General features: G+C 42.3%; 51 protein-coding genes, 1 tRNA gene and 1 pseudogene (1 of these 53 running past the window's edge). 44 read left to right on the top strand and 9 right to left on the bottom strand.

The features are described 5' to 3' along the window. Window positions 1-31: the 3' end of a hypothetical protein gene (locus DXB15_RS16970; protein ID WP_158582258.1), read on the top strand. The gene continues 143 nt to the left of window position 1, outside the view; the window shows 31 of its 174 coding nt (coding positions 144-174); its start codon lies off the left edge, out of view; its stop codon occupies window positions 29-31. 206 nt (window positions 32-237) lie between these two features. Here the strand turns inward: DXB15_RS16970 and DXB15_RS11545 are convergent, their stop codons facing one another. After that, window positions 238-1,779 (bottom strand): phosphomannomutase/phosphoglucomutase, encoded by a 1,542-nt coding sequence (locus tag DXB15_RS11545; RefSeq protein WP_243115644.1) that lies wholly within the window; start codon window positions 1,777-1,779, stop codon window positions 238-240. Window positions 1,780-2,058: 279 nt separating this feature from the next. On the opposite strand from DXB15_RS11545, the gene DXB15_RS11540 reads away from it, so the two are divergent. Both DXB15_RS11540 and DXB15_RS11535 read left to right on the top strand, forming a co-directional pair. Continuing rightward, window positions 2,059-3,441, top strand: coding sequence for a short-chain fatty acid transporter (locus tag DXB15_RS11540; RefSeq protein WP_109216019.1), 1,383 nt, complete (start codon window positions 2,059-2,061; stop codon window positions 3,439-3,441). A 105-nt stretch (window positions 3,442-3,546) separates the two neighbouring features. After that, entirely contained in the window at window positions 3,547-4,032 is a 486-nt protein-coding gene (locus DXB15_RS11535; protein WP_146190219.1) for a hypothetical protein, read from the top strand. Between the two features lie 167 nt (window positions 4,033-4,199). Here the strand turns inward: DXB15_RS11535 and DXB15_RS11530 are convergent, their stop codons facing one another. Genes DXB15_RS11530 through DXB15_RS11520 form a run of 3 tightly spaced genes read right to left on the bottom strand, consistent with a single transcriptional unit; the run spans window position 4,200 to window position 8,718 of the window. Further along, window positions 4,200-5,594 carry a HAMP domain-containing sensor histidine kinase gene (locus DXB15_RS11530; RefSeq protein WP_330427515.1) on the bottom strand — a complete coding sequence of 465 codons (1,395 nt, stop codon included), beginning with the start codon at window positions 5,592-5,594 and terminating at the stop codon, window positions 4,200-4,202. 39 nt (window positions 5,595-5,633) lie between these two features. Next, window positions 5,634-6,332, bottom strand: coding sequence for a response regulator transcription factor (locus tag DXB15_RS11525; RefSeq protein WP_109216022.1), 699 nt, complete (start codon window positions 6,330-6,332; stop codon window positions 5,634-5,636). Window positions 6,333-6,342: 10 nt separating this feature from the next. Beyond that, window positions 6,343-8,718: an endonuclease MutS2 gene (locus DXB15_RS11520; RefSeq protein ID WP_118703043.1), complete on the bottom strand. Its 2,376-nt coding sequence runs from the start codon at window positions 8,716-8,718 to the stop codon at window positions 6,343-6,345. Window positions 8,719-8,953: 235 nt separating this feature from the next. Between DXB15_RS11520 and DXB15_RS11515 the strand changes: the two genes are divergently transcribed. The 12 genes from DXB15_RS11515 to DXB15_RS11460 all read left to right on the top strand — a co-directional run bounded on the left by DXB15_RS11515 (window position 8,954) and on the right by DXB15_RS11460 (window position 21,577). After that, on the top strand, window positions 8,954-10,201 hold the full coding sequence (locus tag DXB15_RS11515) for a S1C family serine protease (RefSeq protein WP_109216024.1): 1,248 nt from the start codon (window positions 8,954-8,956) through the stop codon (window positions 10,199-10,201). A 136-nt stretch (window positions 10,202-10,337) separates the two neighbouring features. Then, window positions 10,338-11,282 (top strand): 3'-5' exoribonuclease YhaM family protein, encoded by a 945-nt coding sequence (locus tag DXB15_RS11510; protein ID WP_109216025.1) that lies wholly within the window; start codon window positions 10,338-10,340, stop codon window positions 11,280-11,282. 198 nt (window positions 11,283-11,480) lie between these two features. Beyond that, a complete protein-coding gene (gene rlmD / locus DXB15_RS11505) occupies window positions 11,481-12,857 on the top strand; it encodes a 23S rRNA (uracil(1939)-C(5))-methyltransferase RlmD (RefSeq protein ID WP_118703042.1) in 1,377 nt (458 codons plus the stop codon). A gap of 29 nt (window positions 12,858-12,886) precedes the next feature. Beyond that, complete coding sequence (locus DXB15_RS11500) at window positions 12,887-13,246, top strand: hypothetical protein (RefSeq protein WP_118703041.1); 360 nt, start codon at window positions 12,887-12,889, stop codon at window positions 13,244-13,246. Between the two features lie 33 nt (window positions 13,247-13,279). Further along, the gene (locus tag DXB15_RS17740) at window positions 13,280-13,375 is read left to right on the top strand and encodes a zinc-ribbon domain-containing protein (protein WP_118703040.1); all 96 of its coding nucleotides are present in this window, start codon (window positions 13,280-13,282) and stop codon (window positions 13,373-13,375) included. Window positions 13,376-13,390: 15 nt separating this feature from the next. Beyond that, complete coding sequence (locus tag DXB15_RS11490; protein ID WP_118703039.1) at window positions 13,391-14,245, top strand: C-type lectin domain-containing protein; 855 nt, start codon at window positions 13,391-13,393, stop codon at window positions 14,243-14,245. A gap of 13 nt (window positions 14,246-14,258) precedes the next feature. Further along, window positions 14,259-15,515: a glycoside hydrolase family 3 protein gene (locus DXB15_RS11485; protein ID WP_242979880.1), complete on the top strand. Its 1,257-nt coding sequence runs from the start codon at window positions 14,259-14,261 to the stop codon at window positions 15,513-15,515. Window positions 15,516-15,644: 129 nt separating this feature from the next. After that, window positions 15,645-16,571 (top strand): LysR family transcriptional regulator, encoded by a 927-nt coding sequence (locus tag DXB15_RS11480; protein ID WP_109216028.1) that lies wholly within the window; start codon window positions 15,645-15,647, stop codon window positions 16,569-16,571. 220 nt (window positions 16,572-16,791) lie between these two features. Beyond that, the gene (locus DXB15_RS11475) at window positions 16,792-17,001 is read left to right on the top strand and encodes an alpha/beta-type small acid-soluble spore protein (protein WP_109216029.1); all 210 of its coding nucleotides are present in this window, start codon (window positions 16,792-16,794) and stop codon (window positions 16,999-17,001) included. A 433-nt stretch (window positions 17,002-17,434) separates the two neighbouring features. Continuing rightward, window positions 17,435-18,703, top strand: a complete 1,269-nt coding sequence (locus DXB15_RS11470; protein WP_118703038.1) for a zinc-binding dehydrogenase — start codon at window positions 17,435-17,437, stop codon at window positions 18,701-18,703. A gap of 60 nt (window positions 18,704-18,763) precedes the next feature. After that, window positions 18,764-19,525: a DeoR/GlpR family DNA-binding transcription regulator gene (locus DXB15_RS11465; protein ID WP_118703037.1), complete on the top strand. Its 762-nt coding sequence runs from the start codon at window positions 18,764-18,766 to the stop codon at window positions 19,523-19,525. Between the two features lie 96 nt (window positions 19,526-19,621). Beyond that, window positions 19,622-21,577 (top strand): PTS mannitol transporter subunit IICBA, encoded by a 1,956-nt coding sequence (locus tag DXB15_RS11460; protein ID WP_118703036.1) that lies wholly within the window; start codon window positions 19,622-19,624, stop codon window positions 21,575-21,577. Window positions 21,578-21,850: 273 nt separating this feature from the next. Here DXB15_RS11460 and DXB15_RS11455 read toward each other — a convergent pair whose 3' ends face one another. Further along, complete coding sequence (locus tag DXB15_RS11455; RefSeq protein WP_109216033.1) at window positions 21,851-22,783, bottom strand: alpha/beta fold hydrolase; 933 nt, start codon at window positions 22,781-22,783, stop codon at window positions 21,851-21,853. Between the two features lie 283 nt (window positions 22,784-23,066). Between DXB15_RS11455 and DXB15_RS11450 the strand changes: the two genes are divergently transcribed. After that, entirely contained in the window at window positions 23,067-23,321 is a 255-nt protein-coding gene (locus DXB15_RS11450; protein WP_109216034.1) for a hypothetical protein, read from the top strand. Between the two features lie 102 nt (window positions 23,322-23,423). On the opposite strand, the gene DXB15_RS11445 is transcribed toward DXB15_RS11450, so the two are convergent. Further along, complete coding sequence (locus DXB15_RS11445) at window positions 23,424-23,864, bottom strand: FMN-binding protein (protein ID WP_109216035.1); 441 nt, start codon at window positions 23,862-23,864, stop codon at window positions 23,424-23,426. Window positions 23,865-24,225: 361 nt separating this feature from the next. On the opposite strand from DXB15_RS11445, the gene DXB15_RS11435 reads away from it, so the two are divergent. The 7 genes from DXB15_RS11435 (at window position 24,226) to DXB15_RS11405 (ending at window position 30,987) form a co-directional block, all read left to right on the top strand. Next, window positions 24,226-24,298: transfer RNA gene (locus DXB15_RS11435), tRNA-Gly, on the top strand. Between the two features lie 524 nt (window positions 24,299-24,822). Beyond that, the gene (gene thyA / locus DXB15_RS11430; RefSeq protein WP_109216037.1) at window positions 24,823-25,671 is read left to right on the top strand and encodes a thymidylate synthase; all 849 of its coding nucleotides are present in this window, start codon (window positions 24,823-24,825) and stop codon (window positions 25,669-25,671) included. Between the two features lie 197 nt (window positions 25,672-25,868). Beyond that, window positions 25,869-26,360 (top strand): dihydrofolate reductase, encoded by a 492-nt coding sequence (locus DXB15_RS11425; protein ID WP_118703034.1) that lies wholly within the window; start codon window positions 25,869-25,871, stop codon window positions 26,358-26,360. 3 nt (window positions 26,361-26,363) lie between these two features. Next, window positions 26,364-27,314, top strand: coding sequence for an AEC family transporter (locus DXB15_RS11420; protein ID WP_109216039.1), 951 nt, complete (start codon window positions 26,364-26,366; stop codon window positions 27,312-27,314). A gap of 109 nt (window positions 27,315-27,423) precedes the next feature. After that, the gene (gene ilvB, locus DXB15_RS11415) at window positions 27,424-29,157 is read left to right on the top strand and encodes a biosynthetic-type acetolactate synthase large subunit (protein ID WP_109216040.1); all 1,734 of its coding nucleotides are present in this window, start codon (window positions 27,424-27,426) and stop codon (window positions 29,155-29,157) included. Between the two features lie 15 nt (window positions 29,158-29,172). Then, window positions 29,173-29,670, top strand: coding sequence for an acetolactate synthase small subunit (ilvN, locus tag DXB15_RS11410; protein ID WP_109216041.1), 498 nt, complete (start codon window positions 29,173-29,175; stop codon window positions 29,668-29,670). 291 nt (window positions 29,671-29,961) lie between these two features. After that, the gene (locus tag DXB15_RS11405) at window positions 29,962-30,987 is read left to right on the top strand and encodes a branched-chain amino acid aminotransferase (protein ID WP_109216042.1); all 1,026 of its coding nucleotides are present in this window, start codon (window positions 29,962-29,964) and stop codon (window positions 30,985-30,987) included. A 167-nt stretch (window positions 30,988-31,154) separates the two neighbouring features. Here the strand turns inward: DXB15_RS11405 and DXB15_RS11400 are convergent, their stop codons facing one another. Further along, window positions 31,155-32,450 (bottom strand): HlyC/CorC family transporter, encoded by a 1,296-nt coding sequence (locus DXB15_RS11400; RefSeq protein WP_109216043.1) that lies wholly within the window; start codon window positions 32,448-32,450, stop codon window positions 31,155-31,157. Between the two features lie 251 nt (window positions 32,451-32,701). Between DXB15_RS11400 and DXB15_RS11395 the strand changes: the two genes are divergently transcribed. From DXB15_RS11395 to DXB15_RS11345, 11 genes are all read left to right on the top strand, one after another. After that, window positions 32,702-33,076, top strand: coding sequence for a TIGR04086 family membrane protein (locus DXB15_RS11395; protein ID WP_242979882.1), 375 nt, complete (start codon window positions 32,702-32,704; stop codon window positions 33,074-33,076). 153 nt (window positions 33,077-33,229) lie between these two features. After that, entirely contained in the window at window positions 33,230-33,370 is a 141-nt protein-coding gene (gene scfA / locus DXB15_RS11390) for a six-cysteine ranthipeptide SCIFF (protein ID WP_021737595.1), read from the top strand. Window positions 33,371-33,501: 131 nt separating this feature from the next. Beyond that, window positions 33,502-34,869, top strand: a complete 1,368-nt coding sequence (scfB, locus tag DXB15_RS11385) for a thioether cross-link-forming SCIFF peptide maturase (RefSeq protein ID WP_109216045.1) — start codon at window positions 33,502-33,504, stop codon at window positions 34,867-34,869. Next, window positions 34,866-37,025 (top strand): protein translocase subunit SecD, encoded by a 2,160-nt coding sequence (gene secD / locus DXB15_RS11380; RefSeq protein WP_118703033.1) that lies wholly within the window; start codon window positions 34,866-34,868, stop codon window positions 37,023-37,025. Before scfB ends, secD begins: the two co-directional genes overlap by 4 nt. A gap of 93 nt (window positions 37,026-37,118) precedes the next feature. Further along, entirely contained in the window at window positions 37,119-37,367 is a 249-nt protein-coding gene (locus tag DXB15_RS11375) for a DUF4190 domain-containing protein (RefSeq protein WP_109216047.1), read from the top strand. 472 nt (window positions 37,368-37,839) lie between these two features. After that, a complete protein-coding gene (locus DXB15_RS11370) occupies window positions 37,840-38,418 on the top strand; it encodes an ABC transporter permease (protein ID WP_109216075.1) in 579 nt (192 codons plus the stop codon). A 139-nt stretch (window positions 38,419-38,557) separates the two neighbouring features. Continuing rightward, window positions 38,558-39,496, top strand: a complete 939-nt coding sequence (locus tag DXB15_RS11365; RefSeq protein ID WP_118703032.1) for a glycine betaine ABC transporter substrate-binding protein — start codon at window positions 38,558-38,560, stop codon at window positions 39,494-39,496. Between the two features lie 98 nt (window positions 39,497-39,594). After that, complete coding sequence (locus DXB15_RS11360; protein WP_118703031.1) at window positions 39,595-40,353, top strand: ABC transporter ATP-binding protein; 759 nt, start codon at window positions 39,595-39,597, stop codon at window positions 40,351-40,353. Beyond that, window positions 40,350-41,006, top strand: a complete 657-nt coding sequence (locus DXB15_RS11355; protein WP_118703030.1) for an ABC transporter permease — start codon at window positions 40,350-40,352, stop codon at window positions 41,004-41,006. Before DXB15_RS11360 ends, DXB15_RS11355 begins: the two co-directional genes overlap by 4 nt. 463 nt (window positions 41,007-41,469) lie before the next feature. Continuing rightward, window positions 41,470-43,284: a bifunctional homocysteine S-methyltransferase/methylenetetrahydrofolate reductase gene (locus DXB15_RS11350; RefSeq protein ID WP_118703029.1), complete on the top strand. Its 1,815-nt coding sequence runs from the start codon at window positions 41,470-41,472 to the stop codon at window positions 43,282-43,284. A 170-nt stretch (window positions 43,285-43,454) separates the two neighbouring features. Then, complete coding sequence (locus tag DXB15_RS11345; RefSeq protein ID WP_118703028.1) at window positions 43,455-45,905, top strand: homocysteine S-methyltransferase family protein; 2,451 nt, start codon at window positions 43,455-43,457, stop codon at window positions 45,903-45,905. 127 nt (window positions 45,906-46,032) lie between these two features. On the opposite strand, the gene DXB15_RS11340 is transcribed toward DXB15_RS11345, so the two are convergent. Further along, window positions 46,033-46,398, bottom strand: a complete 366-nt coding sequence (locus tag DXB15_RS11340; protein WP_118703027.1) for a nuclear transport factor 2 family protein — start codon at window positions 46,396-46,398, stop codon at window positions 46,033-46,035. Between the two features lie 337 nt (window positions 46,399-46,735). Here DXB15_RS11340 and DXB15_RS11335 point away from each other — a divergent pair, with 337 nt between their 5' ends. Beyond that, window positions 46,736-47,299: a DUF6553 family protein gene (locus DXB15_RS11335; RefSeq protein ID WP_118703026.1), complete on the top strand. Its 564-nt coding sequence runs from the start codon at window positions 46,736-46,738 to the stop codon at window positions 47,297-47,299. Between the two features lie 116 nt (window positions 47,300-47,415). Next, the gene (locus tag DXB15_RS11330) at window positions 47,416-47,715 is read left to right on the top strand and encodes a YerC/YecD family TrpR-related protein (protein ID WP_118703025.1); all 300 of its coding nucleotides are present in this window, start codon (window positions 47,416-47,418) and stop codon (window positions 47,713-47,715) included. Window positions 47,716-47,760: 45 nt separating this feature from the next. Here DXB15_RS11330 and DXB15_RS11325 read toward each other — a convergent pair whose 3' ends face one another. Further along, window positions 47,761-48,387, bottom strand: a complete 627-nt coding sequence (locus tag DXB15_RS11325; protein ID WP_118703024.1) for a DUF1836 domain-containing protein — start codon at window positions 48,385-48,387, stop codon at window positions 47,761-47,763. A gap of 276 nt (window positions 48,388-48,663) precedes the next feature. Here DXB15_RS11325 and pcrA point away from each other — a divergent pair, with 276 nt between their 5' ends. From pcrA to DXB15_RS17735, 8 genes and pseudogenes are all read left to right on the top strand, one after another. Next, window positions 48,664-50,946, top strand: coding sequence for a DNA helicase PcrA (gene pcrA / locus DXB15_RS11320; protein WP_118703023.1), 2,283 nt, complete (start codon window positions 48,664-48,666; stop codon window positions 50,944-50,946). A gap of 121 nt (window positions 50,947-51,067) precedes the next feature. Continuing rightward, entirely contained in the window at window positions 51,068-51,319 is a 252-nt protein-coding gene (locus tag DXB15_RS16965; RefSeq protein WP_158582257.1) for a hypothetical protein, read from the top strand. A 245-nt stretch (window positions 51,320-51,564) separates the two neighbouring features. Continuing rightward, complete coding sequence (rlmD, locus tag DXB15_RS11315; RefSeq protein ID WP_118703022.1) at window positions 51,565-53,283, top strand: 23S rRNA (uracil(1939)-C(5))-methyltransferase RlmD; 1,719 nt, start codon at window positions 51,565-51,567, stop codon at window positions 53,281-53,283. A gap of 178 nt (window positions 53,284-53,461) precedes the next feature. Then, window positions 53,462-54,895, top strand: coding sequence for an adenylate/guanylate cyclase domain-containing protein (locus DXB15_RS11310; protein ID WP_117787096.1), 1,434 nt, complete (start codon window positions 53,462-53,464; stop codon window positions 54,893-54,895). 1 nt (window position 54,896) lies between these two features. Then, window positions 54,897-55,454, top strand: a complete 558-nt coding sequence (locus tag DXB15_RS11305; protein WP_118703021.1) for a Pycsar system effector family protein — start codon at window positions 54,897-54,899, stop codon at window positions 55,452-55,454. A gap of 66 nt (window positions 55,455-55,520) precedes the next feature. Next, complete coding sequence (locus DXB15_RS11300; protein WP_243115643.1) at window positions 55,521-56,204, top strand: adenylate/guanylate cyclase domain-containing protein; 684 nt, start codon at window positions 55,521-55,523, stop codon at window positions 56,202-56,204. A gap of 174 nt (window positions 56,205-56,378) precedes the next feature. Then, entirely contained in the window at window positions 56,379-57,410 is a 1,032-nt protein-coding gene (locus DXB15_RS11295; RefSeq protein ID WP_118703019.1) for a PDDEXK nuclease domain-containing protein, read from the top strand. Between the two features lie 134 nt (window positions 57,411-57,544). Then, window positions 57,545-57,671, top strand: a pseudogene (locus tag DXB15_RS17735) (RNA methyltransferase); the annotation flags it as partial.

Here is a 57,671-nt window from a genome sequence, read left to right as displayed (position 1 = left end):
CGTAACCTTTGATGCTACTTCATACCGATAAGAAGCAGCACAACAAATTAGTAATTTTCAAATACCAACATAAATACCAAACCTTCATGTTCGTGTAGAAGGGAAGCTACACGATTAAAACCTAACTCTTTATATACTTTGTCCGAAGTATGAAACAGAAAAAAGAAGCGGAACGAACCGCTTCTTTTTTTGTGCAATTTATATGCAATATTTTTGTACACTTATACTATTCCTTTATTACAGTGCGGACAGGTCAAGTTTGTCAAAATCTTCCACCAGACTCTGTGCAATCCCTGTGATGATCTCCAGATCACGTACTGTCTGTCCTTCCAGATTTAAAACCATAACCGGATCATGCAGAGAGGCTCTCAGAAGCATCCAGCCGGTACATACACCAGAGAAGCGGATTCTTACACCTTCATAGGCAGTTGGAAGCTCAAAGCCGGACTCAGAAGCTCTGGTCTTGAACTCTGCCAGTACACGGGAGCCATAGCTGTGGAAATCCTCTGTAAGAATCGGAAAACGTACTTCACGGTCGGCATATTCGGTGCTGAGACCGGAAATGAAATGATCAATAGTTTTTCCTTCACGTTTCGCTTTAGCGACGGCAATCACCAGTTTGACAGCCAGATAAGCGCCGTCATCCAGATAATAATTCTCTTTCAGGCAGCCGTGACCGGAAGTCTCCATAGCCAGTGGGCTTACAATGCCTTTGGCATTGAGTTCCTTACATTTGTTGATTACATTTTTGTAACCGCGCATATAAGGCAGATGCTTCAGACCAAGCTGATTTTCAAGAAAGTCAGTCAGACGGTCGGAAGTAACGGAATCCGTGATAATGGTGCTGCCCGGATAATCCGGCGCCAGAATAGCTGCAATCATGGCGATAATGGAATCACGGTTGATCGGTGTGCCATCGGACAATACAGCAGACATACGATCTACATCCGTATCAAAGATCAGACCAAGGTCAGCACCAGCAGCAACGGTTGCGTCACAGATGGCTTTCATAGCGTCTTTGTTTTCCGGGTTTGGAATATGATTTGGGAACATACCGTCCGGATCAAGGAAATTGCTTCCGATTGTGTCTGCACCCAGTTCATTTAATACTTCATTTACAAAGAATCCACCGGCACCGTTTCCGGCGTCTACAACAATCTTTAATCCTTTTAATGGTTCGTCATAATTTTCGGCATTTACGCCATCACAGATCTTCATACACAGATTTGCACTGTAAAGTGAGATCAGTTCAAACTCTGTCAGACGGTTGCAGTCTGTCGGCAATGGTCTGGTCAGTGTGTCTGATGATACCTGCTCTGCCAGTCCTGCGGCAATTTCAAGAATGGCAGTAATATCATCGTGCTCCAGTCCGCCGTCTTTGTCAAAAAATTTCAGTCCGTTTCTGTTAAACGGAAGATGGCTTGCTGTGATCATGCAGGCACCATCGTACCGGGTTTCCGGATATACGATGGACATGAACATGGCAGGTGTGGAAGCCATGCCACAGTCGGATACGTAGATGCCCTCGTCTAACATACCCATCATAGCCTGCTTTTTCAGCTCAGGACCGGTGATTCTGGAGTCTGTACCGATACCGATGATACATTCGTCCGGCTTGATATTTTTCTTTTTCAGAAGCCAGATGGAGAATGCACGACCGATCAGGTACGCTGCCTCGGAAGTCAGTGTGACATGCTCATTTTCGATGCCTTCACACGCGATGCCCCTTACATCGCTGCCGTTCTGCAACTTCAGTAATTCAGTTTTACTCATTGACATAAAATGATTTGCTCCTTTTTATTCTTTTTCAGATTGATTATAATTCAGTCGCGTATGGAATACAAGAGAGAATGAAAGAGAGAAAAATAGGAGTGGTTTATAAGCGAATTTGCCTACTATTTTTTACAAATATAAAAAAATTATAAAAAATGCTAAAAAAGTATAAAAACGATTCAATTTTTCTCAAATTTGATTTGTTATTAAGTAACTGCTTGGTAACTCAAAAAAAGAGGAGTATAATACAACATATAGTTCAAGGTAGAGAAAGGAGAGGGGACTATGTTTAAAAAATTTACAAATGGCTGTGTAAAACTCGTACAGCGATTCCTTCCTGACGCATTCGTTTTCTGTATTATCTTAACGATTGTCGTATTTATCGCAGCAATGCCGGTAGCAGGTATGAATCCGATCGAAGTTGCAAACGCCTGGGGATCAGGTGTATGGGGACTGTTAGCATTCTCCATGCAGATGGCACTGGTTCTTGTACTTGGTAGTGCATTGGCAAACGCACCGGCTATCAAGAGAATTATTGTAAAACTTGCTGGAGTACCGAAAAAACCAGCAGGAGCAGTTGCATTCGTTACAATTATTTCTGCAATCTGCTGCTTCATTAACTGGGGATTTGGTCTGATCATCGGCGCATTACTTGCAAAAGAAGTAGCAAAGAAGATCAAAGGTCTTGATTATCGTCTGATCATTGCAGCCGCTTATTCAGGATTCGTAATCTGGCATTCAGGAATTTCCGGATCTATTCCGCTTGGTATGACAGCTCTCGATGTTGACGGAACTGTTGCAAATACAGGTGGAGCAGTTACAGAGGTTGTTCCTACATCACAGACAATTTTCTCTGCATGGAACCTGATCATGGTTGTAGCAGTAGTAGTTGTTGTCGCTATCGTAAATGCAAAAATGCATCCGGATGCAAAAGATGTTGTTTCCATCGATCCGAAACTTCTGGAAGATGCACCGGAAGCAGTTGAGACAAAAGCGAAAAAAGATCGTACACCGGCTGAGAAACTTGAGAACAGTATGATTCTTTCTTATATCGTTGTTGTAATCGGAGCAGTTTATCTGATTTACTATTTCGTGAATGCAGGTTCTATTCTGAACGCATTATCACTGAATATCGTAAACTTGATTTTCTTAATCCTTGGTATTGCATTCCATAAGACACCGATCGGTTATGTAAAAGCCATCATGGAGTCTGCAGAGAGTGCTGGTGGTATTATCTTACAGTTCCCATTCTACGCTGGTATTCAGGGTATGATGGTTACCGCAGGTTCAAACGGCGTATCCCTTGCATCTGCAATCAGTAATGGATTTGTAAGTATTTCTACACCGCGTACATTCCCGGTACTGTGCTACTTAGCAGCAGGTATCGTAAACTTCTTCGTACCGTCAGGCGGCGGACAGTGGGCTGTTCAGGGACCTATCATGATGCCTGCAGGATTAAAACTTGGCGTTACACCAGCTGTTACAGCTATGGGTATTGCCTGGGGTGATGCATGGACAAACATGCTGCAGCCGTTCTGGGCACTTCCGGCACTTGGTATCGCAGGTCTGGGTGCAAGAGATATCATGGGTTACTGTGCAATCGTACTGATCGTATCCGGTATCGTTACAGCACTTGGATTCCTGTTCTTAGTACCATTACTGGCATAGGAAGAAATAATTTTTAGAAAGTTTGTTTTTTAACGTATGGAAAATGTAACAATTATCAGTCACCTGACCCCGCGTGAGTGGAAAATGTCGTGGGAAAATAAGGTTGTGGAAGATTCAAGAGAGAATATGCGTGCGTATCAGCAGCAGAATTGCTTTTGGGGACATTTTAAGAATGACAGGGACTTTACGATCTGCCATCACAAAGAGTTTGAAATTAAAGGTATGAGTCTTGGACTTTACTTTAATGGAACAATCGAAGATGATGAGCGTGGTTGTAAGATTGTTGGTAAATTCGGAAAGAAGAAAACAGCAAATCTGTTTCTTGGAATGGGAGCAGCGCTCTGTATCGCAGCAATATTTGGAGCAATCGCACGTCAGGATATGGAAGTATCCATTGTCGCGACTGTATTGCTTGCCATTTTACTGATTGTCTATTTTGCAAAGCCACAGAAGGGACAGAAACGGATTCTGGACCAGCTGGAGAAAATATCCTTTGATAATAACTATCATAGAAAGGTGAGTAAAAAAGCAAAAGCAGATGTGAAGAAAAAACGAACCATGCGGGAAAAAGCAATGGTGAATGTGGAGTAAAAAGGAAAACCCGAACAGATCAGAAATGAACTGTTCGGGTTCTTTCTTTGCTTGATTGGAAATTATGCTGAATTTCTTATTAAACGCTTGATTATCTATACAATCTGCCGGTCATAAGAAGTAAGTATAAATGTTCACAAATCTATTGCAAGGAGAATGAGAAGAAATTAATTTTCATTCTCTGCATAAGGGAGGGTGAAGATAAATTCGGTTCCTACCCCTTCGGTACTGATGACATTAATATTTTCATGGTGTGCATGAATGATCTCTTTTACAATGGCAAGACCAAGTCCGGTGCCTTTTTTATCTTTTCCACGGGATGCATCTGTCTTATAAAAACGTTCCCAGATACGTCCGATGCTGTCTTTGGGAATACCAATGCCGCGATCTTTGACGGATACAAATACCTTTCCGTTTCGCAGCGTAGTTTCAATCGTGATGGCGGAATCTGCATTGCTGAATTTAAAAGCATTGTCGATCAGATTGTGCATAACCTGATCAATTTTTGCGGAATCTGCTTTGACATACAGTTCGTCTCCGGTCAGGATCAGGTCAAAGGAAAGGCGCTTTTCTTTACAGCGTCCCTCAAACATCAGTATTGTTCGTTTGATGAGCTGATTCAGATCAAATACGGTCAGATTCAGGTACGTGCCTTTAGAACCATATTTATTCAATTCCAGAAGACTTTGCGTCAGCTTTTCCAGACGTTCTGCTTCAAAAATGATAACGTTTAAATATTTTTCCTGTAACTCCGGTGGAATCGTACCATCTGCCATCGCCTGTGCGTAACCTTTGATGGATGTCAGTGGAGAACGGAAGTCGTGAGACACATTGGAAACGAATTTGTGCTGATCGTTTTCAAGTGCATCCAATTCCACTGCCATGTAGGTTAAAGTATCTGCCAGTGTTCCAAGTTCATCCTGCCGATGCAACTCCAGTTTGGTTTCAAAATCGCCCTCTGCATAGGAGACAGCGGCTTTACAGATCGTATTCAGTGGGCGGTAAACGGTAAAGAAGAATACCACCAAAATGATCATGGCCAGCAGTGCCAGAAAAATCAGGGACAGATAATAACTGTTCAGTAAGCCATATTGCAGATCTGAAATGTGGCTCAGTGGCTGACAGATCAGGACATAACAGCTTACACTGTAATTATGAGTGACCGGCGTATAAACACTTAGCACATCGGAATCATAAAGGTTGTAAAAATGGTTGATATTATAATAATCGCTTCCAAAATCCAGAATGTCAAAATCCGGGATCATTTCGGAGTCAGTGGCTTCCCAGGATTCGGTAGAAGTCACAAGAATTTTCCCGTCGGTATCCACGACATAAATATCTGCATTCAGGTAGCTGCCTACTGCATAAAGCTGTTTTTGAAACTGTGTCAGCGTCATATCGGAACTGTAATAGTTGGTTCCAAAGGACGTGGCGATCAGGTTACTTTCCCGGCGTAGAGCAGAGGCAAAATGTTTTTCGAGATATTTCTGATTGTAACGGGCAGTAAAGGTGGATATCATAATAAATCCAAGCACTGCAAATACAAGATAAGAAAATATCATCCTGAAAAGTATTTTATGTTTCATATGAAATAAATGCGGTTAGCGGCGTTCGAATTTGTATCCGATGCCCCATACCGTTGAAATCCCCCAATGTTCGTGATCTTTGATTTTTTCCCGGAGACGTTTGACATGTACGTCAACGGTACGTGTGTCGCCCAGATATTCATAGCCCCAGATGTTGTCCAAAAGCTGTTCTCTGGTGAACACCTGATTTGGAGAGGAAGCAAGGAAATACAGAAGTTCCAGCTCCTTTGGCGGCATGTCGATGATCTGTCCGTAATACATGACAGAGTAGTTGGTCAGATTGATGACCAGATCCGGATATTCCACACATTTGATCTCTGGTTCTGCCTTTTCCGGTTTCATGACCTGATAGCGTCTCAGCACTGCTTTGACTCTCGCAACTAATTCCTTAGAATCGAATGGCTTGATGATATAGTCGTCAGCGCCAAGTTCCAGACCAAGTACTTTGTCAAATACTTCACCTTTGGCAGAAAGCATAATGATCGGTACGTTGGACTGTGTCCGGATCTCACGGCAGACCTGATATCCGTCGATGCCCGGGAGCATCAGATCCAGTAAAATGAGATTTGGCTGATAAGTTTTAAATTCGCGCAGAGCGGATTCTCCGTCTTCTACGATCTTCGTATCATAACATTCTTTCAGCAGATACAATGAGATCAGCTCAGCGATATTGGCATCGTCATCTACGATCAGAATTTTCTGTTTGACTGCCATAATTTTCCTCCTATTCGAATTCGGCGATCGTTACACCGGCATCACCTTCGCCAAATTCGCCAAGATGATAAGATTTTACATATTTTTGTTTCTTTAAATGGTTCTGAACCGCTTTGCGCAGCGCACCGGTACCTTTTCCGTGAACAATACGCACGGTTTTTAAATGTGCCAGATAAGCGTCATCCAGATATTTATCCAGTTCCATTAGAGCTTCATCTACGGTTTTACCGATCAGGTTGATTTCTGGAGAAACGGATAATGATTTTGCCATTTTCAGCTTGCCGGCGCCGGTTTTTGTGTTTTGTACAACCGGAGTGGCATCTTCGTTTAACAGAACAAGATCGCGGATATTGGTCTGATAACGCAGGATACCAGCTTGCACGAACAGATTTCCTTTGGCATCCGGAAGGGTGTGAACGGTTCCCTTCAGGTTCATGCTGAGAATCTTGACGGAATCCCCCAGACGCAGCTTCTTCGGAACGTTGTGGTTGACGGCAGCTTTCTTTTTCATGGAAGATTTGGACTGAGCTTTGTCCAGTTTCTTGCGGACTTTTTCACGGTCTTTTTCCATGGCAGCAGCATCCACATGAGTTTTGCCATATTTATGGAAGTTGCGGATGGTTTCGTCTGCCAGATCTTTTGCTTCTTTTAAAATAGCGGCGGCCTGTTGGTTTGCTTCCTGTAAAATACGGTCGCGGCTGCGGTTTAATTTATCCTGTTTTTCTTCTAATTGTTTCTTTAAAGAGGCAGCTTCCTGTTTGTAACGGTTGATCTCTGCCTGTTCTTTTTCAATGGTGAGACGGCTCTGTTCCAGATCAGCGATCACGTCCTCAAAACTTTCATTTTCTTTGGTAATGCGTGTTTTGGCATCTTCGATCAGATCAGAAGGAAGTCCGATCTTGCTGGAAATGGCAAAGGCATTACTTTTGCCCGGAATACCGATCAGCAGACGGTAGGTAGGGCTTAAGGTCTGTACGCTGAATTCGCAGCAGGCATTTTCTACACCTTCTGTGGAGAGTGCGTAAAGCTTGATCTCACTGTAGTGCGTGGTTGCCATGGTGCGAATCTTATCCTGACGAAGACGGTCGAGGATGGAAATCGCAAGGGCGGCACCTTCATCCGGATCTGTACCGGCACACAACTCATCAAAAAGAACGAGGGAGTGCGGGGTAGCATGTTTCAGGATGGAAACGATGTTTGTCATATGAGAAGAAAAAGTACTCAGACTCTGCTCAATACTCTGTTCATCTCCGATATCTGCGTATACATCGTCAAAAATAGCAAGTTCGGAACGATCTTTTGCCGGAATGTGCAATCCTGCCTGTCCCATCAGGGTAAACAGACCGACCGTTTTTAAAGAAACGGTTTTACCACCAGTATTCGGTCCGGTAACGATCAGCAGGTGAAACTCATCGCCCAGATGAACATCGATGGGAACGACTTTTTTCGGGTTCAGCAGCGGATGGCGTCCCTGACGGATCCGGATACGTCCTTCCGTGTTGAAGATCGGAGCCATACCGTTTTGGATTTTTGCCAGATTTGCCTTTGCAAAAATAAAATCAAGATCCGTCAGGATATGATAATTATCCATCAGGAAATCTGAGTACTGGGCAGTCAGATTACTGAGTTCTGCCAACACTGCTTCGATGGCTTCCTGCTCTTTTAAAAATGCTTCTTTTAAATCGTTATTTAATTTTACAACGGACATCGGTTCGATAAACAGGGTGGAACCGGTAGCGGACTGATCGTGGATCATGCCTGGAACCTGTCCTTTGTATTCTGCCTTGACCGGCAGACAGTAACGACCGTTTCGCATGGTGACAACCGTATCCTGTAAATAAGAACGGGTGGTGGAACTGTTCAACAAACTGTTCATGGCACCATGGATCTTGTCATTGATATTGCGGATGGTCCGCCGCACACTGTGCAGAGCCGGGCTTGCATCATCACTGATCTCATCCTCTGCTAAAATACAGCGGCGGATTTCTTCTAAAAGCGGTGTCAGCGGCTCAAGTCTTGCAAACATATCATCCAGCGAATCCTTTGGCAGATCGTCACGGTTTTCTCTGGAATAAGATTTTGCGCGTTTCGTAATCTCTAACAGGTTACAGACAGACAGAAGTTCGGCAGCGTTTAATGTACCGCCGATTTCCAGTCGTTTCATCTGAAATCCCGGATCTTTTAAGCCACCGAAAGTCAGATTGCCTTTGCGGTAGATGCGGGAAAGTGCATCCGATGTCTGTGTCTGTGCCTGTATGATATCCTGTTTGTCTGTCATAGGCTTCAGTTCGAGACAGCGTTTTTTGCCGGCATCGGAAGTCGCCTGATCTGCAAGCAGGTGAATGATTTTGTCATATTCTAAAACTTTTAATGCTTTTTGATTCATATGTCCTCCATAACATAAACAACATAAACGAAATTAAGTCGCTATTATTTATATTTTAACGCATAATCAGGAAAGTGAAAAGAGAAGATTGCATTAATTTTGCTATGGTATTGGCACTGTGGAAGAAATAGTTGCATAAGAATTACAGAAAACGTATAATAGTTCCATAAGACTTATATGCTGAGGGCGTTCCGGAATGTGTGGACGCTGAAATGATTCAGAAAGGTGTTTGACCATGGATAAGAAAAAGCAGGAAGAATATCATTTTGTAAAAGAGCATATCAAGAAAATTCCGCCGGATCGAAAGAAACGGAGAATGAGTCTGGGATGGACGATTCTTCTGGCAGCTGTGTTCGGTGTGGTTGCTGCACTGGTGTTTTGTGCTGTAAAACCGGCAATCGAGCGGCTGTTTCAGTCCGAAAATGAGCAGGTAGTATTGTCCAGTGATGAGACAAAAGAAGCGGATACTGCTGATGAACCGGTATATATTACAGAAACGCAGCAGATGGATCTGAATGATTATCAGATTTTGCAAAATAAACTGTATGCGGTGGGACGGGAAGCGAACAAATCCGTGGTGTCCGTCAAAGGCATCGGACAGACGACGGATTGGTTTGACACGGAGCATGTGATGGAAAATCAGGGTTCCGGCATTATTCTTGCCGATACGAACGGTCGTTATCTGATCGCTACGGAGCGAAAGTTGATTGCAGAAGCAAACCAGATTGAGGTCAGCTTTTATGATGACAGTACTGCGGAAGCAGAACTGATCGCGTACGATGGAACGACCGGAATTGCTGTTTTAAGTGTACAGAAAAGTCAGGTGTCAGAGGATACGCAAAACCGGGTGGCAGCAGCGACTCTGGGAAGTTCTTCGGCACTGACACAGGGAACCATTGTGATCGCAATCGGAAGTCCGCTTGGAGAGCCTTTTTCAGTTCTGACGGGAAACGTGACTTCCAGCAGTCATGAAGTGACAGCTACGGATGCAAATTATAAAGTGATTTCCACAGATATTAATGCCGGTTCAGGCGGAAGTGGTGCGCTGATCAACTTAAACGGTGAGGTCGTGGGACTGATCTTGCAGAGTTTTGGTACGGAGGCAGCACAAAGTACCGTTACAGCGATTGGTATTACAGAGATCCGTTCTATGCTGGAAAAAATGTCAAATGGGGATACTCCGGCGTATCTTGGTCTGGAAGTGAGTACAGTGTCAAGTACTATCGCCAAAGAGAACAAGATCCCGAAAGGGGTATATGTGAAAAATGTCGCACAGGATTCGCCGGCGATGCAGGCGGGACTTCAAAATGGCGATGTGATCACACAGATTGGCAATACAGAACTGACTTCCGCGGAACAGTATCGCACCTGTTTGTTACAGGAAAAAGAGGGGCAGCAGGAGAAAGTCACACTTCAGCGTATGGGCGCGGATAAGAAGTATCAGGAAATGACGGTGGAAGTAACGTTTGATGCGGCAAAATAGCTGAAGTGGCAAGAACATAAGAATATAAGGGCAAAAACAAGACCAGTCAGAACATGACAGTAAAAATAATACCGTAAGAAAAAGACAGTATGAATTAGTATGAAATAGAAAGGACCCGACAGGGGATGAGTGAATTATGAAATATATTGAAGAACTGCGTGAGGGAGAACGAATCGGAGAGGTATATCTGTGTAAACATAAACAGACTGCGACAACAAAAGCAGGAAAACCATATGATTCTCTGATTCTTCAGGATAAAACGGGCACCCTGGATGCAAAAATCTGGGATGTTGGTTCCAGCGGAATTGAGGAGTTTGACAAACTGGATTATATCTATGTGGTCGGAGATGTGACCAGCTTTCAGGGCGCGTTACAGCTGAATGTCAAACGTGTGAAAAAAATGTCAGAGACCGATGTGAATCCATCCGATTATCTTCCGGTCAGTGAATATAATATAGAAGAAATGTATCAGAAACTGTTAGCTTATATCGCACAGATGAAGCATCCATATCTGAAACAGCTTGCAGAGTCTTTCTTTGCAGATGCAGACTTTGCAAAACGTTTCCAATTTCATTCCGCTGCCAAAAGTGTACATCACGGATTCGTGGGCGGACTGGTAGAACATACGTTACATGTGACACAGATCTGTGACTTTTTCAGCAAATTGTATCCGATGCTGAACCGTGATCTGCTGCTGACTGCTGCGATGTTCCATGATATCGGAAAACTTACAGAGCTTTCTACGTTCCCGGCAAATGATTACACGGATGATGGTCAGTTACTGGGACATATTATGATCGGAGCCATGGAAGTGCAGAAACATATTGATCAGATTGAAGGATTTCCGAAACGGACAGCTTCTGAGCTGATTCACTGTATTCTGGCACATCATGGCGAACTGGAATATGGTTCCCCGAAAAAACCGGCGCTGGCAGAGGCGATTGCGCTGAGTTTTGCGGACAACTCCGATGCAAAACTGGAAACTATGCGGGAAGCATTGTCTAACATTCCGGAAAACAGTCTGGAGTGGCAGGGATTCAATCGTTTCCTTGATTCTAATATCAGAAGAACAAGCAAGTAATATATCAGATGAGTAAAAATAAGTGCTCCCGATGCTGTTGTGTCCGGAGCACTTGATTTCTAAGAAGATAGGATGATATGTAATTTGCAGATTTCTGAAAAATACAACGATACTGGAAAAGATTGCGGCATGGAATGATGCCATGATATGGCTGCTTGTTGACATTTGAAAATGATGTTACTTTTGGAAAGGATAACTATGCAGAAAAACGATGAATTGATTTTGAAAATAGAGGATATGGGCGTGGACGGAGCTGGTATCGGAAAAGCAGACGGTATGACATTTTTTGTAAAAGATGCCGTTATTGGCGATGTGGTGCGGGCGAAGGTCATGAAACTGAAAAAGACTTATGGCTATGCCCGTCTTATGGAGCTCCTGGAGGCGTCGCCGGATCGTGTGGAACCGAAATGTCCGTATTACAGACAGTGTGGCGGCTGTCAGATTCAGGCTTTGTCCTATGAAAAACAGTTAGAGTTTAAAGAGCGTAAAGTACGTAATAATCTGGAACGTATCGGTGGATTTTCGGAAATCCCGATGGAACCGATTGTTGGTATGGAAGAGCCATATCATTATCGGAACAAGGCGCAGTTCCCGGTGGGAACAGACAAAGATGGGCATATCGTGACCGGATTTTATGCGGGACGCACGCATACGATTATTCCGAATCGCGACTGTGCATTGGGACTTCCTGTAAATCGGGAGATTCTGGATCTTGTCATTGATTTTATGGAAAAATATCATGTTTCCGCATATGATGAGAAAACCGGAAAAGGACTGGTGCGTCATGTGTTGATTCGCTGTGGATTTACCAGTAAGGAGAAGATGGTCTGTCTGATCATCAATGGAAAAAGTCTGCCACACAGCGAAAAGCTGGTGGAAGCGCTGCGCAAGATTGATGGAATGACAAGTATTTCTATCAATTGTAATACCGGGCGTACCAACGTGATTCTTGGACGCAAGACGGTCGTGCTCTGGGGACAGGAATATATCACAGATCAGATTGGAGAAATTTCTTATGAAATCTCACCGGTATCTTTTTATCAGGTGAATCCGGTGCAGACGGAGAAACTTTATGGTTTGGCATTGGAGTATGCAGATCTGCACGGGGAGGAAAATGTCTGGGATCTGTATTGCGGCATTGGAACAATTTCACTGTTTTTGGCGCAGAAGGCAAAACAGGTGTATGGTGTGGAGATCATTCCGCAGGCGATTGAAAATGCGAAACGGAATGCGGTGAAAAATGGTATCGAAAATGCAGAATTTTTCGTTGGAAAATCTGAGGAAGTACTGCCAGAGTTTTATGAGAAAGAGGCGGCAGCAGGACGGAAGGCGCATGCAGATGTGATTGTGGTAGATCCGCCGAGAAAGGGATGTGACGAAAAACTGCTGGAGACGATTGTAAAAATGGCACCGGATCGGGTGGTTTATGTGAGCTGCGATTCTGCGACACTGGCACGGGATCTGAAGATACTGTGTGAAAATGGGTATGAATTAAAGCGTGTCCGGGCTGTGGATCAGTTCTGCCACACTGTTCATACAGAGAGTGTTTGTTTAATGGAAAGAAAAGATAAATAAGGGAGCAAATTGCAGAAAAGGAGAATGTGATGTACAGACCATCAATGTATAATAAACACGATGAATCAATGTATACTTTTGCAGAATTGTTTAATAATTGTAAGGTTTGCAATGATGTCATAATGAAACCGAATGATGAAGAAACGTATGGAAATGATGGATATTTTATTCATAGCAATGGTCAAAAGATCGGCTATGATTGGGAATATAGAGACCGATATTTTTTAAATTGCAGGCTGCAGTTTGATACATTGGGACAATACGAAAGAAAATTAAGAAAAGATTGTATTCAAATAGCAATACAGTGTGACTCTACCGAAACGGGAATTGCCGTTGGCTGGCATGAGGATTGGTTAGTGGAAGCAAAAGAAAATCGAAGCTTACAATAGAAAAAAGGTAGAGAGAAGAAAGGAGAAAAGAAAATGTTTTGTCCAAAGTGTGGTAAGCAATTGGATGATGGTGCAAAGTTTTGTTTCAACTGTGGATTTTCAATAGAATCCGTTAACAAAAATGCGTAGAATAGGAAGGCTGGTGTGCAGCCGAAACCGGTTGAGGTGCCAAGGAAACCTGAAGTAGAGCCGATGCAGCCAATCAAAGAGCAACAGGAGAATATGCAGTATGATTCATCATATCCGAATCATAAAAAAAGAAATGTGAAGATGGTGCTGGTGGTGGTCATAGCCGTAATTGTGGCAGCGATTGTAGTTATACTTGTAGCGCAACATTTGGGTTACACGTTACCGTTCCTGTCAAAGAATAATTATACTGTAAGCAGCGACCATGCTACCAAGTCGGATACTAAGGATGATGAAAACATCGACAGTAAAGATCATCAGGATAATGATGATAAAGACAAAAATTCTAATTTGAATAAGAATCAGAATTCTGATCAGGACAGTGATTCAGCAGATTCAGAGGAGACAGACAAACAGTCATCTGAAGAGGGGATTCATACCTATGAGGTGATCACCGCTGATATGACCTGGGATGAAGCATATAATGACTGTATAAAGCGTGGAGGATATCTGGCACGAATCAATTCCAGAGAAGAGTGGAATGCTATTATTGCACAGATTCAGGCATCCAACACAGAGGCATGCTATTTTTATGTATCAGGAACCAGAAACGATGGTGGAAGCTCTTATTATTGGAAGAATGAAAATGGTGAATTGTATGGAGAACCACTGAACAGCAGTGCATTCTGGGGCAATGATCTGTGGCTTGAAAATGAGCCGAGTTTTCAGGATGGCGATGTAACAGAAGATGTTATGGCAATTTTGTATATGAAATCAGCAAACCGCTGGGTACTGAACGATGTTGCAAACAACCCGCTTGAAACAGAAAGTTATTTGAGTGGAAAAATTGCTTATATTTGTGAGTATGAATAAAGAGGTTAGATCCATGAAATTAAAGTGGATAAAAAGAATGAGTGTGGGCGCGGCAATTGCCGTGCTCACTGCATTTTTTGTTGTCGGATGCGGCAGCACAGAAAAACAGAATAACGGGAGTTTGTCGACAGATTCCAGTCAGGACATTTCGGAAGTAAGTACAAAACAGGAAGTTCTTGAAAAATCAGAAGTTCCCAAAAAATCAGCGGATGAGTTGAAACGTGAAAAAGTGGAACAATATCTGGCAGATATGACAACCGAAGAAAAAGTAGCACAGCTATTTGTCATTACGCCGGAAGCCATTACCGATGTACAGACAGTCACGGCTGCTGGAAATGCGACCCGAAAGGCACTGGAAAAGTATCCGGTTGGCGGCATGGTATATATGAAAGCCAATCTGGTATCAGAAGATCAGACAAAAAAATTATTGGAAAATACCAAGACAATGTATAAAGAAATCGCGGATTTGCCAATTTTTCTGACGGTGGATGAGGAAGGCGGAACGGTAGCCAGAATTGCAGGAAATGATGGATTTTCCATAGAAAATGTCGGTTCGATGAATCTGATCGGGAAAAGCGGAGATACTGACAAAGCATATGAAGTCGGGGTTACGATAGGGACATATCTTTCGGATCTTGGATTTAATGTGGATTTTGCCCCAGTAGCAGATGTACTTACCAATTCCGAAAATCAGATTGTTGCCAAGCGTTCTTTTGGTTCTGACAGTGAACTGGTGACCAATATGGTGTTGGCAGAAATGAAAGGATTTGAAGAAACGGGAATATTATCCTGTGTAAAACATTTTCCGGGACATGGATGCACCATCGGCGATACTCATGAGGGTTATGCGTACACGGATAAGACCAGGGAGGAATTACAACAGGAAGAACTGGTGCCGTTTCAGGAGGCATGCGCGAATGGAGTACCTTTTGTCATGGTGGCGCATATTTCAGCACCGAATGTAATTGGTGATAATACACCGAGTTCATTATCGCCAGTTATGATCACGGATATTTTACGAAATGAATGGAATTACGATGGAATTGTCATTACAGATGCCTTGAATATGGGAGCTATCGTACAAAATTATTCTTCTGCCGATGCTGCGGTCAAAGCATTACAGGCAGGTGCAGATATGCTGTTGATGCCGGAAAATTTTCAGGAAGCCTATCAGGGCGTTTTGGATGCGCTGGAGAATGGTACATTGACACAGGAACAGATTGATTGTTCTGTAAGAAGAATTTTAAATGTGAAATTGAGTATGCAGTAAATAGAACAATCTATTATTTGATATAATTCCTATCTTTACAGTATGATATAAAAATGCTAAACTACCAGTTAAGAAATTTTATCTTATTTTTCATTAAGGCATTCATAGTTACTGAAAGAAGGAATGGACATGACATTTGTACAGTTAAAATATATATTGACCATAGCGGAAACGAAATCACTAAATAAGGCAGCAGAACAGTTGTATGTATCGCAGCCGTCTCTGACCAATGCATTAAAGGAACTGGAAAAAGAAGTAGGAATTACCATCTTTTTCCGTACCGGGCGCGGTGTGACATTGACAAACGATGGTGTGGAGTTTTTGACCTATGCCCGTGAGATTTACCGGGAGTATGAGCAGCTGATGCAGCGTTATGGGGATGGTGGTTCTTATAAAAAGAAATTTGCGGTATCTACGCAGCATTATTCCTTTTCGGTAAAAGCGTTTGTGGATGTGGCAAAAAAACTGGATATGTCAAAATATGAATTAGCCATTCGTGAGACCAAGACAGCGGAAGTCATCCAGGAAGTAAGCACGATGAAAAGTGAGATTGGAATCCTGTATTTGAGCGAATTCAATCGAAAATCCATGGAAAAATTATTCAAATCTGCAAATCTGGAATTTCATCCGCTGATCACCTGCAAAGCATATGTGTATTTGTGGAAGGATCATCCGCTGGCGAAGGAACCATATCTGACGCTGGAACAACTGGAACATTATCCGTGTCTGTCCTTTGAACAGGGAGATGACAGTTCTTTCTATCTGGCAGAAGAATTGTTCCCGACCAATGAATACAGTCAGATCATTCATGCCAACGACCGGGCAACGATGCTGAATCTGATGGTCGGTCTAAACGGCTATACGTTGTGTTCCGGTTTGATCTGTGAGGAATTAAATGGCAGTGATTATCGGGCAGTACCGTTTCGGAGTTTAGATCAGACGGGTGATATACAGGATGAAAATCAGATGGAGATCGGATATGTCACCAGAAAAAATCTGATTTTGAGCAAACTGGGACAGGAATATGTGATGGCACTGCGCCAGTATCTGGCGTAGTAGTTTGTGATTAAGAAATTGAGTTAGTGAAGGCACCAAAAACAAGAAGAATTTCCCAGACATAAAAACCACATCTCCGCTCATACTAGGAACAAGACAGAAAGCTTCACAAGGATACTTCTGTTGAGTTGAAAAGAAAAACAACCTTTCCCATTCAACAAAATTACCGGGAAGCGCCCTGTCTTTACTATAGAGAAAAACATTACGGAGGTGTAACAACATGAGTAATTCTAAGAGCTCAAACAAAGTGTCAGTTCCGGAGGCAAAAGAAGCAATGAACCGTTTCAAACAGGAAGTGGCATCCGAACTTGGAGTACCTTTAAAAGAGGGTTACAACGGAGATCTGACATCCCGTCAGGCAGGATCCATCGGTGGTGAAATGGTGAAAAAAATGATCATGAGACAGGAGGAGCAGATGTCTGACAAATAAGACCTGCTAAAACTACTCAGATCAGAGAGAAAATCATATACCGAATATTCGGATATGAGAAAAAAGAAGAGCAGCTGCGTTGTGCGGCTGCTCTTTTTCTATGAAAAGTTGGCGCTTTTCATAATGAAGATTGAAACGTTACAAAGTAAAAAGGTCTTTACTGTTGTTCCAACAATATAGCACAACAAAAGTATTCTGTCAATTCAAAAGTTATAATTTTTGAAGTAAAAATTTAAAGCAAAATTTTGTGTATTTTTACGTCAAAACAACAATTGACATTTCCACTGTATAGGCATATTATAATGACAACAGCTGTTGAAATAAAATAAATGAGCTTTTAAAACAACAATAAAAGGCAATAATGAAAAAGAAAATATTTTTGTTGTTGCAAAAGCGAAAAAACGGGAATAACATGTAGAAAGGAGCTTTTATTATGAAAGCAAAAGGAGTAAGATTACACGCAGCAAATGACCTGAGACTGGAAGAGTTCGAACTTCCGGAAATCACAGATGACGAAATCCTTGTAAAAGTAGTTTCTGACAGTATTTGTATGTCAACTTACAAATGTGCGATCCTTGGAACAGAGCATAAGAGAGTACATGAGGATGTTGCAGAGCATCCGGCAATCATGGGACATGAGTTCGCAGGTGACATCGTAAAAGTTGGTAAAAATCATCAGGATCAGTTTAAACCGGGTATGAAATTTACACTTCAGCCGGCATTAAACTACAAAGGAACCATGTGGAGCCCAGGATATTCTTATGAGTTTTTTGGCGGAGATACTACTTATTGCGTAATTCCAGCAGAGGTTATGGAGCTTGGATGCCTGCTTGAGTACAAAGGCCGTGCTTATTATGAAGCTTCTCTGGCTGAGCCGATGTCCTGCAGTATCGGAGCTTTCCATGCAGCTTACCATACACAGATGGGTGTATACACACACGAGATGGGTATCAAAGAGAATGGTAAACTTGCGATCATGGCAGGTGCAGGCCCGATGGGACTTGGTGCTTTAACCTATGCATTACACCGCGATGTACGTCCATCCATGGTTGTTGTTACAGACATTAATCAGGAGCGTCTGGATCGTGCAGAGGAATTATTCCCGGTTGCTGATTATAAAAAGGAAGGAATCGATCTTCATTTTGTAAATACAGGAAACTTTGAGGATCCGGTTGCTGAGCTGATCAAAATCTCCGGCGGCACAGGATATGACGATGTATTATGTTATGCACCGGTATCATCTGTTGTAACTCAGTCCAGCGCAATCCTTGGAAGAGATGGCTGCCTGAACTTCTTCGCAGGTCCGACAGACAAAAAATTCAGCGCAGAGATGAATTTCTACGATGTACATTACAATTCTACACATGTAATGGGAACTACCGGTGGAAATACTGCAGACATGATCGAATCTCTGGAGCTGACCGCTGCAAAACGCATCAATCCGGCTGTTATGGTAACACATATCGGTGGACTGGATGCTGCAGCTGAGACAACTCTGAATCTTCCGAAGATTCCGGGTGGAAAGAAATTAATTTATACACATTTAAGCATGCCGCTGACAGCATTAGATGAACTGAGAAAAGCAGCAGAAGAGAGAAACGATGACCGTTACATCGCTCTGGCTGACATTGTAGATACACATCAGGGATTATGGTGTCCGGAAGCAGAAGAATATTTACTTGCAAACTTTATTACAGAATAAGTACTGCCAGAATTCTCCGATCCATCAGGAATTGAGAGTCTCTGGCGGAGAGGAGAGACTATGGACGCAATGGAAATGCGCAGAAATGCGATTGCAGAACTGGTAAACAAACACGGAACCGTAAGTTTTTCACAGATTAAGGAACAGTTCCCGAATGTATCGGAAATGACACTCCGTACGGATCTTAAAGCCTTAGATGCGGCAAAAGAGATCGTAAGGATTCATGGTGGCGCAAAATCTGTACAGCTGGTGATCGGTACAGACGACTATCTCACCAGACGTTCGGTGCGCAACATACAGGCAAAACAGGAGATTGCAAAAAAGGCAAAACATCTGATCCTGCCGGATACCGCTATTTTTCTGGATTCCGGAAGTACAACGACAGAACTTGCCCGGATTTTTCCGGATCAGTCCAATCTGATCTATACCACAGGACTTTCCTGTGCAACGGAACTTGCCAATCTCACAAAGCCTGTCATCATGCTGACCGGCGGACAGTTGAACCGCTACAGCATCAGTATGTACGGTATCTCCGCGATTCGGGAACTGGAACAGGTAAACTTTCATCAGACATTTTTAGGGGTAACAGGGTATTCAATGAAAGCAGGTTTTACCTGTGGAAACAGTGAGGAAGCAATGTTAAAACGCACAGCGATCGCGCAGGCGGAGCAGGTGATCGTTTTGATGGATTCTTCCAAAACAGATGTCAAAAGTACTTATACAATCTGTGGTCTGTCGGATGTGGACGTCATTATATCCGACGGAAAATTGCCGGAAGATTTTCTTTTGGAATGTGAAAAACATCACATTGTCGTATATTAAAAATAGTACATAAAAAGAAAGTTTTTCGGATGCTGGTTTTGCAATATTTCCCATTGTGTTCGTAGTATGGGGACTACAAAAGTGGGAGGTATTATTGTGAAAAACAAAGTACAGAAATTCGGTAAGTTCCTGTCGGGAATGGTTATGCCGAATATTGGAGCATTGATCGCATTTGGTTTTCTGGCAGCGCTGTTCATCGATACAGGCTGGATTCCAAATGAAAAATTAAACAGTATGGTATCACCGATGCTGACATATCTGATCCCAATCCTGATCGCATCTACCGGTGGAAAAATGGTAGGCGGCGACAGAGGTCGTGTCGTAGGTGCTATCGCAGTTATCGGTGCGATTATGAGTGATACATCTATCACAATGCTGATGGCTGCTATGGTTATGGGACCGTTGGCAGGATTTTGTATCAAAAAATTTGATCAGCTGATGGACGGCCATATGCCGGCAGGATTTGAGATGCTGATCAACAACTTTTCCGCAGGTATCATTGGTATGCTGCTGGCAATTCTGGGGTATGTGGTTGTCGGCCCGGTGATGAGTGGTATTTTAGCTGTTCTGGCAGCAGGAGTAAATATTCTGGTAAGCCACAGCCTGCTTCCGCTGGTTGCAATTTTCATTGAGCCGGCAAAAGTATTATTCTTAAACAATGCAATTAATCATGGTATTTTCACACCGCTGGCTACTGCACAGGCAGCAGAGGTCGGAAAAACCATTATGTATATGCTTGAGCCAAACCCAGGTCCTGGACTTGGTGTTCTGCTTGCATACATGTTCTTCTGTAAAGATAAAAAGACAAAACAGTCCGCACCGAGCGCTGTGATCATTCACGTATTAGGTGGTATTCATGAGATTTACTTCCCGTATATTTTAATGAATCCGCTTGTGATCATCGCACCGATCGTCGGAAATATGGTAGCAATTTTCTGGTTTAACCTGACAGGCTGCGGTCTGGTAGGACCGGCTTCTCCGGGCTCCATCATTGCATATCTGATGATGGCTCCGGGACCGGATATCTGGAAAGTATTAGTTGGTGTGGCTATCGCAACAGGTATTTCCTTTGCCATCGCATCACCGATCGTAAAAATGGCAGGTGGCAAGACCAGTCTGGAAGATGCACAGGCAGAGATGGCAGCGATGAAAGCAGAAGCAAAAGGTGAGGTTGCTGCTCCGGTTGCAATCAAAGATGCATCTGAAGTAAAGAAAATCATTTTCGCATGTGATGCAGGAATGGGTTCCTCTGCTATGGGAGCAACAAAATTCCGTAACCGTCTGAAAGCGGTTTGTCCGCAGATTCATGTAAGTAACACTTCTGTCGATAATATTCCGGCAGACTGCGATATCGCGGTTGTTCAGACAACACTGGCAGACCGTGCAAGAAAATCTGCACCGCAGGCACAGCTTGTGACCATTGGAAACTTCCTTGCGGATCCGGCATTGGATGAACTGTATGAACAGCTGACCAGCAAAACCGCTGATACAGCAGCTTCTACACCGATAGCTGATACAAATGTTATAAATGAAAAACAGGCAGAGAAAACGACACCTGTTGTTGAAAATGCAGAAACAGAAGAAAAAATTTCAGACGTATTTGCTGAGACATCACAGGCTGCTTCTGAGAAAAAACAGGTTCTGATCAAAGAAGGAATTCGTCTGAATCAGGCACCTGTTTCAAAAGAAGAAGCTATTCAAGCAGCAGGTGAGTTATTACATCAGCTTGGCTACGTGGATGAAACTTATGTAGATGCTATGCAGGAACGTGAAAAACTGATCACAACCTATATGGGAATGGGTGTTGCAATCCCGCACGGAACCAGTCAGGCAAAAGGCACCGTAAAGAAAACAGGTATCGTATTCTTACAGTATCCGGAAGGTGTTGATTTTGGTGATGAAAAGGCACAGCTTGTGTTTGGAATTGCCGGAATCGGGGATGAACATCTGGATCTGCTGGCAAAGATCTGTGAAGTATTGGAAGACGAAGAAGTACTGGAAAAAATGAAAACGACTTCTGACCTTGACTGGGTAATGGAACGGTTATCTTAAAAGTTTCTTTGGTGGTGAAAATTTAAGATTGTGAAGGAAACTCCGGCTATTTTGTCTTATCGGCTAGTAATCGCTCGCTAAGAAAAATAGCCGGAGTTTCCAATTTGCGATATTGAGATTCAAAAATTACGTTTAGGGAAGTGGAAGTTTTATATATTCCGTAACGTAAATTGGGGAATCAGGGGATTTTTTCTTGGAAAGCGATTGTTAGCTGACAAGACAAAATCCCATGGTTCCCCATTCAATACCTAAATTTTTCCCGCCGCAGAATTTTTACCTACGTGCAAGGTGCCCGTTCAGCCACGTAAGGATATCCGCATAAACCACATCACGATCGGTTTCGTTCAAAATCTCATGCCGATCTCCCGGATAAAGTTTGATCTGTACATCCTGAATGCCGGCATCTTTATACTGCTGGCAGACCTGCGTCACGCTTTTTCCATTATTTCCAACAGGATCATCTGCACCGGCAACGAAAAACAGTGGCAGATTTTTTGGAATCTGCTGAATATGAGCCGGATTCTGAATATATTGTATCCCACGAAACATCTGGTAATAACCGTTTACCGTGAAGCGGAAAGTAGACCACGGATTGTTGACACAGGCATCAATAATGGCTTCATCCTTGGTGAGCCAGTCACTTGGTGTACGCGCAGGTTCAAATTGTTTATTGTAACCGCCAAATGCCATATTATCTACAAAGGAACTTCGGTATTCCCATCCGCGAAACAGCGCGATCAGTCGGCAGAGCAGCTTTCCGATATGTAACACAATGCCTGGTTGGGAACCGGTTCCCATGATCACGGCACCTGCCAGTCCATCCGCATGCATCTGGATATACTGACGAGTCAGAAAGGACCCCATGCTGTGTCCAAGGAAAAAATAAGGCAGATCCGGATATTTTTTCTGCGTCATAGTCCGCAGGGTATGAATATCAGCAATAACACATTCATTGCCGTTTGGGTGTCCGAAATAACCGTGCTGGTCGTCGGTAACAACGGATGCGCCATGCCCAAGGTGATCGTTGGCGACCACATAGTAACCCTGAGCGGCAGCATGTTGTGCAAAATCGTCGTATCGGTCTGCGTAATCAACCATGCCGTGACAAATCTGCAAGACCGCTTTTGGTGTACCTTCCGGTTCCCAGATAATCGCGTGAATCTGTGTTTTTCCATCCGAGGATGGGTAAGTGATATCGTGTTTCATATTGGATTTTCCCCCTCTACAATCTGTACTTCTCAAATGATTAAAATGTCGAACGCACATGAGATTTGGTGCGAGGCTCTGGTAAGTGTAAGCAGATACATTTTTTCAGAATCATCGCAAGCCCATCCGTGATTGTTATGCTTCCATCATATCGGGAAAAAGTAATGGATGCAAGAGACAAATGCCGGGAACTGTAGTGAAGTGGCGGTATCGTTCATTGACGAACCCGAACAGGTATGCTATACTTTTGGGGAAAAGAAAGCAAGAAGGAGCTTATCAGAATATGAGTCAGGCAAAAGTTGATAGATATAAAGAAGAAAAGAAAAACAGAAAACAGACAATGAAAAAAGAAAAACGCAATCGTGTACTTGCAAGATCCCTTGGTGTAGTGATTGCGGCAGCAGTTGTATGCTGGATCGGATTTTCCGGATATTCTTATTATCAGGAGAAGAAACCGATGACAAAAACAGAACTTTCCACAGCAGCACTGAGTGATTATCTGAGCGGATTGACCACAACAGACAGTGCATCAGAGTAATCCAAAAAGTTTTGAAAAATATTACCCCATCGTGAGCAGCAGATGCCCGTCGATGGGGTTTGTTTTTTGCAAAAATCGAATAAAAATGAGTGTTGTTTCATGTTATTCATCAGAAACAATCGCTTTGTCCAGCGCATCTTCGACTGCATTCAGGAGCATCGTTGCGGTATATTGATTTTCTTCCGAATAAGAAATGTTGTCGGTGGACTGCGTTTTGCAGATCTGCTCACTGATATTGTCCATGGAGGACTGCATCAGCGGATACATGGTGGCAACGGTATCATTCAGATTTACAAAAGACACAGAGTTAATGTGATCTTCATCCACTACGACCTGCACATCCAACGTCTGCCCTTCAAAGGCGATTGAAGATGTGTATACACCGGCTTTGTATTTCGGCTGGTCGCTATCGTTTTTCTGATGCCTGCCCGGACCAAACATGTAGATCAGTAAAAAAATGAGTACAATTCCGAGAATAATAAAAATGGTTGTATAAATGACTTCTTTCATGTGAAGCACTATAATTTTTGTCTTTGAACGCATGCAACAGTTTCCCCCTCATACCATACTTTGTACATCATATGCAAAAAGAAGAAAAATATGTGTTCCTTCGGAAAAAATGGGGAGAAAAGATAGGAGAAAGGCTTTTTGGATGAAAGCAGGGGGATTTGATTGGGAAAAGGACGCTACGCGCTCTATTATCTGAGAACCTGGTAGCATTAGAATCTGACAAAAAAGAACCAGTTTTTTTCGAATCTGAAAAAGTAAATGTTATCTTCTGGTACAAAATTTCAGATGGAATAAAAAATAATGTAAAAAAATTGAAAAAAGTGCTTGACTTTTGGGACTGACCGCGGTATCATATCAATTGTCTTGAGGCGAACAGCTAAAGACAATAAGATATGCGCGAGTGGCTCAGTTGGTGGAGCGCGACCTTGCCAAGGTCGAGGCCGCGGGTTCGAGTCCCGTCTCGCGCTTCCTAAAAAGGTATCCGATTGGATACCTTTTTTTTCGCCTAAAAACATGAACCCGCGGCGCCGCGGAGTTCGAGGTCTCAGAGGACATAAAGCCCTCTTCGGTCGGTGCTATTGGTCTCCCAGACCAATAGCACCGTCTCGCGCTTTTTTTGCGTGCCGGAAGCTGCGGCGTTTTCCATTTGTTGTATGCAGTATTTTTCAAGTTACTACTTTAAGAATTGTGTTTTTTTTGCTATACTATTACGAATACGAGAAAAATAAAATATATGATGTCGAAGGAATGTCAGATCTATTTATCTCAGTCGAGAAGACTCCCACTTCTGCAAGTGGTGAGTAATAACAAGTCTTTCTCAGTGGGAGTACAATCTCCGACTGAGATAAACGCTCCGCGGGGATGTGCAGTGATTCTGAGAAGAATATGTCAGCTTTCGCTGACCAGAATCACGCACCAAGTCTCACGTGCGTTCGACTTGAATTTTTATGGAACGAAATATTAAAATAGAAAATATAATTGGAGGACGCAGATGAGTTACGCAGATCACATTTTTATCAATATGTGTAAAGATATTATTGAAAACGGAACCAGCACAGAGGGAGAAAAGGTGCGCCCGAAATGGGAGGATGGAACCAGTGCTTACACCATCAAACAGTTTGGTGTGGTAAATCGCTATGATCTGTCCAAAGAATTTCCAGCACTGACTCTGCGCAGAACTGCCATCAAGAGCTGTACGGATGAGATGCTCTGGATCTGGCAGCAGAAATCCAACAATATCAATGATCTTCACAGCCATGTGTGGGATGAGTGGGCAGATGAAACCGGTTCCATCGGAAAAGCATATGGTTATCAGATGGGCGTAAAGCATCAGTATAAGGAAGGTATGATGGATCAGGTGGATCGTGTGATCTATGATCTGAAAAACAATCCTTACAGTCGCCGTATTATGACCAATATTTATGTGCACGCGGATCTGCATGAAATGCATCTGTATCCTTGTGCCTACAGCATGACATTTAATGTGACAAAGAAACCGGGGCAGGATAAACTGGTGCTGAATGCGATATTGAATCAGCGTTCCCAGGATATTCTGGCAGCAAATAACTGGAATGTGTGTCAGTACGCGGTACTCATGCATATGCTGGCGCAGGTTTGCAATATGCAGGTGGGTGAGCTGGTGCATGTCATTGCGGATGCGCATATTTATGACAGACATATTCCGCTGGTACAGGAGCTGATCTCCCGTGAGCCGCTTCCGGCTCCGACCTTCTGGCTGAATCCGGAAGTGAAGGATTTTTACAAGTTTACAAGAGATGATGTGCGTCTGGATAATTATCAGACCGGTCCGCAGATCACAAATATACCAATCGCGGTTTAACAGTTCACTCATCACATGTATTCAGACAATGATCATGCTTGCATGAGGAATTGGCTGGATGCATAGTGATGAAGGGAGCGCCTTATTATGAGCAAAAATAGTAGCGTAGCTACGGAGAAGCCTGAAAAGGCGTTTTGCGAATGGCGCGTGTGAACTGTATGAAATATTAATTAAGAAGAAAGAGAGATGTGAGATACATGAATTTAATTGCAGCAGTAGATAAAAACTGGGCCATCGGCAGAAATAATAAGCTGCTGGTGAGCATTCCGGATGACATGAAGTTTTTCCGTGAGACAACCACCGGAAAAATCGTTGTCATGGGACGTAAAACACTGGAGAGTTTTCCGGGAAAGAAACCGCTGAAAAACCGTGTGAATATCGTTCTGACAAGTGATCACAGTTATCAGGTTGACGGAGCTGTGATCGTGCACGATATGGACGAACTGCACGAAGAACTGAAAAAATACGACAGCAAAGATATTTACGTCATCGGCGGTGAGAGTATTTATAGACAGCTTTTGGATGAGTGCGAGGTGGCGCACATTACAAAAATCGATTTTGCTTACGAGGCAGATGCCTGGTTCCCGAATCTGGATGAAAAAGAAGAGTGGGTGGTTACCGCGGACAGCGAGGAGCAGACCTATTTTGATCTGGAATATTATTTCTATAAATATGAAAAGAAGGCATAAAGCATGAGTAACTTTTTATTTAGTATCAATGTGACGATACCGATTTTCCTTGTCATGGTAATTGGCTACTTTTTACGTCGGATCGGTATGCTGAATGAAAACTTTGTCACGGTGGCAAATAAGTTCAATTTCAAGGTGACTTTGCCGTTTTTGCTGTTCCGTGACCTGTCATCCGTCAATATTCAGGAAGTATTTGACCTGAAATATGTGCTGTTTTGTGCCATTGCCACTTCTATCTGTTTCTGGAGTGTGTATGGCCTGACAAAAATTTTTATGAAAGACAAATCTATGGTAGGTGCTTTTACTCAGGCTTCCTTCCGCAGCAGCGCGGCGGTTATGGGACTGGCATTTATCCAGAATATTTACGGGCAGTCAACAATGGGATCCCTGATGATCATCGGTGCGGTTCCGTTGTACAACATATATTCCGTGCTTGTACTGACATTTGAAGGAGATTATCCGGAGAATGAGCGCGATACAGGCAGAATCAAACAGGCTGGTATCAACATCCTGAAGAACCCGATTATCATCGGCATAGTCCTTGGTCTGATCGTGGCATTATTACATAATCCACTGCCGGAACTGGTAAATTCGACCGTAAACAATGTGGCAAAGATGGCAACCCCACTTGCATTGATCGGACTTGGCGCGGGCTTTGAAGGAAAGAAGGCACTGGCAAAGATCAAACCTACCCTCTGGGCTGCTTTTATCAAGCTGATCGCCCAGGCAGCAATTTTTATTCCGATTGCGGCTGCTCTTGGTTTTCAGGGCGAAAAAATGGTCGCACTCGTAGTCATGCTGGCAGCACCGGCAACCCCGAGCTGTTATATTATGGCAAAAAATATGCATAACGATGGTGTGTTGACGGCGAGCATCGTAGTGGCGACCACACTGCTGGCTTCCGTGACACTGACGGGATGGATTTTCCTGCTGCGCACGTTAGGGTGGATATAACTTCCCAAAGTTCCATAAAATGAAGGGATCACTTCTACATAAGAAATAGATGTATATAAAAATCCGAAGTGATGCAGGGACAAAAAGGAAGGAAAAAGGAGAGAGTTGAATGGATATAACAGGAAAAAAATTATTTGTAAAAGCTCTTCTTGAAGAAGGCGTAGATACCGTGTTTGCCTATCCGGGCGGAACGGTAACTGATTTATTTGATGAATTATATCTGATGGGAAATGGCAAGATTGATCTGGTTTTGCCACGTCATGAGCAGGCGCTGGTTCATGAGGCAGAAGGTTATGCCCGTGAGACCGGAAAAACAGGCGTATGCCTGGTAACAAGCGGTCCTGGTGCGACAAACACCGTGACAGCCATTGCAGATGCTTTTTATGACAGTATTCCACTGGTTGTATTTACCGGTCAGGTACCATTAAATCTGATTGGTAACGATGCATTTCAGGAGGTTGATATCGTCGGTATGACACGCGGTATCACCAAATACAGTGTGACAGTCCGTGATCGCAAAGATTTGGGAAAAACCATCAAAATGGCATTCCACATTGCAAAAACAGGAAAGCCGGGACCGGTTCTGATCGATCTTCCGAAAGATATTCAGACTGCAACAGGTCCGTCCGAATACCCGGATCATGTAGACATCCGTGGTTACAAAATTAACGAGGGCGTTCACCTTGGACAGTTGAAAAAAGCGACAAAATTACTGAAAGTGGCACGCCGCCCGCTAATCCTTGCCGGAGGCGGTGTCAATATCTCAGGGGCTAACGAACTGTTAGAGCAGATCGTAAATATCACACATGTTCCGGTTGTTACAACCGTTATGGGAAAAGGCGCGATCCCGTCCGACCATCCGTATTACGTTGGAAGCAGCGGAATGCATGGCCGTTATGCGGCAAATATCGCAGTCAGCAAATGTGATGTGCTCTTTTCCATTGGAACCCGTTTCAATGACCGTATCACTGGTGATCTGAACGAGTTTGCACCAAAGGCCAAGATCATTCATGTGGATATCGATGCAGCAGCGATTTCCCGAAACGTTGTGGTAGATGTGCCGATCGTAGCGGATGCAAAAGTTGCCCTGCAGCAGATGTTGGAATGGGTAGAGCCGAAGGATACTGACGAATGGGTAAAACAGATTGCAGCCTGGGATCATGAGAATCCACTGGAAATGCGCCGTGATAAAGGCATGACACCGCAGATGATCATGGAAGGTTTAAATCAGGTTTACGATGAAGTTACATACGTTACTGACGTAGGTCAGCACCAGATGTGGGCAAGCCAGTATCTGGATGTAAATAAAAATAAGAAGATCATCACTTCCGGCGGACTTGGAACCATGGGATTTGGTTTCCCGGCTGCACTTGGAGCAAAGATGGGACATCGTGACAGAGATGTGGTATGTATCACCGGTGACGGTGGATTTCAGATGAACATGCAGGAGATGGCAACCGCTATTGTACAGCAGACGCCGATCACCGTTTGCCTGCTGAACAACTATTACCTTGGTATGGTTCGTCAGATGCAGCAGCTATTCTACGGAAAACGTTATTCTGCTACCTGTCTGCGCCGCCGCAAAGGATGTCCGGAACATTGCAAGGGACCAAATGAAAGTTGTCCGCCATATGTACCGGATTTCATGAAATGGGCAGAGAGTTACGGTGCACACGGCATCCGTGTCACAAAGGAAGAGGACATTATTCCGGCACTGGAGGCAGCAAAGAACAATACCGATGCGCCGACTGTCATCGAATTTATGATCGCTACAGAGGAAATCGTACTTCCGATGGTTCCGGGTGGAAATCCGATGAATAACATGATTCTGAAAAGCAAATAAGGGAGGAGAATGGCAATGAAAGACAGATGGATTGCATTATATGTAGAAAACCAGGTTGGTGTTCTTGCAAAAATCTCCGGTTTATTTGCAGGAAAATCCTACAACCTGAAAAGTCTGACCGTAGGTACGACAGAGGAGGAGGATACTTCCAGAATCACCATCAGCACAGTGTGCGATGACATTACCTTTGAACAGATTAAAAAACAGTTAAACCGTATGGTTGAGGTTATTAAAGTTATGGATCTGACCGATGTACCGATCCATATGAAAGAGCTTATGTTTGCCAAGGTGAAAAAATTAAGCAACACTGATAAGGCAGAAGTATTCCGAATTGCAGAGACCTTTCATGTAGAGCCGGCAGACATCGGAATGGACAGTGTTCTTTTAGAGTGCAAGCTGACAGAGCGCAGAAATAACGAACTGATCGCCTTTTTAAAACAGCGGTTCCAGAGTGTGGAGATTGTGCGGGGTGGTGCAGTAGCTATCGAATCTATCAGTACTTCCTGTAGATAATTAATTTAGGAAGCTCGGGTTGGATGTGAAAAAACTGCTGGAAGATGCATTTTTGCAGTCGCAATGATTAGTAAAAAATACAATTCATGTGAAGAATGGGATATCGGATGAATTATTGAATGAAAATTAATTCATCTTTTGCCTGAAACACATGAAAAAAATACAGGCATTTTTTGAAAAAGAACTGGAAATGCTCTATGATTTGCTGTATAACAGTACATAGAGAGAAAACCGTAAATGCAGGAACAAAAAGTGAAAATTGCAAAATAGATAAGAAAGAAGGATATCACAGTGGAAAAGAAGAATATCGATTGGGAAAACCTGGACTTTGGATATCGTCAGACAGACAAACGTTTCGTAGCAAATTATAAAGATGGCGCATGGGATGAGGGAACTCTGACCGAGGACGCTACTATCGTATTAAACGAGTGTGCAGGTGTATTACAGTATGCACAGACTGTTTTTGAGGGATTAAAAGCATACACAACCGTAGACGGAAAAGTAGTTATTTTCCGCCCGGACTTAAATGCATCCCGTATGGCTGATTCCGCAAGAAGACTGGAAATGCCAGTTTATCCGGAAGATAAATTCATCGAGGCTGTAGAGAAGACTGTAAAAGCAAATATGGCTTATGTTCCACCATATGGTACAGGCGCAACACTTTACATTCGTCCGTATATGTTCGGAAGCAGCCCGGTTATCGGTGTAAAACCGGCACAGGAATATCAGTTCCGTGTACTGACAACACCGGTTGGACCGTATTTCAAAGGCGGCGTAAAACCGTTAACAATCCGTGTGACAGATTTTGACCGTGCAGCTCCTCACGGAACAGGTCATATCAAAGCCGGATTAAACTATGCAATGAGCTTACATGCAATTGTAACTGCTCATGAAGAAGGATATGCTGAGAACATGTATCTGGATGCTGCAACACGTACAAAAGTTGAGGAGACAGGTGGCGCAAACTTCTTATTCGTTACAAAAGACAACAAGATCGTAACACCGAAGTCTGACAGTATTCTGCCATCTATCACACGTCGTTCTCTGATGTATGTAGCTGAGCATTACCTTGGACTGGAAGTAGAGCAGAGAGAAGTATATCTGGATGAGGTTCCGAACTTCGTTGAGTGTGGTCTGTGCGGTACAGCAGCAGTTATCTCTCCAGTTGGCAAGATCGTAGATCATGGTCGTGAGATCTGCTTCGCAAGCGGTATGGATGAGATGGGACCGGTTCTTGCTAAAATGCGTGAGACATTAGTTGATATTCAGGAAGGCAAGATTGAAGCTCCGGAAGGATGGATTCACGTAATCGAGTAATCAAAAAAAAGAAGTAGAATTGTTTCAGAGAGTTTGTAAGATTTCTCACTGTGAATAAATAATGAAAATAAAAAAGAGATTTCCCTGTGGTTATGTGAGCCATAGAGAAGTCTCTTTTTTGCTGTTATAAAATGATAAATGTGATGTCAGCAGATCGGTTTATTTCATTACTGATATCCGTCTTTTGAACCGAAATTTTCAGCTTTAGCAGAAATCTCCGGAAGACGTACATAAATCTTCTCAATTCGATGCTTATTCTTTGTGCGCACCTGCAGGAAAATGCCATCCGGTGTCATAATAGATTCCCGAATCTTTGGCAGATGGTCTAACAGACCGATCATATAGCCGCCGATGGAATCGTAATCATCGGATTCCAGATGCAGGTTCAGTGCATCACTGAAATCTTCCAGATTCATGGAACCTTCCACCAGATATTCATGATCCGAAATCTTCTGGATCGGGTCTTCTTCGTCATAGTCGTATTCGTCACGGATCTCTCCGACGATTTCTTCAATCAGATCTTCTAATGTCAGCAGACCGGCGGTTGTGCCGTACTCATCAAGTACGATAGCAATATTAATGGAAGAGTTTCGCATCTCCACCAGAAGATCCGCCGTGTGTTTGTGTTCGTAAGTAAAATACGGTTCGCGCATCAGCTCCCGCACGGAGAAATGCTCCCGGTCACATAAAAGCAGGTCTTTGATATTTAAGATACCGATGACATCATCGGTGGTCTCTTCGTACACCGGCAGACGGGTAAAACGGTCTTCCCGGAAAATATCGAGAATTTCGTCATAACTGCTGTCCACCTGAGCAAAGGTCATATCGATACGTGGTACCATGACTTCTTTTGCCAATGCATCGCCAAAATCGAATACGTTGTTGATCATTTCTTTCTCTTCGGATTCAATGACACCGGATTCATGGCTGACATCCACGATGGTACGCAGCTCACTCTCTGTCATGGCCTGCTTGCCTTCGGAAGCTTTGACACCCGTCAGACGAAGTACCAGCATTGCCAGATGATTGATGATAAAGATGACCGGAGTCAAGACTTTCATCAGGATCCAGATGATGTTACAAAAACGCAGGGAAATTTTTTCTGCCCGCAGAGTTGCAATGGTTTTCGGAGAAATCTCACCGAAGATCAGGATCAGTACCGTCAGGATTCCGGTGGCAATTCCGGCACCGGTGCTGCCAAAAATGTGAATGGTAAGGGTGGTAGCCAGAGAAGAAGCGGTCAGGTTGACCACGTTATTGCCGATCAGGATCGCACTAAGCATCTTTGCGGAGTCATCCGTGATTTTCAGCACCCGGGTGGCACGCTTGTTTCCTTCCTCTGCCAGTGACCGCATACGGATGCGGTTTACGGTAGTCAGTGCCGTTTCCGATGAGGAAAAGAACGCTGATAAACCCAGCAGAATGACCAGTATGATTAATTGTATTGTGGAACTTATGTCCAAAAATAATTCACCTCTCTAAAATAAATATGTTGCCTGTAAGCACAGCGTGTCACAGATTATGTGTAAAATGCGCTGTGGGATTACAATTTTTATTCTATATATTACAGGAAACAAATAGGATTTTCAAGGGATTGTTGCGAAAAAAAGAGGTTCTATCCGTCGGATTGTCCGAATATATATGTATAACAGAAAAAAATTGTGACAGAAAACATGAGAAATAAAAATCGAAAACAGTAATGGGAGGAAGAAAAATGGAACGAGCTGAAGGAAATAACAAGATCGTACTGAAAGTATTGAGTACATTGCTGGTTATGTACATATTAACGGGGGCAGCGCTGTTTTTGCTGGCATTTCTTCTTTATAAAATGGAGCTGACGGAGAATATTGTCACCATCGGCATTATGGTAATCTATGTAGTGTCGGGACTGCTGGGTGGCATTATTATCGGAAAGCGGATGAAAACGAGACGTTTTTTGTGGGGGATTCTGATCGGCGGAGCATATTTTGTCGTGTTACTGATCGGTTCCCTGTTGATGAACCAGGGAATTTCCGGTGATGGACTGCATGTTGGCATGACATTGATCATGTGCATGGGAGCCGGAATGATCGGAGGAATGATCAGTTGAATATGTTCAGTTCCCCATTTAAAATGTAAGGGTTTTATATCTGTTTTGTGAAAAAATGTTTTGCTTTGCATGCGGATAAAAAAAGACTTCCTTTATAGCGGAAAATATGCTATACTCTTGACATGTATAATAAAGAAAGGAGTTTTTCTGACCATGAAACATGTAAAAACATTAAATACAAAAAGATTACAGAACACAGTAAAAAAAGGTGGATGTGGTGAGTGCCAGACATCATGCCAGTCTGCTTGCAAAACTTCCTGTACAGTAGGAAACCAGAGCTGCGAGCACAAATAAGAAAAACAAAACGGATTATGAACAAAGGGCCGTATGCTAAGGCATGCGGTCATTTGCACGTTTAGAGGAAAAATAAAAAGCAGCGGAATTTGCTGATTTTATAGACAAAAATAGAAAGAGAGGAACTACATTTGGTTCACCAGTATAAAAATAATGGTTATAACATTGTTCTTGATGTAAACAGTGGTGCGATCCATGTGGTAGATGATGTCTCCTATGATGTGATCGCTCTGTACGAAGATCACACACCGGAGGAGATTGTAGCAGAACTGTCCGGAAAATACAGCGAGGCAGAAGTGAAAGAAGCCTGTGAGGAAGTCGCTTCCCTGGCAGAAGACGGAGAGTTGTTTACAAAAGACGAATACGAAAATTACATTATGGACTTTAAGAAACGTCCGACAGTTGTAAAGGCACTTTGCCTGCACATTGCACACGACTGCAACCTTGCCTGTCGCTACTGCTTTGCAGAAGAAGGCGAATATCATGGTCACAGAGAACTGATGAGTTATGAGGTCGGAAAGAAAGCACTGGATTTCCTGATCGAAAACTCCGGAAGCCGTCGCAATCTGGAAGTAGATTTCTTCGGTGGCGAGCCTCTGATGAACTGGCAGGTTGTCAAAGATCTGGTAAAATACGGCAGAGAGCAGGAGAAGCTGCATGACAAGAAATTCCGTTTTACACTGACAACAAATGGTGTATTACTGAACGATGAAGTAATGGAATTTGCAAACAAAGAAATGGGTAACGTTGTCTTAAGTATCGATGGAAGAAAAGAAGTACACGATCACATGAGACCGTTCCGTAACGGAAAAGGAAGCTACGATATGATCGTGCCGAAATTCCAGCAGTTTGCAGAGAGCCGCAATCAGGACAAGTATTATGTCCGCGGTACTTTTACTCATTACAATCTGGATTTTGCAGATGATGTCCTTCATCTGGCAGACCTTGGGTTCAAACAGATTTCCGTTGAGCCGGTAGTAGCAGAGGATTCTGAGGAGTACGCACTCCGTGAGGAAGACCTGCCGAAGCTGTTTGAGGAATATGACAAACTTGCCGCTGAAATGGTAGAAAGAAAAAAAGCCGGAAAGGATTTCAATTTCTTCCATTTTATGATAGATTTAGAGGGTGGTCCATGTGTGGCAAAGAGATTATCAGGATGTGGTTCAGGTACCGAGTACCTGGCAGTTACACCGTGGGGTGATTTCTATCCTTGCCATCAGTTTGTAGGAAATGAAGAATTCCTGATGGGAAATGTCTGGGACGGCGTAAAACGTACCGACATTCGGGATGAATTCAAATGCTGTAACGTTTATGCAAAAGAAAAATGCAGAAAATGTTTTGCAAAATTCTATTGTAGCGGCGGATGCGCAGCAAACTCCTATCATTTCCATGGACATATCAATGATGCATATGATATTGGCTGTGAACTTCAGAAAAAGCGTATTGAATGTGCAATCATGATCAAAGCGGCAGAAGCTGAGATGGAGGTAGAAGGATGAAAAAGAAAAAGGGAGTCGTAGTCTTTCTGGTAATGATCATTGCGATGTTACTGCTTGGCTACTATTCTTATGGTATTGTAAAAGGTACCGCAGCAAAGGACAATGACAAAGGTGTTAAATTAGGCCTGGATCTTGCCGGTGGTGTCAGCATTACATACCAGGTAAAAGGCGATGAGACACCGTCTGCAGAGGATATGAGTGATACTGTATACAAACTGCAGAAACGTGTCGAGACTTACAGCACAGAGGCTGAGGTTTATCAGGTAGGCGATAACCGTATCTCCGTAGAGATCCCGGGCGTATCTGATGCAAACTCAATTCTGGAAGAACTTGGAACACCGGGTACTCTGGAGTTTAAGACAACAGAGGGCGAGACATTCATGACCGGTGAGATGGTAGCCGATGCACAGGCTGCCACACAGAGTGATACAACAACATCCGGCAGTAAATATGTCGTTCAGTTAAAACTGAATGATGAAGGTGCTAAGATTTTCTCTGAAAAAACTGGAGAATATCTGAATAAAGTACTGCCAATTTATTATGATGGTGAGTGTATCAGTTATCCGACGGTACAGAGCCAGATCACAAATGGTGAAGCTGTGATCAGTGGTATGAGCAGTTATGAGGATGCAGAAGCACTTGCTTCCCAGATCCGAAGCGGTGCTCTGAAACTGGAACTGGAAGAGTTACAGTCTGAGGTCGTTGGAGCAAAACTTGGTTCTCAGGCAATCAAGACAAGTATTATTGCAGCAATCATTGGTATCCTGATCATCATTGCATTCATGCTGATCGCATACCGCATTCCGGGACTGGCAGCATCTATTGCATTGCTTATCTATACCGGTATCATTCTTGCAATTTTACATTTATATCACATTACACTGACCTTACCTGGTATTGCAGGTATTATCCTGTCCATTGGTATGGCGGTGGATGCGAACGTTATTATTTTCGCACGTATCCGTGAGGAAATTGCAGCAGGACATTCTGTTGCACAGTCCATTGATATTGGATTTAAGAAAGCATTTTCCGCGATCTTTGATGGAAATATCACCACATTGATCGCTGCAGCTGTACTTGGTCTGCGTGGATCAGGTACGGTAAAAGGATTTGCAGCAACACTGGCAATCGGTATCGTATTCTCCATGTTTACGGCACTGGGAATCTCCAGATGGCTGGTAAAAGCATTGTATGGACTGGGATTCCAGGATAAGAAATTTTACGGTGAAAAGAAAGAGCGCAAGAGCGTCAACTTCCTTGGAAAACGTGGATTATTCTTCGGAATTTCCCTTGCAGTGATCGTAGCTGGATTTGTTGGCATGGGCGCACACAAAGCTGGTAACGGACAGGCATTAAACTTCAGCATGGAGTTTAAGGGTGGTACAGCAACAACTGTTGCATTTGACAAAGATTACACCATTGAGGAGATTGATGATCAGATCGTACCTTATGTAGAAGAAGTAACCGGCGATGCAAACGTTCAGACACAGAAAGTTGCAGACAGCAACTCTATCATCATCAAGACCAGAACACTGGATCTGGATGAGCGTGAACAGCTGGCAACAGCAATGGAAGATAACTTCGGTGTTCAGGAGAGCGATATTACATCTACAAACATCAGCTCCACCATCAGTAGTGAGATGAGAAGTGATGCAATCGTAGCCGTGATCATTGCGACAATCTGTATGCTGATCTACATCTGGTTCCGATTCAAAGATATCCGTTTTGCAAGCAGTGCGGTTATCGCTCTGGTACACGATGTACTTGTAGTATTAGCATTTTACGCATTATCCCAGACATCTGTGGGCAGCACATTCATTGCCTGCATGCTGACTCTGGTAGGTTACTCCATCAACGCGACCATCGTTATCTTCGACCGTATCCGTGAGAATATGGCTCTGGCAGGAAGTCAGAGAAATACCGATCTGAAAGAGGTCGTAAACAAGAGTATCACACAGACATTGTCACGAAGCATCAATACTTCCCTGACAACATTCATCATGGTATTTATGCTATTCATTTTGGGTGTATCTTCCATCCGTGAATTTGCAGGACCTCTGATGGTTGGCGTTATCTGCGGTGGATATTCTTCCGTATGCATCACAGGTGCACTGTGGTACGTATTTAAGACAAAATTTTCTAAAAAGAAAAACTAAGAAAATCCTAAGAAATATCAGATTGTTTCTCTGAATGAAATATGATATTCTATACGAATTAAAGCACAAAAGAGAAGCAACAGGAGGAAAGTTATGGAAAACAATAATAATAACCGTGCAGTGGCATCACTGGTTTTAGGACTTGTCTCTATCGTGACATGGCTGTTCCCGATTGCCGGATATATTACAACCATTCTGGCAATTGTATTTGCAACAAAGGGACGTCACAGTGAGAAAAAAGGTATGGCGACAGCAGGTCTGGTACTTGGAATCATTTTCTTGGTAGTGACATTGCTGAATTCCATTTTTGGAGCAATCCTTGGGGTATTGGCAAATTTATAAGCGTTTGAACGCAGGATAAGCAAAGTGATTATGTTCATGAGCAAGTAGCAGAAGCGGATTGTGAATGTCCGTTTTACTGAGATAGCAGTTGTAGCGATACAACTGCTATCTTTTTTCTTTATAGAAGAATAGGAAAAATGAGAAAAAGGATTTTTTTGCAAAATATGTCCGATTGCTTTTTGTAAAAAAGTACCAAGATATGTGAAAGAAATATTGAAAAAGTTGTTGTAACCATGGAAGTTACAAAAATACCTAGTAATTTACTCTAAAATGTAGTAAGATAGGTTGCGTCAGGCTGATATTGGCTTGCAGGATAATTGTTTTTTTGCTAATATAGGTAAGATTAAGAAAGTAAGTATCAGTAAACTTTGGCTGTTTTTATGCAGACAAGATAGAAATATCAGGAAACGGAGGAGAAGTCATGCAAGCATATGTGGAATATTTTCAAACACATGGGCAGGAGTATCTGCATATGATTTGGCAGCATGTGTATCTAAGCCTTCTGGCGGTTGCCATTGCAGCTGCGATCGGTATTCCATGCGGAATCCTGTGCCTTCGTGTGCCAAAGGTGAAAAAAATACTGACCACCGGATTCAGTGCATTACGTATAATACCAAGTCTTGCGGTGTTGGTTATTCTGATTCCGATTATGGGCGTTGGTGTGAAACCGGCTTTGACAGCGTTGGTTATTCTGGCAATCCCACCAATTCTGATCCAGACGACACTGGCTTTTTCACAGGTTCCGGCATTTATGCTGGAAGTGGCAGATGCCATGGGAATGGATAAAAAGAGAAAGTTCCGCCAGGTGGAAGTGCCGTTGGCAATGCCGGGCATTATCAGTGGTATCCGCATGGCGATGTCCGAGGTTATTGCAAGTGCGACACTGGCTGCGTATATCGGCGCAGGCGGTCTTGGTATTCTGATTTTTAATGGAATTAATCTGCTGAAAACGGAATATCTGGTGATCGGCGGTGGAACCGTAGCGGTGATCACAATGCTTTGCAGTATGGGACTTGGCGCGATTCAGAAAAAATTGAGCCGAGCAGCTTAACAAATCAAATATAAAAGTAGCATATGAATTGCTAAATATAAGGAAAACAAAGTGCAGAAGGAGAAAATTCCAGAGCATACTATCAATAGATATCATATAGAAGAATTGTTCAAAGAATGAACTACAGGAGGAAAAAGAGATGAAAAAGAAATTATTAGCAGTAATCCTTGCAGTTGTGTCTTTTGCAGCGCTTGCGGGATGCGGAAGTAACGGAACAACAGACCAGAAAGCAGATGGAAGTGCAGCAACTGAGAGCAATAGCAGTGCAAACGAGGACACTACCATTAAGATTGGAGCAAAAAGCTTTAGTGAAAGCAAAATTCTGGGCGAATTATATGCGCTGGCACTGGAAGATGCAGGTTATACCGTAGACCGTGAATTTGAGGTATCCGACAATCTGATCCATCAGGCAGTATGCGACGGTCAGATTGATATGTATCCGGAATACACAGGTACTGCATTGCTGACCATTCTGGATCAGCCGATGGAGACAGACCCGCAGGTGACTTACGATACCGTAAAGAAAATGTATGCAGAGAACTTCAATCTGGATGTTCTGGATATGTGTGAGGCAAGCAACGGAAACGGACTGACCATGCGTGCAGACGTGGCAGAGAAATATGGCATCAAAACAATTTCAGACCTTCAGGCAAATGCAGAAAATATCCGTTTCGGTGGAACATCCGATACCTTTGAGCGTGAAGATGGACTTCCGGGACTGGAGCAGACATACGGAACATTTAATTTCAAATCCAAAAATACCTTTGATAATTCTCTGAAATATCAGGCAATGGAAAATGATGAGGTAGACTGTGTACCGGCTTACACCACAGATGCACAGCTGAGCAGTAATGAATTTATTCTGTTAGAGGATGACAAACATTTCTGGCCTCCGTACAACATTATCCCGGTTGTTCGTCAGGAAGTGATTGATGCACATCCGGATGTAGCAGAGATCATCAACAAGATCAGTGCAGCAATTGATACAGAGACAATGACAAAATTAAATGCACAGGTAGACATCGACAAAGAAGAGTACGAAGATGTAGCAGCAGATTTTTACGCTACAATAAAATAGCAGGACTAAAGAATCAGAAAAGATGCACAGAAACCAGACATTTTTCCATATAAAGTAGGAAGAAAATTGTCTGGAACTGTGTAGAAAGGAATAGAAGGATGAGCATTGCAGTAGAATTTCAGGATGTGGTAAAACGGTTTCCGAATGCAACGGAAAACGCCGTGGATCATGTCAGTTTTCAGATTCAGGAAAAAGAAATGATCACGATTCTGGGCACTTCCGGTTGTGGAAAAACCACGCTGATGAAAATGGTGAACCGGTTATATGATCCGACTTCCGGAGAAATCCATGTATTTGGCGAAAATATCCAGAAGACAGATCCGGTGCAGTTGCGCAGAAAAATCGGATATGTGATCCAGCAGGTGGGCTTGTTTCCGCACATGACCGTTGAAAAAAATATTGCAGTGGTACCGGAAATCCTTGGATGGGATGCCGAACGGATCCATACCAGAGTGACAGAATTGCTGGAATTGGTAAATTTGAATCCGGAACAGTATCGCAATCGTTATCCGGCACAGCTTTCCGGCGGACAGCAGCAGCGCGTGGGACTTGCCCGCGCACTGGCAGCTGGTCCGTCATTGATGTTGCTTGATGAGCCATTTGGAGCCATCGACGCTATCAACCGGACAAAACTGCAGGATGAATTATTGAAAATACATGAGCGTGCAGGATTGACCTGCATGTTTGTCACCCATGATGTGACAGAAGCATTGAAACTTGGAACCCGGATCATGATCATGAATCAGGGAAAAATTCAGCAGTTTGATACTGCAAAAGAGATTTTGGAACACCCGGCGAATGAATATGTGGCTTCATTGCTGCAGTCGGTACAGGAAGGATTAAACTTTTTCAGATGACACGTTTTATATCCTATACAACGAGACATTATGACAAGTTAATACAGGCTGTTCTGGAGCATTTCGAGATCGTAGGGATCACGCTTCTGATTTCCATTGCGCTGGCATTTGTGATTTCCATGCTGGTGATGGAACATAAGCGGATCACGACATGGATCATGCGGGTTTCCAGTATGATCTACGCAATCCCGAGTCTGGCGCTGTTTGCGCTGCTGCTTCCGGTGACGGGACTTGGCATGCAGACAGCCATTCTGGTGCTGGTGATCTACAATCAGTTTATTCTGGTGCAGAGTTTTACCGACGGATTTACGGCGGTGGAACCCGGAGTTCTTGAGGCAGCCACCGGAATGGGAATGACGAAGGGGCAGATTTTTCGAAAAATACGACTGCCGCTGGCATTAGATACCATGATCGCCGGAATCCATATCGCAATTATTTCCACCATCGGAATTGCAACTATTGCCTCCACCGTCGGAGCAGGCGGCTTGGGAACCATATTATTTGAGGGCATGCGTACCCAGAATGTGGTAAAAATCGTCTGGGGAACTGTGTTGTCCGTGGCGATGGTACTTGGCGTAAACGGTATTTTAAAATTGGTAGAAAAAAGAATTAAGAAGAAAATTTACAGCAATGCAGGTCAGAAGAAGGCGTAAAAACCATTTTCTGTACCTGCTAAAATGCGTTATAATAATAGAAAATATTTGTACATCAGATGGGAGATGACTCCCACCTCTATAGGGACGCCACTGAAAAACTGTTTTTACATACAATATATAGTAGTGAAAAACATATAAATATACTTTATCTTGTACTGTTTTGCGCAAAATAAGGTCTTTTTCAGTGGCGTCCTATAGGTGGTGAGAAACAAGCTAGTATCAGTGGTGGGAGCCAATCCCCCATCTGATATAGCCTCCGGCAGGATTACAGAGGTGCGCAGTTGAAGTATGTCATGCAATTGCATGACGCGCACCTCGCAACAAGAATGCCGGAGCATTCTTGAATTTTTAACTCAGTCAGGAAAGCTTACCGTTCAAGTGGTGAGCAATAGAAAGTTCGCCTCAGTGGGAGTGTAATCTCAGACTGAAATGGAGTATATACGAAATTGGGAGAAAAGTGATGATAAGAGACTATTTAAAAGAACATATTCTGATTACAGATGGTGCAATGGGAACCTATTATGATCAGAAAAAATCCGAAAACGGCAGGATGGCAGAAGAAGCAAATCTGTTAGAGCCGGAATTAATTCAGCGGATCCATGAAGAATATCTGGAGAGCGGAGCACAATTGATCCGTAGCAATACATTCGCGGCAAATCGTTCCCTGGCGATCCGAAAAGGTATTGAAAGTAAAGCAGAGCAGGATGCCTACATCCGCAGCGTGATCCAGTCCGCATGGAATAATGCCAAAATTGCAGTAAAACGTGCGGCAGGAGAACATTTTATCGCAGCAAATATCGGTCCAATGCCGGAATACTTATTTTTAGAGTATCACTGCAATCCGACAGAAGAATATCAGTTTATCATTGACTGTTTTTTGGACTGCGGCGCAAAGATTTTCAATTTTGAGACATTCTCAGATATTACAGAGGTGCAGGAAGCAGCACGTTATATAAAGGAAAAATGCCCGGAAGCCTTTGTGATGGTTTCCTTTGCGGTAAACAGAACCGGCTACACTGCCGGTGGAATCAGCATGAACCGCCTGTTTACAGAAGCGGCAAAAACGCCGGAGATTGACAGCTACGGCTGCAACTGCATGATCGGTGCCGCACATATGTATGATCTGCTGAAAGCCCAGAATCTGTCAGATGAAAAATTTATTCAGGTTCTGCCAAACAGCGGATATCAGGAAATTGTCCGCGGTCATTCTGCGTACTCCGAAGGTGCATCATATTATGCTGAAAAAATGCAGAAGATCGCAGAACTTGGGGTAAATATCCTTGGTGGATGTTGTGGAACCACACCGACATATATCCGTAACTTAAGTGAAATGATTGCAGAGCATGAGCCATGGGAAAAACTGCACGTGGCTGAAAAAGGTACAGAAAATGCTGTTTCCCGGACACGCAATAATCCGTTTATGGAAAAATTACAGCGTGGTGAGAAAGTCATTGCGGTAGAGCTTGATCCGCCGTTTGACCAGAATGCACAGAAATTGTTAGAAGGTGCATTTCGTCTGAAAAAAAGCAATGTAGATATTATCACACTGGCAGATTCCCCGTTGGCGAGAGCCAGAGCCGATTCTGTTCTGCTGGCAGCAAAGGTCAGCTCCATGGTAGACATTCCGGTGATGCCGCACATTGCCTGCCGTGACCGCAACCGCATTAGCATGCATTCCACACTGCTTGGCGCACATATCAACGGAATCCGCAATCTGATGATTGTGACCGGAGATCCGGTGCCATCCGGCGAACGTGGGAATACAAAGAGTGTCTTTGATTTTAATTCCATCCGTTTTATGGAATATATCAATGAGCTGAATCAGGATGTATTTTTACAGGATTCCTTCTCCTATGGCGGCGCTCTGAATCAGAATCTGGCAAATACCGATAAAGTCATTGAGCGGATGCAGAAAAAGATTGATGCAGGAGTGTCATGGTTTATGACACAGCCGATCTATTCTGACGAGGAAGTGGAAAAACTGGCGCGGATGAAACGGGAGCTTGACACAAAGATCCTTTGCGGAATCATGCCGCTGGTAAGTTACCGAAATGCGATGTTTATCAAAAATGAGATGCCGGGTATTCATGTGCCGGATGAAATCGTAGAGCAGTATCGTCCAGATATGAGCCGTGCAGAGGCAGAAGCAGTTGCTGTGGACATTTCACTGGCAGTGATCGATAAGTTAAAAGACGTTGCAGATGGTTTTTATTTCATGACACCGTTTAACCGTGTGGAATTAATCTGCCGCATTATTGACAAAATGGAAAAGTAATCTTATATTGTAGAGAAGTCCTGTAGAAAAGATATGATATCAGATATGCACTTCCTTTGGATATAGAGAGAACACATTTATATAGAGAGAAAGCAATGTACGGAGAATATTTTTCATAAAACAAATTATGGGACAATATCAGAAAAATCCTGTTAGTTAGGAGAAAAAACATGACAAGAGAAGAACTTTATAAATTGATAGAGAATGGTCCTGTATACCTGGACGGAGCAACCGGAAGTAACCTGATGAAAGCGGGAATGCCGGTTGGTGTCTGCCCGGAGGAATGGATCACAGAGCATCCGAATGTCATTCTGAATCTTCAGAAACGTTATATCGAAGCCGGAACGCAGATTTTGTATGCGCCGACTTTTTCCGGAAACAGAATCAAACTGACGGAGTATGGACTGGAAGACCGTATGGTAGAGATCAATACCACACTGGTTCGTCTGTGCCGGGAAGCAGCCGGTGACAAAGGTCTGATCTGTGGAAATATTACTATGACAGGTCAGAGCCTTGCTCCGATGGGAACCATGAAACTGGAAACACTGATCGACATTTACAAGGAGCAGGTAAAAATCCTGTGTGAAGCAGGTGTGGATTTGTTTGTCGTTGAAACTATGATGAGTCTGGCAGAGACGAGAGCTGCCATTTTGGCAATCCGTGAGACCTGTGACCTGCCGATCATGGCATCCATGAGTTTTAATGAAGATGGAAGAACACTGTACGGAACTGATCCGGAGACAGCCATCGTTGTATTACAGAGTATCGGCGCGGATGTGGTCGGAGTCAACTGTTCTACCGGTCCGCAGGAGATGGCAGAGATCATCCGCAAAATGAAAGTATATGCAAACGTTCCGCTTCTGGCAAAACCGAATGCAGGTCTGCCGGAGATCATGGATGGAGATACGGTATACAATATGGGACCGGAGGAATTTGCATCCTTTGGACCGCTGCTTGTGGAAGCAGGTGCCTCAGTTCTTGGTGGATGTTGTGGTACCACACCGGAGCATATTGCACTTTTGGTAGAAAAAACAAAGGATCTGACTCCGCCAGAAATCATGAAAGAGCGCAAACGTGTGGTAGCTTCTGAACGAAAAATTCAGGAAATTGATATTGATGGTCCGTTCCTTGTGATCGGAGAGCGTATCAACCCAACGGGTAAAAAGAAACTGCAGGCATCTTTGAGAGAAGGCAGCATGGATATCGTCAATGAGATGGCAGAGCAGCAGGAAGAAATGGGTGCGCACATTCTGGATATCAATATGGGTATGAACGGTATTGATGAAAAAGAAATGATGCTGAAAGCTATTGAAGAAGTGACACTGACAACCAGTCTGCCGCTTTGTATCGATTCCAGTCACGTAGATATCATTGAGGCAGCGCTGCGTCATTATCCGGGACGAGCTCTGATCAATTCTATTTCACTGGAAAAAGAAAAATTTGACAAACTGCTTCCGATTGCGAAAAAATACGGAGCAATGTTTATCCTGCTTCCGTTATCTGACGAAGGACTTCCGAAAGATATGAATGAGAAGAAGGAAATTATTCATAAGATCATGGATCGTGCATTAGAACTTGGCATGTACAAAGAAGACATTGTCGTAGATGGTCTGGTTGCCACAGTAGGCGCAAATAAACGTGCGGCCATTGAGACGATCGAGACGATCCGCTACTGTAAAGAAGAACTTGGTCTGGCAACAAGTGCCGGATTATCCAATATTTCCTTTGGTCTGCCAAACCGTGGTTACGTCAATGGTGCTTTTGTTACCATGGCGATCCAGAGTGGACTGACCATGGCGATCGCCAACCCGTCCAGTGACATTACGATGAGTATGGCAGCAGCCAGCGACCTTCTTTTAAATAAAGACGGTGCGGATCTGAATTACATCAACCGCATGGCTGCGATCGCAGAGCGAAAAGCAAATGAACCTGTTATGGTTCCGGCTCCGGGACAGGCGCCACAGAACAGAGGTTCAGCCAGGCAAAGCAAAGACGGAACCCCAGTATTCAAAGCAGTAATGAAAGGCAACCAGAAGCATATTCTGGATGATGTAAAGGCAGCTCTGGCAGAGGGCAAAGAGCCGGGCACGATCATCAATGATGAATTGATTCCGGCGATCAATGAAGTTGGTGCTTTGTTTGAAAAAAAGATCTACTTCCTGCCGCAGCTGATCTCCAGTGCGGAGACGATGAAGACTGCCATTGAGTATCTGGAGCCGTTGCTTTCCGGTGGAGATGATGAAGGCCCGAAGGTGACCATCGTGATCGCTACCGTAGAGGGCGATATTCATGATATCGGAAAAAATCTGGTGACACTGATGCTGAAAAACTATGGCTTCCGTGTTATTGATCTGGGAAAAGATGTTCCGAAGGAGGATATCGTAGATACAGCCATTAAGGAAGATGCTGATATTATTGCGTTGTCTGCTCTGATGACAACCACTATGATGCGTATGAAAGACGTGGTGGAGCTTGTCAAAGAAAAAGAGATGGATACGAAGGTTATTATCGGTGGTGCTGTAATTACGCAGAGTTTTGCGGATGAGATCGGTGCTGATGGATATTCCAAGGATGCGGCCGATGCGGTAAAACTTGTACAACGTCTCATGGGGATGGCTTAAAAAATTTACAACGTTAGGTTTATATAGGAACTCCAGCAATTTTGTCTTAGTCGCTAACAATCGCTCCTCAAGAAAAAATTGCTGGAGTTCTTAATTTACTCTGTGAAGTTTGTAAATTTTAAGCCACCTAAAAAAGTCCATTGTTGTGGGTTGGCACGATATCCTGCACGTTATGTTCTACCACATCCCAATGCTCAGCCAGTTTCCCATCCTCAATACGATAAATATCACACACTTTATTGATCGCTCCGTTTTCCAGTGTGCATTTAAAGAATACATATACCATATCCTCATCTTCACCAATATGAATAATATCCATATGTGGTTTTAACGTAAAGAAAAAGTCTGTAAATTTAACGAATCCATCTCTGCCATCCGGTGCAGTCGGATTGTGCTGGATATAGTTCTCTTTCATGTAGGAATCCAGATTGGAAAGGTCGTAATTGTTAAATACTTCATCGTAAAATTTCAATACAAGTTCTTTGTTTGTCATGGTGTTTGTCTCCTTATGTTTTTTGCTGACTGTAATAAATATGCACGAGATGTTTTCGTCAATCGAAACGAAAATGCGCCAGTGTTTTTCAGCAGGCATTGGTCAGTAATTTTCTGATAAAAATATCATATCGAATATTCTCAAAAAAGAAAATATCTGTTTGTTGAAAATACCAGCTTTTTTCCGGGAAGTTTTTCAACAAATGAAGAATAAAAAATAAATAAAAAGATGCAAATGTGTAGCATTTTTGCTTATTATTTGCTACACTAAAGTGGGAAAATGATGTAGAGTATCTCATTAGGATAGAAAAAGAAATATGCAATAAGGGGGAAATGAAATGTACGAAGCATATTACAAAGAAATGAATCCGGAAAAGAGAATGAAAATTTTAAATGAGCTGAAAGAAAGTGCGGACGAAAAGGAATGGGAGCTGCGCAAACGTTTATTTGATATCCGTTATACAAAAACGAAAAAGGGTGATTATGCGGATGAATTCCTGCGTGGATGGCTGGAGTTGCGCGTGGTGTCACAGAATCTGGATCATTTATTTTCGGAACGGAAGAATGTGAAACTGTCAAAGAATATTTTGCATCGAATGTGTCTGGATCAGACAGATGTCTATTCGGAGGAAGTGCTGTATCAGGAAATGTGTAACCTGACCGGACGCTATATTTCTTCCTGCCTGAAAGACACGAATTACAGTTCTTTCCTGTGGGGACTTGGAAAGATCAGTGACAAAAAAGTAAGAATGAAGATTGAAAGTGATCTGAAAACAGTAGGGGAGACGATTCCTGAATATTTGAATATGCAGGACGAATTTCGTATTTTGTCCCTTGCTATTACTAATATGAAAAAAGAGCTGCTGGAGCAGGAAGAAACAGAAGAATTAGAAGAAGAATAAATTGACCTCTTTACTTCATAACTTTAATATGTTAAAATTTTACACAGAGAAAAGAAAAAAGTGAAGTAGAATTGAAATGCGAAAATAAACGTGTAAAATAATGAAGGAGTAAAAGTATGAGTAAAAAAATCAGAACTGAGGCAGTAGACCATCTGTTTGAAGCAATTTTATGCCTGAAAGATAAAGAAGAATGTTATACATTTTTTGAAGATGTGTGCACCATCAATGAGATTTTATCTTTGTCTCAGCGATTTGAAGTAGCGCATATGCTGCGTCAGCAGAAGACTTATCTGGATATTGCGGAGAAAACGGGGGCTTCCACCGCAACCATCAGTCGTGTCAACCGTTCTCTGAACTATGGAAACGACGGATACGATATGGTATTTGCCAGAATGCAGCAGTCGGAAGAAAAGTAGGCGTCTTATTAATCTAATCATAAAAATAAAGGGAAACGCGAATATTCAGCGTTTCCTTTTATTTTTCGGCAATTCCGGTTTTTTCATGGAATCCACAATTTTTTCAATTAATAATTTTTTCGTATAAACATCAAAATTTAACAGGCAGATAAAGGTGAATTTCTGCAGAAAATCGGCATCTTCTTCATCCAGATCTTCCAGATCGGAAAATGCAGTCTCACTGATCATATATTCTTCCCGGATCATTTCCTTGAGCCGCTCTACCTGATGTCCTTCCAGTTTGAAAATACCGTCATAGATGTCCGTCAGGGAAGGTGAGGATTTTTCACCAAAATAACGGTCGGTCAGCGGATTTAAAATATTCTGAATATCACTGATGCTTAACACACTTTTAAAATAGTAGATAAAGACCAGTGTTAAAATATGTTCTTTGGAGTATTTTTTCTTTTCCGGTGGCGGGAGAAGCCGGTTCTTGACGTAATTGTTGATCATGGTCTTGGTCAGAATCGGATCATCTTCATTTCGCTTGGTAGGATGCAGTTCTTTTTCCATAAAAGTAATGACCTGATCCATGTACAGATTGATGTCCGGCAGCGATTCCAGTTCAATGTGATCAATGCGGGACAGACTTTCCATAATGCTGTTCAGCAGGTCTTTTGTATCAATTGTCATGTATTGCACCTCCATTCAGTAACGATAACACATTGCGGAAGTGAAGTGCAAGTACTATTTGACCAAATTAAAGAAGTCTCCGGTGGAGTTCCTTATATCGGGAGGAGATATAAGTCCTTTCTGATAAGCTGTATTGCGTGGCAGCTATTTCCTTATGAGCAAGCAGTGAAAGCGGATCGCGAATATCCGTTTGATTTCAATGAAGGAGGCTTGCTTCTATCTGGGTTTCATGCTATCATAGCAAGTACTAGAAAATATGTTCGTTTCGGAGGAACTATGGGCAGATACGATTTATTAAATACACAGCAGCAGGAGGCGGTTTTTCAGACGGAAGGTCCGGTGTTGGTACTGGCAGGAGCCGGTTCGGGAAAAACAAGAGTACTGACACACAGAACCGCTTATCTGATCGAAGAAAAAGGGGTAAATCCATATCACATTATGGCAATTACCTTTACCAATAAGGCGGCAGCAGAGATGCGGGAGCGTATCGATGATCTGGTCGGATTTGGCTCAGAGAGCATCTGGGTATCGACGTTCCACTCAAGCTGCGTCAGAATTTTACGTAGATATATTGATCGGTTGGGATATGATAATCGGTTTACGATTTATGACACCGATGATCAGAAGACAATCATGAAAGAGGTGTGCAAGCGACTTCAAATCGACACGAAGCAGACAAAGGAGCGTGCACTTTTAAATGTGATCTCTTCTGCAAAAAATGAACTGATCTCACCGGAAGAGTTTACACTTAGGGCAGCAGGCGATTATGCAAAACAGAAGCAGGCGCAGGTTTATCGGGAATATCAGCAGACGCTGAAGAAAAATAATGCACTGGATTTTGATGATCTGATCATGAAATGTGTGGAATTGTTCAAGGCAGATCCGGAAGTGCTGGATTCCTACCAGGAACGTCTGCGTTATATCATGGTGGATGAGTATCAGGATACGAATACGGCACAATTTGAACTGGTGCGATTATTGGCATCCAAGTACCGTAATCTCTGTGTCGTCGGTGATGATGATCAGTCTATTTATAAGTTCCGTGGGGCGAATATCCACAACATTTTGAATTTTGAGCAGTATTTTCCAGATGCGAAAGTGATCAAACTGGAGGAAAACTACCGTTCAACACAGAACATTCTGGATGCGGCGAATGCGGTAATTCAGAATAATGTAGGAAGAAAGTCAAAGGCACTCTGGACGCAGAAAGATGCAGGAGACAAGATCGAATGCCGTGATTTTGATACTGCATTTGATGAGGCAGAATATATTGCACATAGTATTAATTCTTTTGTGAGAAAAGGTACATTTTCCTATGGAGACAGTGCGGTGTTATATAGAACTAACGCGCAGTCCCGACTGTTAGAGGAGCGTTTTGTTCGGGAAAATATTCCGTACAAGATCGTAGGCGGCGTAAACTTTTATGCCAGAAAAGAGATCAAGGATCTGCTTAGTTATTTAAAAACAATTGATAATGCGCAGGATGATCTGGCAGTAAAACGAATCATTAATGTGCCAAAACGTGGAATCGGAGCCACGACCATTGCAAAAGTGCAGGATTATGCGGATGAAAATATGATGAGTTTTTACGCTGCATTGAAAATGGCAGATGAAATTCCGACATTAAGCAAGGCGACAGCGACAAAGATCCGACCGTTTGTAACATTTATTCAGACGCTGCGAAGCAAATTGCCGTATATCAGTCTGGAGCAGTTGATGGATGAGATTATTGAAGATACCGGATATGTGGCAGAGCTGGATGCGGAAGGCACCGATGAAGCCAGAGCCCGAATTGAAAATATTGATGAGTTGATCAGCAAGATAGTGGCTTATGAAGAATCTGAGGAACAGCCGATGCTGAGCGGATTTCTGGAGGAAGTGGCGCTGATCGCAGATATTGATAATTTGGAGGAAAACAGCGACTATGTTGTGCTGATGACATTACACAGCGCGAAAGGCCTGGAATTCCCGAATGTGTATCTGGCAGGCATGGAGGATGGTCTGTTTCCAAGCTATATGACGATCACTTCTGATGATCCGACGGAGGTAGAGGAAGAACGGCGTCTGTGCTATGTGGGAATTACCAGAGCCAGAGAGCATCTGACACTGACCAGTGCCCGCATGCGCATGACCAGAGGGGAAACACAGTATCATAAGGTGTCCCGTTTTGTAAAAGAGATTCCGCGGAGCCTCATAAGCGGTCAGGTGCGGGAAGACCGCCCACGCAAAGAGGAGCCGATCAAGGATCTTGGAAGCGTAAAACAGAATTTTGCCAGAAAACCGTATGGAAGCAGTGCTGGTGCAGCAAAGCCAGCGGGCGGAACACCTTATTACCGCACATTCAGCATCAACCAGAATAAGGCGAAGCAGTTTGGCGGCGGTGCAAACCTTGGAACACTTTCCTATGCAGAGGGTGACAGAGTCCGTCATATGAAATTTGGAGAAGGCGTGGTAAAGCAGATCGTATCCGGTGGCAGAGACTATGAAGTGACAGTAGATTTTGAAAATGTTGGAACAAAGAAAATGTTCGCATCGTTTGCAAAATTACAGAAGATATGATAGAATACATCGTAACAACAGACAGTAGAGTATAAGAAAGAAAATGTCCGATTGAAAACGTATTTTCTGACAGATACTGCCGCAGGGAAGCATTATTAATGTATTAAAAGGAGTGAATGACATGAACAATGATTTAATCAGTATTACAAAATTGAATGAGTTATTTTCCAAGAAGATCGATGAGGAAAGAAAGACAAAGTTACTCTGGATTCTGGCTATCGTTGGAGCAGTTGCAGCCGTTGTCGTAGCAGCACATTACATTTACAAGTTCTTTGCTCCTGATTATATGGATGATTTTGAAGATGAATTCGAAGACGAGTTCGAAGATGATTTCTTCGATGACGAGGATGATGAATACGAAGAGGAAGACTAAGTCGTAGGATTTGAGTTTGAATGATATTGATTCGTATTGGAACGCCCACTCACATATGCGAGTGGGCGTTTTTTAAACGAAACAGATGGATTGGCAAAAAGGTTGAATTATGTTTGAATGAATGTGAAAGTTTAACTGAAAATCTATTTAGTGAGAAGTTACAGTGAGATGAAAATATAGCATTATCGAGATGAGATGACGCTGAAATTAGTACGTGAAAATAAAGAAGTTGTGAGGGAAAAGATTTGAAAAAAGGACAGATGTGCGAAGGCATTGTGGAAAAAGTAAAATTTCCGAATAAAGGAATTGTAAAAGTAGAAGACAGTGAAGTAACCGTAAAAAATACCATTCCGGGACAGAAGGTTTTTTTTGTGATCAACAAAAAACGGAAAGGAAAAGCAGAAGGACGTCTGTTAGAGATTCTGGAAAAATCAGAATTAGAGCAGGCGGAGCCAAACTGCCCACATTACGGTGTCTGTGGCGGATGTAATTATCAGACCTTACCGTATGAGGAACAGCTAAAACTGAAATCCGGACAGGTATTGGAATTAATGAAAGCAGTTGTCCCGAATGCGGAAGACATTTTTGAGGGAATTCGAAAAAGTCCGCGCCAGTTTGGTTATCGAAACAAAATGGAGTACACCTTTGGTGATGAGGTAAAGGATGGACCGTTGGCATTAGGTATGCACAAGCGGGGCAGTTTTTATGATATCGTAACCGTAGATGAATGTCGGATCGTGGATGATGATTACCGCAAGATTCTTGGAACTACAGTGGAATATTTTAGAGAAAAAAATATCCCATTTTATCATCGTATGCGTCATGAGGGGTATCTGCGTCATCTTCTGGTGAGAAAAGCAGTAAAGACAGAGGAGATTTTAATCGATCTGATCACTACCACACAGGAAATTGGTGCAGGAGAAAGCAGTGTGGATGAAACTGCACTTTTAGATGGCTGGAAAGAACAGCTTCTGGCACTGGAGTTGGACGGAAGTATTGCAGGCATTTTGCATACGCAGAATGACAGTGTGGCAGATGCGGTAAAAAATGAAGGAACCGAGATTCTGCATGGTCAGGATTATTTTTATGAAGAATTGCTTGGGTTAAAGTTCCGGATCTCTCCGTTTTCTTTCTTCCAGACAAACTCTTTGGGAGCAGAAGTGCTGTATCAGACTGCAAGAGAATATATCGGAGACAGTCTGAATGAAAAGGCAGATAAGATCGTTTATGATCTGTACAGTGGAACCGGAACGATCGCACAGATTCTGGCTCCGGCAGCAAAGCATGTGATCGGTGTGGAAATCGTGGAAGAAGCTGTGGAGGCTGCGAAAGAAAATGCGCAGTTAAATCAGCTGGATAACTGTGATTTCATCGCCGGTGATGTTTTGAAAGTGTTGGATTCTATTGAGGAAAAACCGGATTTTATTGTGTTAGATCCACCGCGTGAAGGAATTCATCCAAAAGCACTGGAAAAGATCATTCGATATGGCGTGGATCGCATGATCTATATTTCCTGTAAACCGACTAGTCTGCAGCGGGATCTGGAGATTTTGCAGGCACAGGGATATGTGGTGGAGCGGATCTGCTGTGTGGATATGTTTCCGGGAACCGTGCATGTGGAGACGGTAGTACTGCTTTCCCACAAAAAGCCAGACGGACATATCAACGTAAAAGTTGAGTTTGGTGAGGGTGAGGGAAAAGTTCCGCTTGATAATATCGCTAAAAGAGCGGAAAGCTACAAGCCCAAAGAGCGAGTGACCTACAAAATGATAAAGGAGTACATAGAAGCTAAATACGGTTTCAAAGTACATACCGCATATATCGCAGAGGTAAAGAGAGATTTAGGCCTGCCAATGTACGATGCTCCTAATGCGGTAGAAGAATTGAAACAGCCGAGGAAGCATCCGACGGCGGAGAAAGTGGAAGCGATAAAGGATGCGTTGAAGCATTTTGAAATAATCTAAATATAAATATCTGATACCATTTTATAGCCGTTTGTTCAGGTTTTGAGTAGGCGGCTATTTGGCTATCTGGATTTTTAGAACTATCGAAAAAGAAGAAAAGATTGTATAATATATGTGGAGCAAGTGAAAATGTGTAAAAAAGCTATCTTTATATTATAGAGGAGAATGTAGAGTAAATATGGGATTTTCAAAAAATGATTTTGAAAAAGTAGATTTGCGGATTAAAAAAATAACAGAACAGACTGTTGAGCAAATAGAAATAGATTCAGAATTACCTCCAACAATAGAGCAATTGGAAGATAATAATAGAACCTACTCTATCATGGCAGCCATACTATTTATTGATATTCGTAAGTCAACATACTTAACGGAAAATAGCCAAGCAAAAAGTATGGTTAAAATATATCGCTCATTTATGAGAATGGCAGTTGATTGTGTTAGAAAAAATGGAGGAGTTACAAGACAATTTCTGGGTGACAGAATTATGGGTGTATTTATTGACTCTGCTGATGAAAACGGGAATATCGTGGACAGTGCAGCAGATAAAGCAATTAATGCGGCAAGAAGTTTACAGACTGTGATTGATTATAGCTTGAATAAATATTTGAAAACTAATGTTAATGGGAAAGTTATTGAATGTGGTATTGGAATTGATTATGGAAAGGTTCTTGTAACTCAGGTTGGTATGTATGGTCTGGAAAGTGATGAAAATAGAGAGAACGAAGTAGATTGTGTATGGGTTGGTAATACAACAAATTATGCAAGCAAATATTCAGACATAGCATCTGGCGGAGAAATATTTATTTCAGATAATGTTTTCAAGCAAATGTCAGATGAGTATAGGGAAGTTTTTGTAAAATCAGCAAAATATAAAGGAACAAAGTTATTCCAAGGCTATGTGACAAAGGATTACTATTTGGAGTTCTCAGAGGATTTAGGAAAACCAATCAAAATAGATGAAGATACAACAGTAGAGTCGGATACATTTGCAGGATTGGCAGATGGCATTAGAGAAATCGAGAGATTGCAAGACAAACTTATACAAAGAGAAAAGCAGCTTGCTGTCTTAGAGGATAAACTGAAAAAAGAAAATCAGGATTACAGAGATAAATATAATAATGAAAATACAGCAAAATTAAGGGCTTTTGATGAAAGAGATTTTGCGGAAAAAGAATTGCAAGAAATACGAAAAGATTATTATATAGATATTAAGAATATTCTTTCAAAAGTACATTACCATGAATATGAGTACATGGATAAAATGGGTAAAAAAGATTTGATTTCAATGATAGAAAAGGAATATGAATTGGGGGCACTAATAGGAAAAAACTCAACAGAAGTGTCATTAGAATTAAGTTGTTATTTGATAGGAATTTATGATTACTTTCAAGAATATTCCAAAGCATTCGATGTGATGCTTGTCATGGCGGAATTGTCAGACTATTGGGTAGACCTAGAAAGTGCAACATTAAATTGGGCAAATAAAGAAAATGTCTTGTATAAACTTTATAATGAAATAGAAAGAGCACTGGTTAATTACAGGGTAAAGTATGAAAGAAGAAAAGATTTTGAAGGCTATTTACAAACAATAAAGGAAATAAGGGGGTATTGACATGGAAAACGATAATAATCAAACGCAAGAAAATAGAGCGTTTAAAAAAGAAGATGCTTATGAAACACTGGGTATCATAAATACATGGATAGGAAATATGGATACCAAGGTTTCATTTGCATTAGCATTAGCAGGAGTTTTAATAGGTGTTATATTTGAAAAGGGCATGCCCAGTGCATTTGAAAGAATAACAGAGGTATCAAAACTGGCAGAACTATCTGGCGGAGAAATTATAGCAGCCATTCTGGTTGCACTGCTATATTTATCAAGCTTTATTTCTATTTTGTGTTTTATGTTATCTATTATTGCAAGAGTGAAAAATCTTAATAATGCATCATCTATTTTTTTCTTTGGCTCTATTGGAAATATGACATTGGAGAATTATAAGAGTGCCGTAAAAGATATGGATGAAAAAGAAATGATAGATGATTTAGAAGAACAGATACATACAAATTCGAAAATATGTAGTCTAAAAGAAAAATGGTATAACAAGGGAATAAAATTTTTATTAGCAACAGTTATTCTGTGGTTTGTGTGTATGATATTTCAGTTGATATAGGGGGGAACAAATGGAATCAAAAAATCCACAACATATGTATATAAGATTGAAGATAGCGCAGAGAGAATGGATGATATTTTAGATGCTAATGACAATGATTATGAGGACAATAAGAGTAATATTCCGACACGGGATAAATTAACATATAAAAATGATTATTATGTTGATGTGACGGCATTGTTTATTGATATTGTAGATTCATCCAAACTAACAGATGGACATAAAAGACCTACGTTAGCAAAAATGTATAGATGTTTTTTATCCGAATGTGTTGCGATAATGAATTCTTATGAGATTTGTAAGGAAATTAATATTAATGGAGATTGTGTTTGGGGAGTATTTGAGACACCTAACATAGATGATGTTGATGCAGTAATAGATGTTGCAGCAAAACTTTGTAGTATGATTAATGTATTAAATTACAAGTTGAGTAAAAAGAAATATGAAAAAATAGATGTGGGGATTGGAATTGATGATGGAGTTGCTTTAATGGTTAAAGCAGGATATTCTGGAAGTGGTTTGAATGATGTTATTTGGATGGGAGATGTAGTGAATTCAGCCTGCCATTTAGCAAATAAGGCAGGCAGAGATTTTAGAGAACCAATATTGATTACAAGCAAAGTCTACAATAATGTTTTAGAAGCTACGCAGAAATTGCTCACTAAATGTACAGTAGATGGAACAACTTACTATGAGGGGAATATTATTTGGGATCCGATAGAAAACTGGTATAAAGAAAATTGTAGATAAAATCTTTGTAATATTTAATTTGATACATTTTAAATAGTTTTGCAGTAGATAAAGGCTATTCTTGGCTTGTTAGATTAAGAAACATATGAGGAATCGGTTTTGCAGAATACAGTTCTTGCTAAGATAAAAAGAATGGTAATAATAATCAATAAATGAAAGGCAGGTTTTGATAAGATGAATGCATCTTTTTATAACGAAATCAAAGAAATTTTAATTTCGGCGAGAAACAAAGTCTACCAAACTGCCAATTTTGCAATGGTTGAAGCTTACTGGAATATAGGAAAATCAATCATTGAAGAACAGGGTGGTAATGAAAAGGCGGAGTATGGGACGGGTTTATTGAAAGAATTATCAAAGCAAATGACTCAAGATTTTGGGAAAGGATTTACCGTTGCAAACTTGAAAAATATGCGGCAGTTTTATTTAACGTTTCCAAATGGCTACGCACTGCGTAGCGAATTGAGTTGGACGCATTATCGGCTTTTGATGCGAGTGGAGAATGAAAATGCACGAGAATTTTATATGCAGGAAGCTGTAAAATCTCAATGGAGTACCAGACAACTTGAGCGTCAGATAAATTCTTTCTTCTATGAAAGGTTATTATCCAGTAAAAATAAAGAGCAAGTTGCAGCGGAAATTCAGACACTGGAGCCGGCGAAAAAACCAGAAGATGTTATCCGTGACCCATATGTGTTGGAATTTCTCGGGTTGGCACCTAATGATGATTTTTATGAAAGTGATTTGGAACAAGCGTTAATTACACATTTGCAAAAATTCCTTTTGGAACTTGGCAGAGGCTTTTCATTTGTTGCAAGACAGAAAAGAATAACGTTCGATGGACGTCATTTTAGAATTGATCTTGTATTTTATAATTACATCTTAAAATGTTTCGTTTTGATTGATTTAAAGGTTGGGGACTTAACACATCAGGATTTAGGGCAGATGCAGATGTATGTTCATTATTATGAACGAGAGCTTATGAATGAGGGAGATAATCCACCGATTGGTATTGTGTTATGTGCGGACAAAAGTGAATCTGTGGTCAAATATACGTTGCCAGAAAATGAAACACAAATTTTTGCTTCGAAATATAAATTATATTTGCCAAGTGAAGAAGAATTATTGAGGGAGTTAAATCAGGAATATCAAGCTTTGGAAGCTGGTATGATAGGGGAAGAGAATATTGACGGTGAGAAAGAAGAGTAGATTTTACATCAAGGTGATGCAAAATTAATGGTATTTATATTTTGTGGGAAACGGGTTGAATGAGCGGTATTAGTACTGTATAGATATTGCCAATATTTTCGTGATTATGTGGGGATATGATTTGAATTTGTACTCACGTCGAGACGGTAGTACTGCTTTCCCACAAAAAGCCAGACGGACATATCAACGTAAAAGTTGAGTTTGGTGATGGTGAGGGAAAAGTTCCGCTTGATAATATCGCAAAAAGAGCCGAAACATACA

Source organism: Roseburia sp. OM02-15, assembly GCF_003481835.1.
Taxonomy (GTDB): Bacteria; Bacillota; Clostridia; order Lachnospirales; family Lachnospiraceae; genus Eubacterium_I; species Eubacterium_I ramulus_A.
Note: the sequence above shows the minus strand (reverse complement) of the source record. Positions and strands in the feature narration are given on the sequence as shown.

Coding starts and splice junctions, on each gene's coding strand:
- DXB15_RS11545 (WP_243115644.1), bottom strand. CDS start 1,779: ATGTCAATGAGTAAAACTGAATTACTGAAGTTGCAGAACGGCAGCGAT.
- DXB15_RS11540 (WP_109216019.1), top strand. CDS start 2,059: ATGTTTAAAAAATTTACAAATGGCTGTGTAAAACTCGTACAGCGATTC.
- DXB15_RS11530 (WP_330427515.1), bottom strand. CDS start 5,594: ATGATATTTTCTTATCTTGTATTTGCAGTGCTTGGATTTATTATGATA.
- DXB15_RS11525 (WP_109216022.1), bottom strand. CDS start 6,332: ATGGCAGTCAAACAGAAAATTCTGATCGTAGATGACGATGCCAATATC.
- DXB15_RS11520 (WP_118703043.1), bottom strand. CDS start 8,718: ATGAATCAAAAAGCATTAAAAGTTTTAGAATATGACAAAATCATTCAC.
- DXB15_RS11515 (WP_109216024.1), top strand. CDS start 8,954: ATGGATAAGAAAAAGCAGGAAGAATATCATTTTGTAAAAGAGCATATC.
- DXB15_RS11510 (WP_109216025.1), top strand. CDS start 10,338: ATGAAATATATTGAAGAACTGCGTGAGGGAGAACGAATCGGAGAGGTA.
- rlmD (WP_118703042.1), top strand. CDS start 11,481: ATGCAGAAAAACGATGAATTGATTTTGAAAATAGAGGATATGGGCGTG.
- DXB15_RS11500 (WP_118703041.1), top strand. CDS start 12,887: ATGTACAGACCATCAATGTATAATAAACACGATGAATCAATGTATACT.
- DXB15_RS17740 (WP_118703040.1), top strand. CDS start 13,280: ATGTTTTGTCCAAAGTGTGGTAAGCAATTGGATGATGGTGCAAAGTTT.
- DXB15_RS11485 (WP_242979880.1), top strand. CDS start 14,259: ATGAAATTAAAGTGGATAAAAAGAATGAGTGTGGGCGCGGCAATTGCC.
- DXB15_RS11480 (WP_109216028.1), top strand. CDS start 15,645: ATGACATTTGTACAGTTAAAATATATATTGACCATAGCGGAAACGAAA.
- DXB15_RS11475 (WP_109216029.1), top strand. CDS start 16,792: ATGAGTAATTCTAAGAGCTCAAACAAAGTGTCAGTTCCGGAGGCAAAA.
- DXB15_RS11470 (WP_118703038.1), top strand. CDS start 17,435: ATGAAAGCAAAAGGAGTAAGATTACACGCAGCAAATGACCTGAGACTG.
- DXB15_RS11465 (WP_118703037.1), top strand. CDS start 18,764: ATGGACGCAATGGAAATGCGCAGAAATGCGATTGCAGAACTGGTAAAC.
- DXB15_RS11455 (WP_109216033.1), bottom strand. CDS start 22,783: ATGAAACACGATATCACTTACCCATCCTCGGATGGAAAAACACAGATT.
- DXB15_RS11450 (WP_109216034.1), top strand. CDS start 23,067: ATGAGTCAGGCAAAAGTTGATAGATATAAAGAAGAAAAGAAAAACAGA.
- DXB15_RS11445 (WP_109216035.1), bottom strand. CDS start 23,864: ATGCGTTCAAAGACAAAAATTATAGTGCTTCACATGAAAGAAGTCATT.
- thyA (WP_109216037.1), top strand. CDS start 24,823: ATGAGTTACGCAGATCACATTTTTATCAATATGTGTAAAGATATTATT.
- DXB15_RS11425 (WP_118703034.1), top strand. CDS start 25,869: ATGAATTTAATTGCAGCAGTAGATAAAAACTGGGCCATCGGCAGAAAT.
- DXB15_RS11420 (WP_109216039.1), top strand. CDS start 26,364: ATGAGTAACTTTTTATTTAGTATCAATGTGACGATACCGATTTTCCTT.
- ilvB (WP_109216040.1), top strand. CDS start 27,424: ATGGATATAACAGGAAAAAAATTATTTGTAAAAGCTCTTCTTGAAGAA.
- ilvN (WP_109216041.1), top strand. CDS start 29,173: ATGAAAGACAGATGGATTGCATTATATGTAGAAAACCAGGTTGGTGTT.
- DXB15_RS11395 (WP_242979882.1), top strand. CDS start 32,702: ATGGAACGAGCTGAAGGAAATAACAAGATCGTACTGAAAGTATTGAGT.
- scfA (WP_021737595.1), top strand. CDS start 33,230: ATGAAACATGTAAAAACATTAAATACAAAAAGATTACAGAACACAGTA.
- secD (WP_118703033.1), top strand. CDS start 34,866: ATGAAAAAGAAAAAGGGAGTCGTAGTCTTTCTGGTAATGATCATTGCG.
- DXB15_RS11375 (WP_109216047.1), top strand. CDS start 37,119: ATGGAAAACAATAATAATAACCGTGCAGTGGCATCACTGGTTTTAGGA.
- DXB15_RS11370 (WP_109216075.1), top strand. CDS start 37,840: ATGATTTGGCAGCATGTGTATCTAAGCCTTCTGGCGGTTGCCATTGCA.
- DXB15_RS11365 (WP_118703032.1), top strand. CDS start 38,558: ATGAAAAAGAAATTATTAGCAGTAATCCTTGCAGTTGTGTCTTTTGCA.
- DXB15_RS11360 (WP_118703031.1), top strand. CDS start 39,595: ATGAGCATTGCAGTAGAATTTCAGGATGTGGTAAAACGGTTTCCGAAT.
- DXB15_RS11355 (WP_118703030.1), top strand. CDS start 40,350: ATGACACGTTTTATATCCTATACAACGAGACATTATGACAAGTTAATA.
- DXB15_RS11350 (WP_118703029.1), top strand. CDS start 41,470: ATGATAAGAGACTATTTAAAAGAACATATTCTGATTACAGATGGTGCA.
- DXB15_RS11345 (WP_118703028.1), top strand. CDS start 43,455: ATGACAAGAGAAGAACTTTATAAATTGATAGAGAATGGTCCTGTATAC.
- DXB15_RS11340 (WP_118703027.1), bottom strand. CDS start 46,398: ATGACAAACAAAGAACTTGTATTGAAATTTTACGATGAAGTATTTAAC.
- DXB15_RS11335 (WP_118703026.1), top strand. CDS start 46,736: ATGTACGAAGCATATTACAAAGAAATGAATCCGGAAAAGAGAATGAAA.
- DXB15_RS11330 (WP_118703025.1), top strand. CDS start 47,416: ATGAGTAAAAAAATCAGAACTGAGGCAGTAGACCATCTGTTTGAAGCA.
- DXB15_RS11325 (WP_118703024.1), bottom strand. CDS start 48,387: ATGACAATTGATACAAAAGACCTGCTGAACAGCATTATGGAAAGTCTG.
- pcrA (WP_118703023.1), top strand. CDS start 48,664: ATGGGCAGATACGATTTATTAAATACACAGCAGCAGGAGGCGGTTTTT.
- DXB15_RS16965 (WP_158582257.1), top strand. CDS start 51,068: ATGAACAATGATTTAATCAGTATTACAAAATTGAATGAGTTATTTTCC.
- DXB15_RS11310 (WP_117787096.1), top strand. CDS start 53,462: ATGGGATTTTCAAAAAATGATTTTGAAAAAGTAGATTTGCGGATTAAA.
- DXB15_RS11305 (WP_118703021.1), top strand. CDS start 54,897: ATGGAAAACGATAATAATCAAACGCAAGAAAATAGAGCGTTTAAAAAA.
- DXB15_RS11300 (WP_243115643.1), top strand. CDS start 55,521: ATGGATGATATTTTAGATGCTAATGACAATGATTATGAGGACAATAAG.
- DXB15_RS11295 (WP_118703019.1), top strand. CDS start 56,379: ATGAATGCATCTTTTTATAACGAAATCAAAGAAATTTTAATTTCGGCG.